Raw genomic sequence first — 57034 nt, 5'->3', positions numbered from 1 at the left:
CTGACGTTGCCGGCCTCGTCACGGGCGCTCACGCTGATCGGGGTGTCATGGCCGAGGGGTTGGGTTGGCGTGATGCTCCAGTTGCCGTTGGCGTCGGCGATGGTTGCGCCGATGATCACCCCGCCCGGACCGCTGACGGTCACCGTGCTGCCGGCTTCGGCGGAGCCGCTGATGGTGATGCCATCGGTTGCATCGAGCGTCGGAATGGTCGGCGGATCGCGGTCGATGACCACGGTGGCTGGAAGGCTGGTATTGCCGACGGCGTCACGCGCCGTCACCTCGATGCTGGTCCCGTCGCTCAGTGGCGTGGTGGGGATGAAACTCCAGTTACCGTCCGCATCGGCAGACGTCTGCCCGATCAGTTGGCCATTGCTGTAGATCAGGATGATCTTTGCGCCGGCTTCGGCCGTCCCCGTCAGCACTTCGCCGTTGCTGGGCTGCACCACGGGCGCTTGGGGCGGCGCGGCATCGACGGCGATGGTGGTGCTGGCGCTTTCGCCCTGGGCGTTCTGGGCGATGGCGTTGATCACCGAGCCATTGGCCAGAGGCACTGCTGGCGTGATCGACCAGGCGCCGCTGCCATTGGCTGTGGTCTGGCCGATAAGGCCGCCATTGGCGTCTCTGACGATGATGATGCTGCCGGCATCAGCGGTGCCGGAAATGACCGTACCGTTGCTCGCGGTGATGACCGGGGCATTGGGCAGTGCGTTGTCGACGGTCACCGAGTCGGCAGGGCCGGTATTGCCTGCGGCATCGCGTGCCGCAGCGCTGACCAGGATGCCATTGGCGACAGGTGGGCTTGCGGTGAAGCTCCAGTTGCCGTTGGCGTCTACCAGGGTCTGGCCAATCACGGCGCCAGCGGCGCTCAGTATCAGGGTGCTGCCGGCCTCGGCCGTGCCGCTGAAAACCACGCCGTTGCTGTTGCCGATCTGTGGCGCCAGCGGCGGGCTGGCATCGATGGTCAGGGCGGTGGGCGGGCTGCTGTTGCCAGCCCGGTCGGTTGCGACCACGCTGACTAGCGTTCCATCGGCCAGCGCCACAGCCGGGCTGTAGTACCAGAGCCCACTGGCGTCGGTGGTGACCGTTACCGCTGGGGTGCTGCCGATGGTCAGGGTGATGGTGCTGTTGGCTTCCGCCGTGCCGCTCAGCAAGGTGCCGTTGCTGACCTCCACGGTGGGCGCGTCGGGAGGGCTGCGATCGATCACGATACGGATGATCGGTGAGCGAATGCCCTGCACGTTGATCACCGACATGTCGACCAGGGCACCGTCCGCCCAGGGGACGTTCGGAGTGAACGTCCAGTTGCCATTGGCATCGGCAGTGGTCTGGCCGAGCAACGAGCCATCTGGGTTGGTGAACTCCACTGTCGCGTCCGGCGGCGCGGTGCCTGTCAGTTGGGCACCATTGCTTGGCTCGACCGTCGGGGCTTCAGGTGCCAGCACGTTCGGCGCGGCGATGGTCGCCGTCTGGCCCTGATTGCCCGCGCCATCGATGACCCATACCGCGATGGTCTCGCCAGCTACCAGCGGTGGGTTCAGGGTGAACGTGAAGCGCCCGTCGGGCCCGGCGATGGCGAAGCTGTCGGCGATACCGTCACCATTCAGATCGATCTCGACGCGCGCGCCAGGCTCGGCGAGCCCAGTCAGCACATCCCCTTCGGCAGACACCTGCAACTGGCTGGCCGGGTCCGGTGCGCTGATGTCGGGTGCGACCACCTGCGCTGCGGGGCTGGTAGCGCCCGCCGCATTGACCACCACCACGCTGACCGCCTCGCCGTTGGTCAGCGGCGGTACGAACGACACCACGAAGCGCCCGTCGTTATCCACCGTGGCGGTGTAGTCGACGTTGCCATCGCCGTTCACATCCACTCGCACGGTCGTGCCAGCTTCGGCGCTGCCGGTCAGCAGGCGGCCGTCCGGACTGACCTGCAGGTTGCTCGCAGCGGATGGGGCGACCGGGGTTGCGCCGCCGTTGTCGTTGTTGCTGTCTCTGCTGCTGATCTCATCGGCCACCACCACACCACCGGCGATCGCCACGCCACCGATGAGCGCAGCGGTGCCCAGACCCAGGGCGCCGCCGGTGGTTGCCGCCGCGGACGTCAGCGAGGTGAATCCGGACAGGGTGGTTTCCGATGCATAGGACGCGGCGAGGATGCCGTCGGAGGCGGCTTGCGAGAGGTCTACCGCGATCAGTTGCTCTTCCTCACCCACCAGGAACAGCTGGCTTGGCTGTTCGACGGGTGAATAGAAATTACTGATCCGCAGTACTTCCCCATCCTGCATCTGCACGACCAGATCCATGCCTTCACGGCTGTAACTGGCGACGGATTCCGGAGCGATATTCAGTGCGACGTTGCTGCTCTGACTTAGCGGTAACGTGTTGCTGACAGTGCGCTCGGTTGCTTGAGCGACTTGCTGGTCAATAGGGGCGACCTTAGCCTGTACAGCCATGAAGATTTCTCCCAATCCTTAACTTTCGACTTCCATCGAATTCCTGACTTCACTTCGGGAGTAACCCGTACTTCAGTTGCACCAGATAAGACGACCGCTACTTAAACCTAGCGGTCGAATCGCAAGCATGTAGAGAGAAGTGATACTTTTTTGGAATAGTGTTCCGGTATTTTTAGGCCCTAAAGCTATTTAATACCAACGGATTAATGCCAGATTTTTATAATGAAAATCCCAAGTATATGTTTTGGTTGTTTATTTTTTTAATTTCTATTGGCGAAATTTTTAGTCGAGAAATGAATATGCAGTTTTCCTTTGAAAAAGAGTCATTTCTGAACTATGCCGCTGCAACAGCGGCATTTATATAAGGTTCAATTGTTTTGATCGGGGATGGACTGACACGGCGCAATATAATGGCCAATGGCCAATGGCTTACAGGCGGTATCGGTATTCGGAGTTACAACTTTGCTTACCAACGGTTAATGAATGATCGATAACTGGCCGTTCCCGATCATTCGATCCATTCGCGGCCATGCCGCTCCAGCAAGTGCTGCAATTGTTCTGGCCCGTTGCTGCCGGCAGGATAAGGGCGTGGGCTCTGATAATGCTGATTCCAGCCCTTGATGATCGGATCGATCCATTGCCAGGCGGCTTCCACTTCGTCACGGCGCATGAACAGCGTCGAATCACCTTCGATGACATCCAGCAACAGGCGCTCGTACGCATCCCAGCGTCGTTGTTTGTTGAAGGCATCGGCCAGGTTGAGGTCCAGCTCGACCGGTTTCAGGTGCATGCCCTTGCCGGGGTTCTTGGCCATCAGCTGCAGGCTGATGCGTTCCTCGGGCTGCAGACGGATCAGCAGCTGGTTGGCTTCGCCATTACCGAATAACTGGTGGGGGACGGGTTTGAACTGGATGAGGATTTCCGACGTCTTGCGCGCCAGCCGCTTGCCGGTGCGCAGGTAGAAGGGCACGCCTGCCCAGCGCCAGTTGTTGATCTCGGCCTGCACGGCGACGAAGGTTTCGGTGTCGCTGTCGTTGTCGACGTTCTTCTCGAAGTAATAGGCAGGCACTTCCTGGCCGCCGATCCTGCCGGCGGCGTACTGGCCGCGTACGGTCTTGTCGCGCACGTCGAGCCCGGTGATGGGCTTCAATGCTTCGAGAATCTTCACCTTCTCGTTGCGCACCGACTCGGCGTCGAAGCGCACCGGGGCTTCCATTGCCACCAGGCAAAGCAGCTGCAGCAGATGGTTCTGCACCATGTCGCGCATCGCTCCGGCCTGGTCGTAATAGGCGCCGCGGTTTTCCACGCCCAGGGTCTCGCAGACGCTGATCTGCACGTGGTCGATGTGCCCGGCGCGCCACACGGGCTCGAACAGGGCGTTGGCGAAGCGCAGCGCCATCAGGTTCTGCACGGTTTCCTTGCCCAGGTAGTGGTCGATGCGAAACACCTGGGATTCGTCGAAAACCGCCCCGATTCCCGTGTTGATCTCCAGGGCCGATTGCAGTGAATGGCCGATGGGCTTTTCCAGCACGATGCGTGCGCGGGGGCCGGCCAGGCCTGCAACCTTGAGGTGCGAGGCGATGTCTTCGAACAGATTGGGCGCGGTGGCCAGGTAGTAGACCCTCACCCGTTCCCGATCATTGCCCAGGTACTTGGCCAGGCGGCCGAAGTCGGCGCTTTGCGAGGCGTCCATGACGAAGTAGTCGAGACGCTCGGCGAACGCTTGCCAGGTTTGCTCATCGAAGTCGGCGCGTGCCACCTGTACGCGGCAGTGGCGCTCGGCGAGGGCCTGGTAGGCCGCGCGCGCGTGATTGCTGCGGGCCAGGGCGAGAATACGGGTGTCGCGATGCAGGCGACCGTCGCGATGCAGGTAATAAAGCGCAGGCAGCAGTTTGTGCAGGGCCAGATCGCCAGTGCCGCCGAAAACCAGCATGTCACAGGAATTGCTCAGCATGGGAACTCCGAATCGGTTTGTCCGTGCGAGGGCGTCAGCCTTGTAGTATAACTACAAGCACACTACACCCCCGGCGCATCTCGATCATAACCGAGTCGTGACACCTCTAAAGTCCAGCCGGCGTCTTCATCACTTTTCAGTCGAGTCTCTGCCAGTGAATTTGTTGCAGCACATTGCCCAGTCACGCCACCTCCTGCGCAAGTCGGAACTCAAGGTGGCCGATCATGTGCTACTCGATCCTGCGGCGGTGATGCACAGTTCCATGGCGGAGCTGGCGCATTCCGTGGGCATCAGCGAACCAACCATCGTGCGCTTCTGCCGCGCCATCGGCTGCAGCGGTTTTCAGGATCTCAAGCTCAAGCTGGCGCAGAGCCTGGCGGCTGGTGCGAGTTTCGGTCAGTTCGCCATCCATGAAGACGATTCGGTCGCCGACTTCAGCATGAAGATCTTCGACACCACGCTGCATACCCTGATCGAGGTGCGCGAGAAGCTCGATCCGGTGGCACTGGAGAAGGCCATCGGGCTGTGCTCCCAGGCGCAGCGCATCGAGTTCTACGGTTTTGGCGCGTCCGGTGCCGTGGCGGCCGATGCCCAGCACAAGTTCTTCCGCCTGCTGCTCAATGCCGCGGCCTACTCCGACCCGCACATGCAGGCGATGTCGGCGATTACCCTCAAGCCGTCGGATGTCGCGGTGTGCATCTCCCAGTCCGGGCGCTCCAAGGATCTGCTGACCACGGCCAACGTGGTACGTGAAGCCGGTGCTTCGCTGATCGCCCTGTGCCCGGGGCAGACGCCGCTGGCCGATCTGGCCACGGTCAATCTGGCCATCGACGTGCAGGAAGACACCGAGATCTACACACCGCTGGCCTCGCGCATCGCCCACCTGGTGGTGATCGACGTGCTCGCCATGGGCGTGGCCATGGCCCGTGGCCCGAGCCTGGTCAACCACCTCAAGAGCGTCAAGCGCAGCCTGCGCAGTCTGCGGCTGTCGGCGAAGTCGATAAAGAATCACGAAGAAGGCGCCTGAGTTCACCTCAGCGTCACCGCATTGCCCTCAAACTGTCATGGCACTGGCTGAATCTGGTCTCCCGTTATTCAACCTGGAGACCTGCCATGGCTCGCCATGTGGATGAAGCGCAACAGCATGAACAGAGTGTGGTGAAAGCCCGGCGCAAGCTGCTCGACGAGCAGCGCATGCGCTACCGCCGCGCCATCGAGGCGTATGGCGAGAACCGTCGGCTGCAGTCCGAGATCGCCAGTTTCCACGACCCGTTCTCCGGTGAATCGCACCGCTTGCACTGAGTGAGCTGAACAGCCGCGTCGTGTGCCGCACATCTTGGTGATCAGGCTCCTATAATGGCGCCCTTGTCCTGATCGCCCACCGCCAGGGATGTGCCATGCGTCGTCGTCTGCTCGTTCTGCTGCTCCTGTTCTTCCCGCTGTTCGCCGTCGCGCAAAGTGCGCAGCCCAAGGTCGGCCTGGTGCTGTCCGGTGGTGCCGCGCGCGGGCTGGCCCATATCGGTGTGCTCAAGGCGCTGGAAGAGCAGGGCGTGCAGATCGATGCCATCGCTGGCACCAGCATGGGCGCGGTGATCGGTGGGTTGTACGCGTCGGGCTACAGCATCGCCGAGCTGGAAGACGTGGCGCTGAACATGGATTGGCGGCAGGTGCTGTCCGACGATCCGCCGCGCACCGATATGCCGTTCCGCCGCAAGCAGGATGACCGCGACTTTCTCATCAAACAGCGCCTGAGCTTCCGTGACGACGGCAGCCTGGGCCTGCCGCTCGGCGTCATCCAGGGCCAGAACCTGGCCCTGCTGCTCGAACGTCTGCTGGTACGCAGCAGCGATGTGCGTGACTTCGACCGTTTGCCCATTCCATTTCGCGCCGTGGCCACCGATATCGCCAACGACCAGAAGGTGGTCTTTCGCAGCGGTCACCTGCCCCAGGTGATCCGCGCCAGCATGTCGATCCCTGCGGTATTCGCGCCGGTCGAGCTGGACGGTCGCCTGCTGGTCGACGGCGGCATGGTCGACAACATTCCCGTGGACGTGGCCCGCGACATGGGCGTGGATCGGGTCATCGTGGTGGACATCGGCACCCCGCTGAAGCCGCGTAAAGAGCTGCTCACCGTGGTCGACGTGCTCAACCAGTCGATCACCATGATGACCCGGCGCAATTCCGAAGAGCAGTTGGCGACGCTGCAGGCCACCGACGTTCTGGTGCAGCCGAACATGGCGCCCTTCGGGGTGACCGATTTCGGCCGCGGCGAGGAACTGATCGAAGCCGGCTACCAGGCTGCAAAGGCCTTGCAGCCACGCCTGACACCGCTGGTGCGACGCAGTGGCGGCAACCCGGCCCTTACGCTGGCGCGCAGTGCCGAGCGGCGCACCCCGGTGATCAACGCGATCCAGGTGGATAACGATTCCAAGGTCGGCGACGAGGTGATCCGCAACTATATCGGCCAGCCCCTCGGCGAGCCTCTGGACATGGCCGGGCTGCAGCGTGACATGGGGACGCTGTACGGTCTCGATTACTTCGAGCGGGTGCAGTACCGGGTGGTCAGCCACGAGGGAGAAAACACCCTGGTGATCGATGCGCGGGAGAAACGCACTGGCACCGATTACCTGCGCCTGGGCCTGAATCTCTCCGACGACTTCAATGGCGACAGCGTCTTCAATCTGGGCGCCAGCTTCCGCAAGAACGGCATCAACCGGCTGGGTGCCGAATGGCTGACCCGGGTGCAACTGGGCGATCGCCAGGAGCTTTACAGCGAGTTCTACCAACCGCTGGACGTCGGTTCGCGCTGGTTCGTGGCGCCCAACCTGTATGCCGAAGCGTGGAACGTCGACGCCGTGCTCGACAATGACCCGATCGCCGAATACCGGGTGCAACGCTACGGCTACGGGCTCAATGTGGGCCGGCAGATCGCCAACAACGGCGAGATCCGTTTCGGTATCGGCCAGGCCTGGGGGGAAGCGGAGGTACGTATCGGCGAGCGCGATCAGCCGGAGTTCAGCTTCACCGAGGGCTACTACGAAATGCAGTACTCCTTCGACACCCTCGACAACGTCGACTTCCCCCACGACGGCGAAGAGATCGGCCTGCACCTGCGCCAGTACGATGCCAGCCTCGGTGCCGACGACCGCTATCGGCAATGGGAGTTGAAACTGGACAAGGCCTTCAGCCAGGGGCCACATAGCCTGCTGCTTGGTGGCCGCTACGGGCGCACGCTGGACGACGCCGAGGTGGTCACCTCGAGCTTTCAGCTGGGCGGCGCCCAGCAGTTGTCCGGTTTCCGTCAGGATGCCTTGGCGGGGCAGAACATCAGCCTGGCACGGGCGGTGTACTACCGGCGCATGACGCCGCGCTCGTTCCTGCCGCTGGACTTCCCGATCTACCTCGGTGCCTCCCTGGAGCGCGGCCGGGTGTGGAACAACGACAATGCCTTCGACAGCGGCTACATCAATGCGGCGAGCGTTTTCCTCGGCTACGAAACGCCGCTGGGGCCGCTCAACTTCAGCTACGGGCTGAATGACCAGAACGAAAAGGCGCTGTACCTGAATCTGGGCAGCAGCTTCTGATTCCGCCTAGAGGCGCTGCAACAGCGCCTGCAGGGCCAGCTCCGGTTCCTGGCGCCACAGGCCATAGCTCAGTGGCACGATTTCCAGGCCTGCGCGCGCCAGCACACGGTAGCGCTCGAGCTCGAGGAAGCCCTCGCCTTCGCCCGGAAAGCCGATCAGGTCGATGGCCAGGCACTTGTCGCCGCGCTGGCAGAATACGTCGAGAAGCAGGCCGGCCAGGGGATAACGTGTCCAGGTGGAGACGCCCTGCGCCTGCAGCGCCGTGCACAGGGCGCGTTGGAAGTCGTCCTGGTCGGGCTGGCCATGCGGCGCCACCGCCTGATCGGCCAGGCTTTCCAGATAGCGGCGCAGCAGGTGCTCGCTCGGTAACTGACGCTCGTCGCCGCTGAACAGCAGCACCTGGCGCTCCCGGGCACGGGTGATGGCGACGTTGAACATGTCCTGGCGGTTCAGATAGGCCGCGGCCTGGCTGGAGCTGGCATCGATGGCGAAGCTGATGATCATCAGGTCGCGTTCCTCGCCCTGAAAACCGTAGGGCGTATCCACCAGCAGGCGAAAGTAGCGAAGGCGCTGCAGGTCGAGGCCGGCGATACCCTGACGGATCGCCTCGACCTGATCGCGAAACGGCGACAGTACGCCAATCGCCGGTTTGACCGGGCTGTCGGCGTAGCGGCTCATGTGTTCGTCGATCAATTGCAGCACGCGCTGCACTTCCTGTTCGTTGACGCCGTTGTGCCCGCGTTCGCCAGGCAGGCGCTGCAGTTGCAGACTGTCGCAGTGGCTCAGCCCCGGGCGCTCCTTCATCACCCGCAGGCGGCTGTCGTAGAAGCGCTGGTTGCTGAACCGGATCAGTGCCGGGCGACTGCGGAAGTGCTCGTCGAGAAAGGTCAGCGCGGCCTGCTCGGGGAGGTGCAGGCCAACCAGATCCAGCACACTGTTGTCGCGGTAGCTCCAGCGCTCGCGCTGGTCGACCGGCAACCCGCAGCGCTGCAGCAGTTGCGTTTCACGATTGCGCGAGAGGAACGATAGGTGCCGCAACTGCCTGGCGTCCCCGGTGATCACCGCTCGACGGCAGCGCTGGAAGGCCGGCAGCGCCGAGGCGATATCGCACTGGGTGGCTTCGTCCATGACCATCACGTCGAACAGGCCGGCCTTCAGGGGCAGCAGGCGGTGCAATTCATCCAGCGTCACCACCCAGATAGGGAAGGCAGCCAGCAGCCGCTGTGGATCGATGTCCTCGAACAGCGCCAGCTGGCGTTGCGACTGGCGTGCGCGAATCGCCTGGTTGTACTGCACGAACAACTGCCGATCGGTTGCCAGCAGACGCTGCAGGCGCGAGGTGCGGCGGGTATTGAGGTAATCGCGGCTGAGGCGCTCGCGGCGCTGCTGACATTCGCGCAGTTCATCGAGCAGTAGCCAGGGCCGTACGCTGTCACGCACGCGCCGACGCACCCAGGGCAACAGCAGGTGGCGACGCCAGAACCCCAGGGCGCCGCGATCGGCACGCAGAATCAGCCGGCTCCAGCGCAGCGCCTGGTCACCACGCTTGCCGAGCGCCGCTGCCAGACGGCGTTCTTCGTCGATCAGGCGCCGCAGCGCTTGCTCCTGTTGGCGTTCCGCATCCTGATCGATTGGCGTCAGTTCGCCCTGCAAAAGGCTGCTCAGACGCTCGCGCAGGTTTTGCTGAAGGCTGCGGCCATCGCCCTCGAGTACCGCATCACGCAGGCCGAAGTCTTCACGCAGCTTCTGCCCGATGACCCGCACCGCCTGCTCGCTGCGACTGACCAGCAATACCGTTTCACCGTGCAGATAACGATCCAGGGCCAGTGCAGCCAGGGTGTAACTCTTGCCGGTTCCGGGTGGGCCGGATACCTGGCTCAGCGGATAGCGAGCCGCGTTGGCCAGGGCCTGGCTCTGTGCGTTGCTGAGCTGGGCCGGCAATGCGTAAGGGCTGCTGGCGCCCTGGCTTGCGCTGGGCACCGGTGCCCCGAGCAGTTGGCGCAATGGCGCAGACCAGTCCTTGCCCTCCTGCAATTGTTGCAACTCGTGGACGATGCCACGGCTGCCGCTGCCCCGCGGGACCAGCGCGACCATGGCCGCCGAGCGCAGTGACAGGCTGCGACGACGCAGCGCCTTGTCCACCGCCTGCTGGTCCTCCAGGGCTGGAAAGCCACTGGCGGCGAGCACATCGGCAACCCGGGTGCGGCGGCTGATCCAGCCGAGCAGATCGGCGAGCCCGTGAGCATCGAGTGGCGCATCGGCCAGTGGCAGGTCATCGAGCGAGCCGCTGTCGTCGTCGGCCAGCAGCTGGCGCAGCAGCCGCCAGTTCGCCAGAGGCTGCGCGGTATCGATGGCCAGCAGGTGCGCATCGCCTTCGCTGCCGTTGCTCAGGTTGGCCTCGTAGTACACCAGCGGAGCGCAGAACGCAGTGGTTGGCCCTGTGCCCGTGCTCAGCCGACCGCATACCGGCAGTACGCCGTAGATCAGTTGCAGCTCGCGCTGATAAAGCTGCTGCTGACGCTCCAGCTCGGCGCCGATACCCGGCGGCAGTGCCAGCAGCGGCAGGGCGCCGCTGGCCAGATCTTCGCGGCCGTCCAGCCAGGCACGGCGCTCGGCGGGCAGAGCGACCAGATTGTCGAGGTTCAGGTCACGGCTGTCGGCCAGGTAGGCGCTGCGATAGAAGGTCAGCAGTTGGGCGATCCGTACGTCGTGTTCCTGCATCGTGTTTCCGTCGCGGCCGGTATGGTCAGGCGGCGACTCTACAGCCGTGGCCGCGCTGGTGTCACCGATGCGCATGCAGGCGCTGTAACTCGCGGTTATGTAAATTCGGCAAGCGATAGGGATATTGCCGGAGAAATCCGTTAAAACGTTTGATCCTGAGCGGATCTGCCTGTGCCGCCGGCTCCCCGCTCCCTGACTGTGAAGAAACGGCATGCTCCTGTCCCGAACATCGTTGCTCGTGGTTTCCGTCCTGCTGCTGGGCGCCCTGATCGGGTGGTGGCTGCGCCCGACCACGGCCATTACCGATCAGGCCCCCGGCGCAGTGCCGGTGGTGGTCCACGAAGTGACCCCGGCCGACATCCCGGTGCTGCTGCGAACGCTGGGCCGTGTGCGGGCGCTGAACAGCGTGGAAATTCGTGCCCAGGTCGATGCCACCCTGGTCGAACTGCCGGTTGCCGAAGGGCAGCAGGTGCGCAGGGGCGAGCTGCTGGCGCGCCTCGATGATCGCAGCCTGCGCGCCGCCTTGCAGCAGGCGGAGGCCGAGCGCGGGGTGACCCGTGCGGAGCTGGATATCGCCCGTCTCGATCTGCAGCGCTACCAGAATCTGGTTCGCGAGCGTGCCTCGCCAGCGCAGACCCTGGATCAGCAGAAGGCTCTGGTCGCGCGCCTGCAGGCCACGCTGGCGACCCGCGAGGCGGCGGTGACTGCCGCTCAGGTGCAGCTTTCCTATACACGCATCCAGTCGCCCATCGATGGTCGCCTGGGCATCCGCAACGTGGATGTCGGCAGCCTGCTCAGGGCCAATGACACAGCCAGCCTGTTCTCGGTGGTGCAGACCAACCCCATCGATATCGAGGCGACCCTGCCGCAGCGGCGCCTGCCGGAGCTGCAGCGCCTGCTCGCCGCGGCGGACAGAACCCCGGTTCAGGCATTTCGCGAGGAGGGCGGCACGCTGCTCGGTACCGGCCAACTGGCGCTGATCGACAACCGTGTCGCGCTGGATACCGGCACGCTGCGCTTCAAGGCCCGCTTCGATAACGCCAGTGAGCAGCTGTGGCCGGATCAGTCTGTGGTGGTCACCCTGCAGACCGATCTGCTCGCCCAGGCGTTGTCGGTCCCGCTGGAGGCGATCCGTCAGCGTACCGAGGGCACCTTCGTGTGGCGTTTGCAGGGTGACAAGGTGCAACCGGCAGCGGTGAAGGTGCTGCACGAAGACGAGCAGCGCGCGGTGGTCGAAGGACTGGCTGCAGGTGATCGGATCGTCACCGATGGCCAGTCGCGGCTGCGCCCGGGCGTTACCGTCAGGCGCGTCGAGCCGGCGCCTGTCGCGTCTGGAGATGTACCTTGATGCAGCCGCGCGGGTTCTACGCGCTGTGCATCGCTCATCCGATCGGCATGATTCTGCTGTCCCTGGCGCTGATTCTCGGTGGCATCATCGCCTTCGTTCGCCTGCCCCTGGCGCCACTGCCGGAGGTGGATGCGCCGACCATCGAGATCTCCGCGCAGATGCCCGGTGCCAGCGCTGAAACCATGGCTTCCTCGGTGGCCACGCCACTGGAAGTGCAGCTCAGCGCCATCCCTGGCGTCGACGACATGACCTCGACCAGCTCGCTGGGCCGTGTCGAGCTGATCCTGCAGTTCAATCTCGACAAGGACATCGACGCCGCTGCCCAGGAGGTCCAGGCCGCGATCAACGCCGCTTCGTCACGCTTGCCCAGCCAACTGCCGGAGTTACCGGTGTGGCGCAAGATCAACCCGGCAGACACGCCGATCCTGATCCTTTCGGTCACCTCCGATACGCTCTCGCCCTACGAAGTCAGCGATCTGGCCGAGTCGGCCATCGCCCGCCAACTGAGCCAGATCGAAGGTGTGGGGATGATCCGCCTCAACGGCCTGCAGCGTCCTGCGATCCGCATCCAGGCACGGCCGGAGCGGCTGGTGGCGGCCGGCGTCACCCTGGCCGACATACGCGCGGCGGTGCAGCGTGCCAGCGGCAATCGGCCTACCGGGGCGCTGGTCGGCGAACATCGGTTGTCGACCCTGGACAGCAATGGCCAGTTGTTCGAGGCCGGCGATTACGCCGAGCTGATCGTCGCCTACCGCAACGGCGCCGCGGTGCGCCTGGGCGATGTGGCGAGCGTGGTAGCCGGCGCGGAAAACGCCTACACCCAGGCCTCGCCGGATGGCAAACCAGGTGTCGCGGTGGTCGTGCGCCGTCAGCCGGGTGCCAACATCGTCGCCACCGCCGATGCGGTGACGGCAGCGCTACCGGAGCTGACTGCCGGCCTGCCGGCGGATCTCGAGGTCAAGGTGCTCAACGATCGCACCCGAACCATCCGTGCGTCGCTGCACGAGGCCGAGCTGACCTTGCTGATCGCCGTAGCCCTGGTGATCGGCATCATGGCGCTGTTCCTGCGCCAGTGGTCGGCGACCCTGGTGGTGTTCGCCGTGCTGGCGACCTCGGTGATCGGCTCCTGCGCGGCCATGCTGGCGTTCGGGTTGTCGCTGAACAACCTGACGCTGGTGGCGATCATCGTCGCCGTGGGTTTCATCGTCGATGACGCCATCGTCGTCGTGGAGAACATCCACCGGCATCTGGAGCGCGGCGTCGGCCGGGTCCAGGCGGCCCTCGACGGGGTGCGCGAGATCGGCTTCACCGTGGTGTCCATCAGCCTGTCGCTGGTGGCGGTGTTCATTCCGCTGTTCTTCATGAGTGGCTATGTGGGCCGGCTGTTTCGCGAATTCGCCCTGGCGGCCACCTCGGCGATCATGATTTCCGTGGTCATCTGCCTGACCCTGGCGCCCGCCCTGGCCGCGTTGTGCATGCGCCCGCTGGCCAACCATGGCGGCCCGGGGCCGACCATGCGCCGCGTGCTCGGCGGTTACGAGCGCGTACTGGTCTGGGCACTGGATCACCCGCGCAGCATCCTCACGGTGTTCTTCGCCTGCATCGCCATCAGCGTGGGTGGTTTCGCGCTGATGCCCAAGGGCTTCTTTCCGCTGCAGGACACCGGCTTCATGAATGGCACGGTGCAGGCTTCGGCGGACATTTCCTACGAGGCGATGCGTACCAAGAACCGGCAACTGGTGGACATCCTGCGCAACGACCCCGACATCGTCGCCTTCAATACCGATATCGGTAACGACGGCAGCTACAGCGTCGGCGGCCTCGCCGTGGTGCTCAGCGACCCGGACGACCGTGACGTCAGTGTCGAACAGATCATCGACCGGCTGCGTCCGCAGTTCGCCGCCATCCCCGATCTGCGCGTGACCCTGCGCGCCGCTCAGGACATCAACCTCGGTTCGCGGGCATCGCGGGCCCAGTATCAGTACGTGTTGCGCAGCCGCTCGCTGGAGGAGCTGGCCACCTGGACGCCACGCCTGACCGAAAGGCTGCAGGGCCATGCGCTGTTTCGCGACGTCAACAACGACCTGCAGTTCGACGCCTCGGTAACGCCGGTACAGATCGACCGCGAGGCGGCCTCGCGCTATGGCTTCTCGGCAGCGGATGTCGATGAAGCGCTGTACGACGCGTTCGGGCAGCGCCGAATCAACGAGATCCAGACCGCGTCCAACCAGTATCAGGTGGTGCTTGAGCTGAGCAGCAGCCAGCGCCAGCGGGTGCAGAGCCTGGAGCTGTTCCAGCTGCGTTCGCCGGCAACCGGGCAACTGGTGCCGCTGAGCACCTTCGTGCGGATACTGCCGGCCAAGCCGGCGCCGGTGAGCATCAACCACAGCGGCATGCTGCCGTCGGCCAACCTGTCGTTCAACCTGGCGCCCGACGTCGCCTTGGGCGACGCGGTGGCGGTATTGCGTCAGATCGAGCAGGACATCGGCATGCCGGCCAGCATCGGCGGGCGCTTCAGCGGTGCCGCCCAGGCATTCCAGCAGACCCTGGCCTCGCAGCCCTGGCTGATCCTCGCGGCGCTGATCGCGGTGTACATCATCCTCGGGGTGCTCTACGAGAGCCTGGTGCACCCCTTGACCATCCTGTCGACCATTCCTTCAGCGGGCATCGGTGCCTTGTTGCTGCTCTGGTTGTGGGGCCTGGATTTTTCCATCATGGCGCTGATCGGCCTGATTCTGCTGATCGGTATCGTCAAGAAGAACGGCATCCTGCTGGTCGATTTCGCACTCCAGGCCCAGCGTCAGGGCATGGCGCCGCGGGAGGCGATCCATCAGGCCTGCATGACGCGCTTCCGGCCCATCCTGATGACCACCCTGGCCGCCATGTTCGGAGCGGTGCCGCTGATGCTGGCGTTCGGCACCGGTGCCGAGCTGCGTGAACCGCTGGGCGTTGCCGTGGTGGGTGGCCTGCTGTTCAGCCAGGTGCTGACGCTGCTGACCACGCCAGTGGTTTACCTGATGATGGATCGCCACCTGGCCAGACGCCGTGAGCCGGTTGCCCGACATCAGGAGCTCGCGCCATGAAGCCGCTGCTGCTGATCCTCGTCTGTTTCTCTCTGCTGGCCTGTAGCAGCCGCGAGCCGTTGCCGCCTGCGCAATTGCCAGCGCAGGCCGTGGCGGCCCTGCCGCAAGCCTGGTGGCAAAGCCTGCAGGACCCTGCCCTCGATCAACTGATCACACTGGCGCTGCGCGACAACCTGGATCTGGCGACCGCAACACAGCGTATCCGCGAGCAGCGTGCGCTGCGTCGTCAGGCGACCGGCAACCGTTATCCGAACCTGAGTATCACCGGCAGCCACGAAAAGGGTCGCAGTGCCAGCGATGGTCATGACGAGGACTATTTCTACGGTCTCGACCTGAGCTGGGAGGCCGACCTGTTCGGGCGCCTGAGCGCCTTGCAACGGGCTGCCGATGCCAATCTGCAGGCGGCGGCTGCCGACTATCAGGCGCTGCGCGTCAGCCTGATCGCCGAGGTCGCAGGTACTTATTTGAACTATCGCCTGGCCGAGCGTGAGGTAGAGATCGCTGGGCGTGCCGCTGACAGCCAGGCGCAGATCGCCCGGATCACCCGCGTACGCTTCGATCAGGGCACAGCCAGTGGTTTCGATGTCGAGCGCCTCGATACCCAGCTCGCGGTAACCCGGGCGGCCATCCCCGAAGCGCGGCAGCGTGCTGACGCGGCGCGCTACTCGCTGGCCTATCTGCTCAATGCCGAGCAACCGCGCATCGACGCGCTGCTGGCCGAACAGGCGACTGCGCAGGCGCCCCGTGACGAGCGCCTGCTGCCGCTGCTCGAACTACCCGCCAGCAGCCTGCGTGCTCGCGCTGACGTGCGCGCCGCCGAACTGCGCCTGCTGGCCGCCGACAGCAGTCTGGATGCGGCCAAGGCGCTGCGTTATCCACAGCTGACCCTGGGTGCCCTGATGGGTTTCGAGCAGGGGATCGGCGTGCCCGCCTGGACCCTCAGCGGGCAGGCATTGCAACCGCTGTTCGACTTCGGCCGGGTTACCGCCGGTATCGAGGCCGGCGACGCGCTGCGCGAGCAGGCCTGGCTGGGCTATCAGGCGAGCCTGATTCAGGCGCTGCGAGAAACCCGCAGTGCGATCAGTGCCTATGTGCAGGGGCTCGATCGTCAGCGTCTGCTGGACAATGCCGGTCGCTCCGCTGCCAACGCCACGGCGCTGGCGCAACGGCAATACGACGCCGGTACCGTGTCCCTCATCGAGGTGCTGGATGCCGAGCGTACCCAGTTCGACACCCAGCTCGAACAGCAGCGTGCCTTCACCGATGTGGTGTTGCGATGGGTGGAGATCTATCGAACGCTGGGGCTGGCACCCGCAGGGCCGGCAGATTCGTCAGGCGAGTCGCTGCGCACGCGGGAGTGAGCGGTGTCATCGAGAAGAGGCGTAGAGCGCGGCATGGCTGCTGAAAGGTGAGGATCTTTCTGTGGCGCTCAGGAATTGACTGCCTGGGAGACCGGGAAACGCTGATTGAGCACCTCGATCAGGCGCTCCTGATAGATGGGTTTGGGCAGGAAGTCGACCACCTGCAAAGGCAGCAGCCCAATCACGTCGTTCATGTCCGCATGGCCCGACATGACGATCACCGGCAAGGTCGCATAGTGCGGATTGGCACGCAGATTCTGGATCAGACGCAGGCCGCTTTCCTCGGGCATGCGCAGATCGGTGATCACCAGTGCGATGGCGGGCCAGGTGGCCAGGCACAGCATCGCGGCGCTGACGCTGTTGGCGCAATGACAGTGGAAACCCTCACCCTCGAGCAACTCACCGAGTTCTTCGAGGGCTTCGGTCTCATCATCTACGAGTAAAATATGTTGGCGCATATCGGCTACTCACAATGAATGATGAATATTAGCCGCCACCACCAGCAGCGGCACCGCCACCCGTGCCGGCCCCCGTTGCACCCTGCAAGGTATTCGCTATCGATGTAAACACCGCATTTATATCGGTGCCCAGCGCTGTAGCACCGGTGACGATAACTACCGCGATCAAGGCCGCAATGATCGAATATTCAATAGCCGACGCGCCGTCTTCGTTAGCGAAGAACTCGCGGACTCTTTCGCGAAGGATAATGAGTTTTAACATGTTGGTACTTCCTCTGTAGCCATGCAGGCAGGGACGCCTGTACATGGGGCTTGCAAGGGGAAGTGTAGAAATGGCGTGCGGCAGTTCGCAAACTCACCTTGGTATTATATAGAAAGTATTAATTACAACTATAAGTCCTAATGAATTCAAGGCTTAAGATCATAGTCATGAAGCGCTATTGTATAAGCGTCAGTGCTCTGACTACTATGCAGCGACGAACGGCATGATCTATTGATAGTTGGGTTCGCTATAAGTTTCCGGAAAATCTTATTAAAGTGGAAAGCCGAGTTGCCGATATTCAACACGGTTCGATTTCCCCGCCTATCGTTATCCAGCATGAACATCGCGTTGTGCCGAGGTCTTGCAGTTCTATGGCTACAAGGAGTGTGCTGTCATGAATAGCCGATTGACGCTGGTGCTGGCCGGCGTGCTGCTGGTCGGTGCCGTAATCACCGGGTATTGGGGGCTGAGCCTGAGCCGAGGCCCCGTGCAGCCAGCGCCGGCGCCAGAGGCTACATCCGCGCCCGTTCCGACCGAGGTCAGGAGCCAACTGCAGACCCAGGTCGACGATCAGCAGCGCAGCAGCGTCGTGGTGCTGGCTCGTGATGTACAGCCAATGACCCCGATCACCCGCGACGATCTCGCCGTGGAACGTCTGCGCATCGCGCCGCCGGGAAGTTTCGCCAAGCCGGAGGCGTTGCTGGGGCGTACGTTGTGGCGACACACCACGGCCGGTACGGTCTTGAATCAGGCCACGTTCGAGATGGGCGGGCCGCTGGCCCGCATGATTCGCCCTCAGGAACGGGCCATTGCCGTGGCGGTGGATGAAGTCATTGGCGGCGGTGGGCATCTGAGCCCCGGCGATTACGTGGACGTGCTGCTGTATCTGCGCCAGGACGAGAACAATCAGGACCAGACCGCTCAGGTGCTGATCCCGGCGCTGCGGCTGCTTAGCGTAGGGGGCGTACTGGGGGCCACCAATCAGGGGGAGGCGGCGCAACCGCCGGTGGACGACGATGAAGAGCGCCGCCGGCGTCGTTCACCCACCACCGCCGTTCTGGCCGTGCCCGAGGCGCTGCTGACACGCTTCATGCTGGCCACTCAGGTCGGCAGCCTGCGCCTGGCCGTGCGCAGCGCGGATGAAAAACTGCTCGCCGGTTACTACGCGGGTGATGAGCCGAAGGCGGCAATCGCCGAGGCGCAACGGCAACTGTTCCAGTTCGAGAAACTGGCGCTACGTGGCACGACGCCTCAACCGCAGCCTGGGGTGGCGGTACAGCGTGCCTCCGCGCCTGCCGGCATTCCGGTGTATCGCGGCAATGATGCCACTCGGCAAACTCCCTGACGGGCAAGGACTCGACCCATGAACGATGCCAACCGTAGTCCGTGCCGCTCGCACCTGGCGTTATGCCTGGTGGGCGCGCTGCTGGGCCTGCCATCCGGGGCATTCGCTTCCTGTGCGGGCCTCGAGCCGGTGCCGGCGGTGCTCGAGGTGACACAGGGCATGCAGCGCGAGCTGCGCTTTGCGGTCCCGATCACGCGCCTGGCCATCGCCGATCCGGAGGTCGCCGATGTGAGCCTCAATGGCAAGGACAGCTTTCTGCTACTGGGCAAGCGTGGCGGCACTACCAGCCTGATGGTATGGACACGTTGCGACCTCGAGCCCAGGCAGAGCATGGTGGCCGTGCAGGGCGCGGCGACCGCTGCGGTCGCCGAGCCGGTTGTGCGTCACGATGAGGACATGGTGCCGAGCCAGGTGCAGACCGATATCCGCTTCGTCGAGGTCAGGCGCAGCAAGCTGCGTGAAGTCGGGCTGCGTATCTTCGGCACGGCCTCGAACAACTTTCTGATCGGCGCCCCCGGTACCGGGCCGGCGACGGTGCCCGTAGGTGGGGTTGGTGGAGTGGGGCCTGGGGCTGCTTTCCCGCTCTCGCGCGATGGTTTCAATATCGTCTGGGGCGGTGGCAGCAGCAAATTCCTGCTGGGGCTGGATGCGTTGGAGAACAGCGGCTTCGCTTACACCCTGGCTCGCCCGAGCCTGGTGTCTCTCAATGGCCAGAGCGCGAGTTTTCTCGCTGGCGGCGAATTTCCCATACCGGTGCCCAGCAGCGGCAGCGATTCGCTCTCCATCGAGTACAAGGAGTTCGGCGTACGCCTGACGCTCACGCCGACCGTGGTCGGCCGCAACCGTATCAGCCTCAAGGTCGCCCCCGAAGTCAGCGAACTGGACTTCACCGCCGGCATTACCATCGCCGGTACGCAGGTGCCTGCGCTGAACGTACGGCGCACCGACACCAGCGTTTCCCTGGCCGATGGCGAGAGCTTCATCATCAGCGGGCTGATCTCCACCAACAGTTCCTCGACTGTGGATAAGTTGCCTTTCCTTGGTGACGTGCCGGTGCTCGGCGCGTTCTTTCGCTCCTCGCGAATCGAGCGCGAGGAGCGTGAATTGCTGATGGTGGTCACGCCGCGTCTGGTGCAACCGATGGCGGCCGACGCCGAGCTACCGGAATTGCCGGGCGAGCAATTGCGTAACTACGACCCGGGCGTGTTCCGGCAACTGTTCCTCGAGAACGGCGACTTTCACCGGGCTGACGGCTTGTCGCGTTAGGGAGTGGGCATGGAACAGATTTTTCTCGCACAGACCCGCCGCAAGCAGGACCTCGAATGGCTACAGGCCGCCCTGGCTGGTCAGGGGCAGGTGCTCAATGTCGGCGAGACGCTCGACGAAGTGCTCGGGTTGATGGACATGACCGGCAGTTGCCTGGTGTTCGTCGGCCTCAGTCGTGAAGGGCAGACGGCCCAGAGCGCGCTGATCGAATCGCTGCTCGACGCGCGGCCGATGGTCGTGGTGGTGGCCCTGGGCGATGGTCTGGACAACCAGCTGGTACTCAACGCCATGCGAGCCGGAGCCCGGGATTTCATCGCCTACGGTTCACGCAGCAGTGAAGTGCTGGGGCTGGTTCGCCGTCTGACGCAGCGCCTGCCGCAATTGCCGCCGTCCCGCGACCAGGGCGAACTGACGCTGTTGTGTGGCCTGCAACCGGATGCCGACGCCGCGCTGCTGGCCGTGCACCTGGCGCTACAGGTTCAGGCTCGCGGCCAGCGCACGTTGTTCATCGACCTCGGGGTGCCGAGAGGAGAGAGCCTGGAGCTGTTCGGGCTGGAATCATCGTTCTGTTTTGGCGATGCGCTGCGCAATATTCGTCGTCTCGATTCGAACCTGATCGAAAGCGCCTTCGCCCGGCATCCCGATGGCCTGCGCGTGCTGCCCCACGGGCCGGATGACGATGCGCTGGAGCGGTTCAGCCTTGGCGAGCTGTTCCTGCTGCTGGGCAGTTTGCGTCAGCATTTCCAGCACGTGGTAGTGAACCTCTGCGGTCAGCCGGACTGCGATGGCCTGCGCTCCTTCGCCACCCACGCCCAGCGCCTGTTCTGGTGCATCGATCAGAGCGTGCCCAACTGCCGCCGCAACCTGGCTCTGCTGGCGCTCTGGCGTGGCAAGGGCATCAAGCTCGACCATGCACGGCTGCTGGTCGACCGCTATCAACCAAGCGTGGCGCCTGGCCTGCAGGAGTTGAGCAGAACCTTTGCGCTGCCCCTGGAAGCTGGCCTGCCGTTGAGCCCGGTCACTCGCCTCAAGGCCAAGAATCAGGGCGTGCCCCTGTACGAGTTCGCCCCCCGTGATGGCCTCACCCAGGGGCTGCTGGCGCTCGCCAACGGCGTGGTCGAGCACAAGCAGGGTGGCTCCGGGCGCTGGTGGCAACGCATGTTGAGGGTCGGCTCATGACGATTGGTCCGTTCGGTGGCGATGGTGCGCGAATCGGTGTGCAGGATCTCAAGCCGGTGCTGCACCGTTACCTGATCGACGCCCTGGAAGAGAAGGGCGAAAACCTTCTGGAGGGTACCCGCACCTCGCTGGCGAGCTTCGTCAGCGAGCAGGTCAGCGACTATGTCAGTCGTCGGCAGATCGCCATCTCCCGCTATGAGGTGGATCGTCTCGCCGAGGAGCTGGTGGACGAACTGACCGGTTTCGGCCCGCTGGAGATCCTCCTCAAGGACGAAGGCGTGACCGAGATTCTGGTCAACGGGCCACACCGGGTGTTCATCGAGCGCGGCGGTGTGCTGCAGCTCAGTGACCTGCGTTTCATCGACGATCAGCACGTGCTGCGGGTAATCCAGCGCATCCTGGCCCCGGTGGGCAGGCGGCTCGACGAATCCTCGCCGATGGTCGATGCGCGCATGCCAGATGGCAGCCGTATCAACGCGATCATCCCGCCGGTGGCCCTGGACGGCCCCTGCATCTCGGTGCGCAAGTTCCGCAAGGACATGCTGCGCAGCGCCGACCTGCTGGCCAGCAACTCGCTGGATCAGGCCATGCTCAGTTGCCTGGAGCTGATGGTCAGGCGCCGCTGCAACATCATGGTCAGCGGCGGCACCGGTACCGGCAAGACCACCTTGCTGAACATGCTCAGCCAGATGATCGACCCACGCGAGCGGATCGTCACCATCGAAGACACCGCCGAGCTGGGGCTCAATCATGACCACGTGGTGCGTCTGGAAACCCGGCCGCCGAATGCCGAGGGTTACGGTGAGGTGGGCGCCCGGGAGCTGGTGCGCAACGCCCTGCGCATGCGCCCGGATCGCATCGTGCTCGGCGAGATTCGCGGCGTCGAAGTGCTCGACGTGCTGACCGCGATGAACACCGGTCACGATGGTTCGATGAGCACCGTGCACGCCAACAATGCTCAGGATGCCCTGCTGCGTCTGGAGACCCTGGTGGGTTTCTCCGGTGCCACGATGGCCGAGCGCACCCTGCGGCAGATGATCTGCGCGGCGCTGGACGTGGTGATCCAGCTGACCCGTCTGCCGGATGGCCGTCGTTGCGTCAGTGAGGTGGTCGAGGTGCTCGGCCTGCGCGAGGATCAGTACGTCACCAACACCCTGTTCCGGCTCGATCGCAGTGGTACCGGCACGTTCTGCCGGGATGCGCCGAACCCGGCTGGGCACAAGATGCGCCGCGACTGAGCGGGCGGCCCAGGTGCCAAGGAGAGCTTGAATGAACGCATCGATGCTGCTGGGGGTGATCTGCCTGATCTTGCTCGGGGCGGGCCTGCTGATGCTGCGCAGAAGCCGTGAGCAGGCCGCCTCCGAGCAGGTCATCCAGCGCTTGCTGATGGATCAGCCGGAGCCGCTGGGGATGGTGTCCATCGGGCATGTGGATAAGTTGTTCCTGCGTGCCGGTTTCAGCAAGCCGCGTCAGGGTCTTGGTCTCTGGTTGTTCATCTGGCTGCTCGGCGCGCTGATGGGCCTGATCGTCGGTCATTGGCTCGGCCTGCTGATCATGTTGCTGTTACCGCTGCTGCTGGGGCGTCTGTTCATCGCCTTGCGGTATCGCCGTCGGCTGTTGCGCATGATCGAGCAACTGCCGGTCTTTCTCGACCATGTGATCCGCAGCCTGAAGTCCGGGCGTGCGCTGGGTGACGCGCTGATGCTGGCCATGGAGACCGCCCCCGAGCCACTGCGTGGGGCGATGGCGCGCACTCGCCGTAACGTGCTGCGCGGTATGGGCCTGGGCGATGCCCTGCAGGATTTCGCCGACCTCTACGAGCGTGAAGAATTCCAGGTGCTGGCGCTCGGGGTCAGGGTCAATCAGCGTTATGGCGGCAACAGCACCGAGCTGCTGAACAACCTGATCCGGCTGATCCGCGAGCGCGAACAGAGCGCTCGCAAACTGCGCGCGCTGACCGGCGAAACCCGCATCAGCGCCTATGTGATGGGCGGCCTGCCGCTGGCGCTGGCCTGCTATATCTTCGTCACCAACCCGCAATTCATGCTGGGCATGTGGCAGGAGTCCACGGGGCGTATGGTGCTGCTGCTGGCGTTCGTGCTGCAGGCCCTCGGCAGCTTCTCGCTGTGGCGCATGCTGAGGAGTTTGTGATGGGTGGTCTTCTCCTGCTCAGCGCGTTGCTGCAACTGCTGCTCGCAGTGCTGTTCATCTACCTGGCCTATGGCGATCTGCGTGCCCGCCGGCAATTCAGCCAGCGCATGGGCACAGTCTCGCGGGTGTCCGGTGGCGGCGTGATGCGCGGCATCGGCGGCAGTTCCCTGGGGCGGCGTACCCTGAGCATGGATAGCGAAACGGTGCAGTTGCTCAATCGCCTGGGCTGGCGCAAGCGCAATCAGCAATCGATGTTCTCGGCCATCCAGTTGGGCACGCCCATCGTATTGTTGCTATTGGTGGTGATCGTCGAGCTACTCTTGAACAAGGCACCGCAACCGATCTGGCTGGCGCCGGTGTTCGCGCTCGGTATCGGTTACCTGATCCCCAAGCGCTGGCTGGCCATGGCGGCCAGGCGTCGGCAGGAACAATTGGCCGAAGAGGTGACCACGTTCATTCCCCTGCTGCGCATCCTGTTCGATGTCGGCATGACCGTGGAGCAGGGGCTGCGGGTGCTCGCCAAGGAGTCCGAGGGCATCCTGCCGAACCTCAGTGCAGAGCTGCGTCAGGTGCTGGCGCGGGTCGATGCAGGGCTCGAACTGGGCCGCGAATTACGTGACATGGCGGCCCTGCTGGAAGTCTACGAGGTCACCGATTGCGTAGTGATCCTTGAACAGCTTATCGTCCAGGGCGGCGGGGCCATGGCCTCGCTGCTGCGGCTCAAGGAGCTGATCGATGATCGGCATCATACGGCTCTCGAAGAAAGAGTTTCCAAATTGTCCGGGAAGATGTCCGTGATCATGATGATCTTCCTGTTCCCGGCATTGTTGATCGTATTGGCAGGGCCCGGATTTATCGCGATCGTCGGGGCTCTTGGGGAGTTGAAATGAAGCGTGTAGTGACCGTGGTTGGGGTGGTGGGATTGTTGGCTGGTTGCGCGAGCAGCCCGGCCCAGTCCCCCTGGTTGATGAGCAGGGGCGCGGCGATCCCGATGACCTGTGCGCCGTTGTCCCAGGACCAGGAGCTGGCCCTCAATCTGGCTCAGAAAACCGCCGATGAAGGGCGGCTGCACGCTGCATTGGCCAACCTGGAGCGCCTGCCCAGCGGACTGCCCCAGGCGAACCTGTACAAGGCGCGCATTCTGCGCTCGCTGAACCGCCCGGAAGCCCAGGCGCTTTATACCAGCCTGCTCGGTACCTGCCTCAAGGCTCAGGGTGAACACGGCCTCGGCCAGCTCGCCAGCGCTCAGGGCCGTTACCAGGAAGCGCTCGAGCATCTGCGCCTGGCGGCCAATCTGGACCCGACCAGCGATACCATCCGCAACGACCTGGGTGTGGTGTACATGAACCTCGGTCGCATGGATGAAGCGCGCTTCGAGCTGCTGACCGCACTGGAGCTCAATGAGACGGAGAAACAGCCGGCACTCAACCTGCTGACCCTGCTGATCTTCCAGGGCAACCTGCCGCAGGCCAGTGCGCTGGCCCAACGCATGGGCTTCTCCGCCAGTGAGTTTCGCACGGCGGAGCAGCGTGCCCAGACATTGCGCAGCCAGATCGGTGTAGCCGGTGCCGCTGCGGCAAAGCCCGACACCCCGACGCCAGCCAGCGGCGCTCAGCAGCGATCGCCTGCTGCCGCGACCCCGGCACCTAAGCCCGCCGAGACGCGGCCCGCTCCGGCGCAACAGCCGGTGGCCCCTGTCGTTGCGGCACCTGTCGCGAAACCCGCCGATAAGCCGGTAGCGCCACAGCCGGTTGCTCAGCCCGCGGTGGCTCGTGCGGCAGAGAGCCCGGCGCGTCCCGCTCCAGCTGTTCCGGCACCGCAACTGTCCAATTTCCGCCCCGCCCCGGTCGTGCCGCTTTCCGTTGCCAGCGCCGCGAGGCCGCCAGCAGCCCCAGCGCCAGCCGTTGCTCCGGTGGTCGTGGCCGCCGCGCCGGCCGCTGCCGTCACGCGTACCGCCGTGGCTAGCGTAGCGCCGAGCCGCCAGGTAGCCGCTGCTCCGGTAGCGGTCAACCAGCCGGCAGCGCCTGCTGTAGCCGCCCCTGCGCCGGCCGCTGCCCCTGTGACCGTGGCCCAGCCGCCAGCCGCGAGTGTGGCGCCGACCCCGGCGGCGACACCTCGGATTGCCGCTCCGGCAGTAGTCCAGCCAGCGGCGCCTGCAGTGGCTGCCGCGCCAGCGGTGCCGGCTCCGGTGGCGTCTGTCGCCTCGGCTGCGCCGGCGAGCAGGAGCATCGCGTCTGCGCCGGGCTCCACGCCAGCCGCCACGCCTGCCAGTCAGGCGCGGGCAAAGATCGAAATGCGCCCTGGCCGTCTGATCGTGCCTGACGATGGCGGCTTCATCCGCGTCGAGCCCGTTGGCGATCTGCAGGGCAATGCGGTGGCCAATCAGCGCTGATTGGACGGCGCAGCAGCTATAGAAGGAGAGCACACCATGAAGGGGATGATCGTTGGCGTTGCGCTGCTGGCCTGCCTGCCGCTGGTTGGCCAGGCGGCGGGCGAGGGTGGTTCGGGTGGCCTGGTTGGCGGCGAGGTGGAGACGCAGACGGGCCATTGGCTGCGCCTGCAGCGCGAGGGACGCCTGGCGTCGTCTCATCCTCAGACATCGACACCCGCAGAACGGGAGTTGGCGCTGCAGCGTTGGCTGGATAGCCACAAGCATCCCATCCCGGAATTCTTCGAGCAGGATGCGGGTGGGAAACTGGGCGAGTAAAGGATATTGGCCGAATAGTGTATCGACGGCGTGTTACGGACTTATTATCCGTATAAATAAACGTCACACGTGACGCGTCTGTATAAGTTTCAACGCAATGCTATACCGCGCTTTTACAAAATTTACCCGTGTGAAGGATAAGACAACGCCAATTGTGTACGGTTGTGCACCCGCGTCAGTCTCAATATCTGGGACACATAAAGTTTCACGGTATTTTCGGTAATACCCAATTCGCAGGATATCTGGTAATTGGTCATCCCTTTGGCGATCAATTGAGCGACTGCCAATTGCCTTCTCGACAGCTTGTCGAAGGGCTCGGGAATGATATCCACCGAAGCGGTCATTTGCGCGACGTTCTTTATCGGTGTGGCAGGTAGCAGGTCGCTGTGCATCTCGTGCAGCGATGCCGCCAGATCCTGAATGCGCTGACGAATCTGCTGTTCCTTGGTTCGCTGTTCGACGCGCTCGTACAAACGCGTCACGCTGGCCTGCAACTCCTGCAGGTCCACCGGCTTCTGGTAGTAGTCGGAAACGCCCGCCCGCAAGGCCAGGATGACGTCCTGCTTGTCCGTGCTGCCGGTGAATATAGCGGTTTCGTAGAGTCGACCCGGGCGGGCGATACGTGCCAGTTCGCCGACCAGCTGAACCCCGGTGAGCCCTGGCATGTGCATGTCGCTGAGCACGATGCCAATCTGCTCGTCCTGCTGGAATGCCAGCAATGCATCCTCTGCACAATGGCATGCCGTAACGCCGTAACCGAGTTGCTCGAGAAACTCCGCGAGTTCCTCGACAATGATCGGTTCGTCGTCGACTATCATTATCCGCAAAGGGATTTCCATGCCAAGACTCTATGGGGAGACGGTTGATATTGAAAAACGAGAATAGCTATGCCTTAAGTTATAGTCAAAGTTATGCAGTCGAGCAGCGTGTGATTAGAAGGGGTTATCAGTTGTTGTGTTGCCATGGGCAGATCGGTATTTGTCTTTAGGTTCGACTATAAGTTGCCAGTTTTATGGCACCTGTTATTTGGCTATGAACCACAAGGTTGTAAGTGCGAATCCCAAGCACAGAAAGGGTGCATAGGGCGGCGCTTTGGCGCTGGTCGTTCTAAGCGCCACCAGGCGTTGTGGAAGGGCCTGACGGATGCCAGGCCAGATGCGCACCAGCGTGACCCATGTGATCTGTACGAGCGCGGCAGCAATCACGCTGAACAGGACATGTGCGGCATCGCTGGCAGCACCGAGGGCCACGAGCAGTTTCACGTCGGCCGAACCCATTTGCCGGCTCAGGTAGCCGGGCAGCGACAACAGGCATGCGATAGCGATCGCCAGTGCCACCGCTGGCGGGCTGGCGCCGGTCAGGCTGTTGCCTGACCACAGCAAGTAGGCCAGGGCGACGCAGAGGCCGCCCAGGGTCAGCAGGTTGGCGATCTTGCGGTGCTGAGCGTCCTGGAATGCGCAGGCGCCGAGCCAGCAGAGCAATACGATATAGGCCATGGATGCGCTGGGTGTCCGGGTTCAGGAAGGGCGATGCAGCCCGATCATGTCGACAGATATTTCGATCCGTCTGCGGCGCTAATCATGGTAGGTGGGCCGGACAATGCAAGTGTTCAAGGATTGGTTCAAGCGTGACCCCGAAGCGCAGGCGGCGCCGGAGGCGACAGTTGCACCCGTAGCGGTTTCCGCCAACAGCCCGTGTCTGAATCTTTCCATCGACGCCCTCGGGCGGGTGTTCGAGGTGTCCGGCAGCCTCTCGTACCGCCTGCCGATCGCGGTTTCCCAGGTGCTGCCGCTGGAGCAGTTGCTGCACGGCCAGAGCCGCTATCTGGTGACGGACCTGGCGGCCTTCGTGCAGCAGATGCTCGATCTTTCCTTCGTCACCCGTGACGGCAGCATCCTGCATACCCGCGGCTGGTTGAAGGCCGAAGTGCAGGGCTGGTCCCTGCAGGCCTTCGAGATCGGCGACTTTCTGGCCCGCTTGCAGGCCTGCGAACAGCGCCTGCAGGTGTTCTCGCAAATCAGCGCCGTGGCGCAGAGCATACGGGGGGCCGACCGGGTCGAGTTTCCGCGGCATGCCCACGAGTGGCTGGGCGCGATGGCCCAGGCGTTGCGACTGGCCTGCACGGCGCTGGCCCTGCCGGATGCGCAGCGGGGCGGCTGGCAGATCGTCGGTCATTACCGCGACGCGCTGACGCCGGTGTTCTGGGACGATGGCCAGCACCTGCCCCGCGAGCTGCAGCAGTACGCTGGGGACCAGCCCGTCCAATGGTTGCGCGGCGGTGCGGATGTCACCGAATGGCACGCCGCGGACTCCGTCTGGCTGGTGCCCTATGCCGATCACCAAGGGATCCGGGCCTGGCTGCTGTGCTCGCCCTACATCGCCCACCAGAGCATGCCCGAGCTCAACACCCGTGATTGGCTGGACCTCTTTGCCCATGTCGCAGCGCCCCTGCTGCAACGCCTCGACGAGCAGGGTCGCCGGGTGCATGGCGAGCGTGTGGATATCCTGCAGAATCTGCTCGGCACCGGCTGGTGGGAATACATGCCGCGCAGTGGCGCGTTTCTCCTGGCCCCCAGCCTGATGCAGCGCTTCGGTTTCGACCCACGCGCAGCGGTGGCCCTGGCCGACTGGCTGGAGCTGCTCAACCCGGCGGACCGCGACGAGTTCCGCATCCGCCTGGGGGATGCCGAGATGAGCGGTCGCGCCTTCGAACAGGTGGTGCGTCTGCGTGACGCCGCCGGGGAGCTGTGCTGGTTCCGCATCCATACGCGGATTCTCAATGCCAACGGCCAGCGGCGCATCGTCGGCGCGGTGCTGGACATCAACGACATGAAACTCAAGGAGGTGGAGGCGGATGCGGCGACCACTCGCCTGAAGAGTCTGGTCGCCAGCGCGCCAGCGCTGATCTACGTGAATCGCTACGAAGAGGGCGTCTTCGTGCCGGTGTTCTGCAGCGATAGCAGCAGCGCGTTGCTGGGCTGGACACTGGAGGATTTCGTGCAGCGCAGCATGGCCGACTTCATCCACCCCGATGACCGGGACATCTATTTCGCCCACACCCGCACGCTGCTCAGCCAGGGTGCCGCCAGCTCTCGCTATCGGCTGATCGACCGCGATGGCCGCTACCACTGGCTGCAGGACGAAGCCAAACTGCTGCGTGATGAGCGCGGTATTCCCGTGGAAGCGGTCGGCCTCTGCCTGGACGTGACCGAGGCCGCCCAGGCCGCCGAGCGGATTCGCGAGAGCGAGGAGCGCTATCGAATCCTGGTGGAAGACTCGCCGGCGATCATCTGCCGCTACCGACCCGATCTCACCCTGGTCTACGCCAACCGGCCGTTGGCGCAGTATCTGGGCATCCGCCAGGAAAACCTGCCGGGTACCAGCCTGGCGACCTATCTGTCGGCCCAGGAGCTGACCCAGTTTCGCGAGCGCCATCGGCAGCTGACGCCCGCCGAGCCGGTTTCCACGGCACTGGTGCGCATGGATCTGCCGGGGCGCGAACATATCTGGTGGGTGCTGGCCGAGCGTGCCGTGTTCGACGAGCACGGCAAGCTGCTCGAGGTGCAGGCCGTCGGGCGTGACGACACGGAACTGCAGAAGGCCCGGCAGATGCTCAATCAGAGCGCCAAGATGGCGGTGCTGGGCGAGATGGCCACCGGGCTGGCCCACGAGATCAACCAGCCGCTGAACGTCATGCGCATCGCCCTGACCAACACCCTGAAGGGTGTGGAAAACGGTTCGGCCAACCCTGATTACCTGAAGAACAAACTGGGGCGTATCGAGCAGCAGATCACCCGGGCGGCGAAGATCGTCAACCACATGCGCATCTTCGGGCGGCGCTCCGAGGTCGAGGACGATCTGTTCAGCCCCGACGAGGCCATCGAGGGCGCCCTGACGCTGATTCGCGAAGGCGAAATCGCCCGCGATATCGACCTGACCCTCGACCTCTGCGGTTCTCCACAAGTGCGTGGTCATGCCGACCAGCTCGAGCAGGTCATCATCAACCTGCTGGTCAACGCCAAGGATGCGCTGCTCAGCGCACGGGAAAAGGAGCCCGAACTGGAGCCGCGCATCCTCCTGCGCAGCGAGCTCAGCGAGGACAAGGTGGTCGTGCAGGTTCAGGACAATGCGGGCGGTATCGACCCACTGCTGCTGGATCGGGTCTTCGATCCGTTCTTCACCACCAAGCCAGTGGGCAAGGGCACCGGGCTGGGGCTGTCGGTCAGCTACGGGCTGGTCAACCAGATGGGTGGCAAGCTCAGCGTGAGCAATCAGGAGGGTGGCGCCTGCTTCCGTATCGAGCTGCCGGTGGTCGTCACCTGACATGAGCGACTGGGTGGATGCGTTGTACCGCTGTTGCGACGGCGTGCTGAGTGGCGATCAGGCGCTGATCGGGCAACTGCGCGGGGCCGGCTTCGACTGCCGTGAGGGCTGCTGGAGTTTCCGTCTGCCCGCGCTGCATGCCTGGCTGATCGATCAAACGGCCACCCGTAACGAGCCTGATTACCCGAGCTTCCTGCAGCGCCTGTACGCCAGCGATCTCAACGCTCGTCTCGCCCGCCAGGGCGCGCAGATCGTCATCGCCGACAATCGCGGCAAGGTCAGCGAGAGTCTGTATCGTCTGCAACGCCTGCCCTGAACAGGTGGCGATGGCGCTCGTTGTACAGCGCCGAGTCGGCGAAGTCGTCGGCGCCCAGCACCCTGCCGACCAGAATCAGCGCGGTGCGACGAAAGCCCTTGGCGCTGACCTTGGCCTCGATATCGGCGAGGGTGCCGAGCACCCAGTCCTGATCCGGCCAGCTGGCGCGATGCACCACCGCGATCGGGCAACTGGCCCCATAGTGAGGCAACAGGTCGCCGACGATCTTCGGCAGATGCTGAACACCCAGGTGGATCGCCATGGTCGCACCGTGCCGCGCCAGATCGTGCAACTGCTCGCCTTCGGGCATCGGTGATTTGCTGGCATAGCGGGTGAGGATCACCGTCTGGGAAACCGCCGGCAGCGTCAGCTCGCTTTCCAGCAGTGCGGCGCAGGCTGCCGTGGCCGTGACGCCGGGGATGATCTCGAAGGGAATGCTCAGGGCGCGCAGGTGACGAATCTGCTCACCGATGGCGCCGTACAGAGATGGGTCTCCCGAATGCACCCGTGCCACGTCCTCGCCGCGTGCATGAGCCGCCTGCAGCAGGGCGACGATTTCATCGAGATGCAATTCGGCGGTGTTCACCACCAGGCTGGCCTGATGGCCGTCGAGCAGCGCTTCCGGCACCAGGGAGCCGGCGTAGAGAATTACCGGGCAGGAGCGAATCAGGCGCTGGCCCTTCACGGTGATCAGTTCGGGGTCGCCGGGGCCGGCGCCGATGAAGTAGACGGTCATGCGAATCCTGGGTGTAGGGTGGAAGAGGCTTTTCTCCTCCACCGTGTTGTTCGGCTTATCCGGTCACTCGGCGGGGGATCGCCATCCGGCGGATCGAGAAAGCGTGGACTACGCGTCCCGATCCACCCTACGGATCGCTGCGGGCAACGGCCAGTGTGGCGTTAGCGCTCTTGCGCTTGGTTATCCACAGGCGAGCGGGGCGATTGCTCAAGCGCTCGACCAAGGCCAGGGCGCTGGCTTCGGCAACGCTCGGGCTGCCAGTGACATGCAGGGCGATGGCCGAGGTCTGGCTCAGGCGCTCATGGTAACCCGTCAGCGCATCGGTGGGCAGGAAGCTGATGGGCAGGCCCAGATGCTCGGCCAACTGCAGCAACCCGGGCTCGTCAGCCTTGTGGTCGCTGCTGGCCAGGGCCGTCAGCTCGGCAGTGCTCGAGCCATGCTCGGCCAGCGTATCGTCGAGCAAGGCCAGCAGCTCGCTCAGCGAACACCCGCGCCGGCAACCCAGGCCGGCGACGAGGGTCGAGCGCTCGTTCATTCTGCGTGTCGAGTGCGGCCATGGAACCAGGCGGCAGCCAGCCCCAGAGCAGCCCAGAACGCAGCGTTGGTGAGCAGCGAGGCAAGGATGAATTCGTGCTCCAGCGCTTCGGGTGCCAGGCTTTCATGCACCTCAGGCTGCGGTGCGCCGATCACATGGGGCAGCGCCAGAATCACCAGGCCAAGTATGCGCAGCAGCCAGTTGTTGCCAAATGCCAGCAGCGCCAGCCCGGCCGCGGTCGAAGCTGCGGTACCGATCCACCAGTACTGGCGCAGCAGCAATTCGGCCGCAGCGGTACCTGGCAGCTCCGGCGGCAAGCCGCTCGAGGGCGCCAGCACGAAGGTGGCGAAACCGGCCAGGCCCCAGAGCAGGCCCTGCCAGGTTCTCTCGGGGGCGCGCAGGGTGAACAGGCCGGCGAGCATCAGCGCGAAGCCCACACCTACCACCAGGTTGCTCAAGCCTGTGGATAACAGCCGTTGCCAGCCATCTTCCGGTGCCCATGCTTCACCGTCATGGCTGTGAGCGCCAGCGGCGCCATGATCGTGAGCAGCGCTTGCGGTGTCGTGGTTGTGTTCGATGCTGGCCGCGGGCTCGGCGACTTCGAACGTCTCGGCATGCAGGATCAGCGGGGTTATCCACAGGCTCTGCAGCACGGTCAGCACGATGGCAGCGAGCAGGCCGGCGAAGCCTGCGGTCTGGGCGATGCGCTTGATCATCCTGGCGTCCTCAGTGGCACGGGAACGCGGCGCTATGCCGGGTATCGTGGGCCGCATTGTGCAAGGCTTCGACGTGGGAGAAGCCGGCGAAGAAGATCAGCACGGCGCCCAGCGCGCAGCTGCCAACGGCAAGCAGAATACGCTGTGACAGGGGAAGTGCAGGTGCGCTGGAGTGCGAGATGGCGCTGCTGGACATGGTCGTGAACCTTCACTATGAGGTGAACGGCACAGCAGGGACGCAGCGAGCCCGCCCGCATAACGGGCAGTTATCGGCGCGTGCCCGCCCACCGCGGGTTGCCAAACAGAGGATTCAGGCCGGTCTCCGGGCTCACGATGATCACTGGGCAGTGATGAGGATCGGCCTTCCCATGCTTTCGCACAGTGGCCACGACGATCCTGACATTCGCTTACCGTTGCGGGGGCAGCGCCGGACTCTAACCGGCTTCCCGTTTCACCTCACGCACGGCGGCGTGAGACACCTGAAACAACCGCGCAAGAACACCACGAAGCGGCAAGTGCGTCAATATGTTGCAGATTCAGGCTCTGTGGACGTTTCAGCACGACCGCGCTGAAACGTCCACGGACCCTAGCGATTGACCGTGTCGCAGGCTCTGCGTAGCCTTGTGCTCTTCGAGGTTCTCCATCGATAGGTATGGAGCTAAGAGGGAACACGGCAAGCCGTGGCTGCCCCCGCAACTGTAAGCAGCGAGCGCATCGCCAATCGCCACTGGGAAACCGGGAAGGCCGGCTACGCGCCATGACCTGTGAGCCAGGAGACCTGCCTCGATAACGCTTTCGACAACCGGGCGGGGTGATCCGGTGATGCCTTCGCCAGCCTCGGCTGGCGCCTGCCATCCTATTGCCCGCTCGCCGTTCATTCAGACGCAGGGCCAATCATGAAAACGCTCGCCAAACTACCCGTCACCATCGTCACCGGCTTCCTCGGTGCTGGTAAGACCACCTTGCTGCGGCACATGCTTGAAAACGCCGAGGGCCGTCGCATTGCGGTGATCGTCAACGAGTTCGGCGAACTGGGTATCGACGGTGAGATCCTCAAGCAATGCACCATCGGCTGCACCGAGGAAGAAGCCAACGGTCGGGTTTTCGAACTGGCCAACGGCTGTCTGTGCTGCACCGTGCAGGAAGAGTTCTTCCCGGTGATGCGCGAACTGGTGGAGCGTCGCGGCGACCTCGACCATATCCTGATCGAAACCAGCGGCCTGGCCCTGCCCAAGCCACTGGTCCAGGCCTTCAACTGGCCGGAAATCCGCAACGCCTGCACCGTCGATGCGGTGATCACCGTGGTCGACAGCCCGGCGGTGGCTGCCGGCACCTTCGCTGCCTTCCCCGATCAGGTCGATGCCCAGCGCAAGCTCGACCCCAACCTCGATCATGAGTCGCCCCTGCACGAACTGTTCGCCGACCAACTGGCGAGCGCCGATCTGGTGATCCTCAACAAGGCCGATCTGCTCGATGCCGAGACCCTGGCAGCGGTGCGCGCCGAAGTCGGCGAAGAGCTGCCGCCAGCGGTCAAGGTGGTGGAGGCCCATGGCGGTTCGTTGCCGCTCAATGTGCTGCTGGGCCTGAACAGCGAGACCGAGTTGCACATTGAAGGCCGCAAGACTCACCACGACAATGAAGACGAAGACCACGATCACGACGAGTTCGACTCGTTCCACGTGGAACTACCGGAAGCCGATGAAGCCCGCCTGCTGGCCGCGCTGAAGGATGTGGTCGGCAAACATGGCATCCTGCGCATCAAGGGCTTCGTCGCCGTGCCGAACAAACCCATGCGTCTGCTTCTGCAAGGGGTCGGCCTGCGTTTCGACAAGCATTTCGACCGCGCCTGGAAGGCCGATGAAGCGCGGGTTACCCGCCTGATCGTGATCGGCCAGGAGCTCGACCACACGGCCATCGCGGCTGAGCTGAAAGCGGCGCTGGTATAACCATGATCGCCCGCAAGCGGGCTCCTGCGGTTCGCGTAGGAGCCCGCTTGCGGGCGATGCCTTAGGCGAGAATATGCACCTCCTGCGCACCCAGCCCGGCCAGTCGCTGCCGGCCGACAGCATCGCCGACCTCGGCCAGACCCCCGCCGAGCTGGTGGTGCTGTGCACCGGTGATTCGCACCTGTCGCTGCTGGCCGAGGTCGCCCGTCATCTGCCCGAGGATTACCCCAGCCTGCGCCTGGCCAGCCCGGCGCAGCTGAGTAACAACGCCTCGGTGGACTTCTACGTCGAGAAGGTCCTGCAGCATGCCAAGGTCATTCTGATTTCCGTGCACGGCGGTGTCAGTTACTGGCGCTATGGCATCCAGCGGCTGGTGGAGCTGGCGGGGCAGGGCAAGACGCTGATTCTGGTGCCTGGCGACGACAGCCCCGATCCGGAATTGACCGGCTTGGGCAATGTCGCCGGCGAAGACGCCGAGCGGCTCTGGCAATACCTTCGTCAGGGTGGTGTGGATAACGCGCGGCAGTTTTTCCATTGCATCGCTGATCGCTATCTTGGCCGGCGTTACGGCAGCCAGCCTCCCCGAGCGCTACCGCGGGTCGGCCTGTATCACCCGCACCTGGGCAATGCGTCGCTGCAGGATTGGCGTGCCAGCTGGCAGCCGGATGCGCCCGTTGCCGCGCTGCTGTTCTACCGCACCCATGTGCAGGCCGCCAACACCGCCTTCGTCGACACCTTCTGCCAGCGGCTGCAGGCCCAGGGCCTCAATCCATTGCCCATCGCCGTGGCCAGCCTCAAGGAGGCTGCCTGCCTGGCGCAGGTCGAGGATTGGCTGGACGAAGCTGGCGTGAGCGTGATCCTCAACACCACCGGTTTCGCACAATCCAACCCGGAGTCGCCCCAGGCGCGGCCGTTCCGCCGTGATGTGCCGGTGCTGCAGGCGCTTTGCGCGCTGGACAGCGAAGAGCAGTGGCAAGGTAACGCTCAAGGCCTTGGCCCCCGTGACCTGGCCATGCATATCGCGCTGCCGGAGCTGGACGGCCGACTGATCACCCGGCCGATCAGTTTCAAGGGCCTGGCCTGGCGCAGCGAGCGTAGCCAGAGCGATGTGGTCTGCTACCGCGCGCACCTGCCTGGCATGGATTTCGTCGCCGAACTGGCGCGGCGCTGGTGTGAGTTGCAGCGCACGCCTGCTGCGCACAAGCGTGTTGCCCTGGTGCTGGCCAACTACCCAACCCGCGACGGGCGCATCGGCAACGGTGTCGGCCTGGACACCCCGGCGGCGGCCCTGAATATCCTCCAGGCCTTGCAGCAGCGGGGGTACCCGGTAGAGGCCTTGCCGGACAGCGGCACCGCGCTGATCCATCAGTTGCTCGGTGGCGTGACCAACGATCTCGACAACCTCGACCTGCGGCCCTGTGCGCAAAGCCTGGCCCTGGACGCCTACCAGCAGTTCTTCGCAGCCTTGCCCGAGGCCAATCGCCAGGCGGTGCTGGAGCGTTGGGGCGCACCGGAAAACGACCCGATGTTCCGCGAGGGTCGGCTGATGATCGCCGGCCTGCGTTTCGGTCTGACCTTCGTCGGCATCCAGCCGGCGCGGGGTTATCAGGTGGATGCGGCGGCGGTTTATCACGACCCCGATCTGGTGCCACCGCATGGCTACCTGGCCTTTTATTGCTGGATGCGCCAGGTGTTCGCTGCCCAGGCGGTGATCCATGTCGGCAAGCACGGCAACCTGGAGTGGCTGCCGGGCAAGAGCGTCGGCCTGTCCGAAAGCTGCTGGCCGACGGCGATCCTCGGTGCCCTGCCGAACATCTACCCCTTCATCGTCAACGATCCTGGCGAAGGTGCCCAGGCCAAGCGCCGCACACAGGCGGTGATCATCGACCACCTGATGCCGCCGTTGACCCGCGCCGAGAGTTACGGTCCGCTGCGCGATCTGGAGCGTCTGGCCGATGAGTACTACGACGCCAGCCAGCTCGATCTGCGCCGCGCCGGTGAGCTGCGCGGCGAGATTCTGCAGAAGGTCCGCGAGGCCAGCCTCGATCGTGAGCTGGGCTTGCAGCTCAATGACGACCCCGCCAGCTGGTTGCCGCAGCTCGACGCCTACCTGTGCGACCTCAAGGAGTCGCAGATTCGCGATGGCCTGCATGTGTTCGGCGAATCACCGGCCGGCACGCTGCGCCGCGACACCCTGCTGGCCCTGCTGCGCATCCCTCGCGGCGATGGCCAGGGCGGCAATGCCAGCCTGCTGCGTGCCCTGGCCCATGACCTGGCGCTGGACTTCGACCCCCTCGATTGCGACATGGCCGCGCCGTGGACGGGCCCGCGCCCGAAAATTTTGGCTGATCTGAGCGATGAGCCCTGGCGCACTCTGGGCGATACCCGGGAGCGCCTGGAGCTGCTGGGGTTACGGCTGATCGAGGGTGAGCGGTCCGCTGGCCCGAGCAGTGACGCAGTGCTGCACACCCTGCGCAGCCATATCGCGCCGCTGCTGGACGCCTGTGGCGATGCCGAAATGCATGGCCTGCTCGATGCCCTCGATGGCCGCTTCGTGCCCTCCGGCCCGAGCGGCGCGCCGAGTCGTGGGCGGCTCGACGTACTGCCCACCGGGCGCAATTTCTATTCCGTGGACGTGCGCAACCTGCCTACGCCCACGGCCTGGCGCCTCGGCGTGCAGGCTGCCGACCGCCTGCTCGAACGTCACCTGCAGGACGAAGGCGACCACTTGCGCCAGCTCGGCCTGTCGGTGTGGGGCACCGCGACCATGCGTACCGGTGGCGATGATATCGCCCAGGCCATGGCCCTGATGGGCGTGCGCCCGGTATGGCAGGCGGGTAGCCAGCGGGTCGAGCGCTTCGACGTGCTGCCCCTCGAGCAGCTCGGGCGTCCGCGTGTCGACGTGACCCTGAGGGTCTCCGGCTTCTTCCGTGATGCCTTCGCCAACCTGATCCGCCTGTTCGATGACGCCGTGCAGGCGGTCGCCGATCTGGACGAGTCGCCGGACATGAACCCGCTGTCAGCGCGGGTCTGGCAGGAAGCCCTGGCGCTGCAGGATGGTGGGCTGGACGAGCTCGAGGCACGGCGTCAGGCCGGCTGGCGGATCTTCGGCGCCAAGCCCGGCGCCTATGGTGCTGGCGTGCAGAACGCCATCGAAGAGCGCCTCTGGGAGAGCCGCGCGGATCTTGCCGAGGTGTACCTGAACTGGGGCGGCTACGCCTACGGCAAAGGCAGCGAAGGTACGCCCGCACGGGGCCAGTTCGCCGAGCGCCTGGAGCATCTGCAGGCGGTGCTGCACAACCAGGACAACCGCGAGCACGACATCCTCGACTCCAACGACTATTACCAGTTTCAGGGCGGCATGCTGGCGGCGGTGGAAACCCTGCGGGGGGCCAAGGTAGCCAGCTACCACGGCGACAACAGCCAGCCCGATACGCCGCGCATCCGCACCCTCAAGCAGGAGCTGGCCCGCGTGGTGCGCGCCCGTGCGGCCAACCCGAAGTGGATCGAAGGCATGAAGCGCCACGGCTACAAAGGTGCGTTCGAGCTGGCCGCGACCATCGACTACCTGTTCGCCTTCGACGCCACCAGCGAGCTGGTCGATGACCATCAGTACGCCCTGCTCACCGACGCCTACCTGATGGACAGAGACACCCGCGACTTCATCCAGCAGCACAACCCCGGTGCCCTGCAGGACATCATCGAACGTCTGCTCGAAGCCCAGCAGCGCGGCATGTGGCAGGAGCCGGGCGACTATCGCGAAGCCCTCGAAAACCTGCTCCTCGACAGTGAAGAACGCTGAGGTTTTTGGCGCGTTGGCTGAAAAGTGGCGAAAGCGGACCTTCGATTTGGTGGGCTAAAGCCCACCCTACGGCTAGATGCGCGGCTGTAGGGTGGGCTTTAGCCCACCAATTGGCCCCCGACTACGAACGGCTGCTATCGCCTCGAAGCTGCCTTCAGGCGTAGGGTGGACGACGCTTCACCTACGCAGCCCGATCCGTCCACCGCTTCACGATCGCAAGGGTGGACAACGCAGGGCTGGGCGTTTCAGAGGGCCTGATCGATGATGCGTCATTCGCTCGGGTCGAGTGCAGCGACACCCGGGAGAGTGTCCTGGGTATCGCTGCGCCTGGCGTTAGACCAGATGACGCATGCGCACGGCGGCGTCGATCAGCATGCGCTCGGTGCCGGTCCAGCCGAGGCAGCCGTCGGTGATCGATACACCGTAGCGCAGCTCGCCACCGAGGCTCTGAGCGCCATCGAGCAGGTGGCTTTCGATCATCACCGCACGCAGGGCGCCGTCGCCGGCCAGGCGCTGGTCGAGCACGCTGCGCAGCACGTCGGGCTGGCGCAGCGGGTTCTTGCCGCTGTTGGCGTGGCTGCAGTCGACCATGATCCGTGGCGCGATGCCCTGGCGCTCCAGCTCGGCGCGGGCAATGGCGATGCTGGCAGCGTCGTAGTTCGGCGCGCCGTGGCCGCCGCGCAGCACCAGATGGGTGTCCGGGTTGCCGTGGGTCTGCACCAGCGCTGGCCGGCCGTGGCCATCGACGCCGAAGTGCTGGTGCGCATGGGCCGCCGAGCGCATGGCGTCGCAGGCGATGCCGAGGCTGCCGTCGGTGCCGTTCTTGAAGCCCACCGGCATCTCCAGACCGCTGACCAGCTCGCGGTGCACCTGGGATTCACTGGTGCGTGCGCCAATCGCCGCCCAGCCGAGCAGGTCGTCGAAGTACCCAGCCACCAGCGGCTGCAGAATCTCGCTGGCCAGTGGCAGGCCAAGCTCGAGCATGCGCAGCATCAATTTTCGCGAGCGGCGCAGGCCTTCGGCCATGTCGCCGCTGCCATCCAGCGCCGGGTCGTAGACCAGCCCCTTCCAGCCCACCGTGGTGCGCGGTTTTTCGACGTAGGCGCGCATCACCAGTAGCAGACGATCACCCACTCGTTGGCTGAGGGCGGCCAAGCGCTCGGCGTATTCGAGTACGGCGGCGTCGTCGTGCAGGGAGCAGGGGCCGACCACTACCAGCAGACGTGGGTCGTGACCATCGAGGATGGCGCGGATCGAGTGGCGCTGTTGCTGCACCTGGCGCGCGAGCGCAGCGCAGAGTGGCAGCTCTTCGCGCAACTGGGTGGCGCTGGGCAACGGCGAGGTCTGGCGGCGGGTCTTGGTGTCGACCAGATGCAGATCGGCGGGTTTGGCGGTGGAGCGGGAATTGACGGCTACGGACATGGTGGTTTCCTCGGCCGGCGCGGACGTTACCGCGCGCGGCGCACTATCTGGCTCGATGGGATGTTCGATTGAGTGGTTGAGCGGCGTGAGCGCCGGTAAATCGCCAGCTGTAGCGGTAATCGTTTTGGTAGGTGGTGTAGGCGGTCATGGTGAAATCCTCTGTGAACAATCGATGTGCCGGAAAAAACAAAACCCCCGGTCGGGAGGCCGACCGGGGGTTTCGAGAAACTGTCTGGTGGCGACCCTGAGTTGCTAGGGCGCCTGTGGGGTATCAGGCGCGCCTGTGGCTAAACCAATACCCATAAAAATACGAGGCCGCTGCGACCACGGATGCCTGGGCACGCGCGATCACGATGCAGGCTGCATCGAGGCGGGTGGCGTTCAGGATCGGGGAAGTGGACATGTGCGGCTCCGTTGAATGGGCTCGACGTTAATTCATCGCGGTGGTCGATTGCAAGCGCTGTCGGTTGAGCGCGGGCAATGCGCGGCAGGTCGCCACGGTCAGCGGCTCGGGCAGACTGTCCAGCGCGAACCAGCCGATGTCGTCGTGTTTGTCGGGCTCGACGTTGCGTACGTCACCCTCGAAGGTATCGGCCAGATAGACCGGCGCCAGCCAGTGCTCGCCGCGCTGCGCATCGATCTGATCGACCACGCAGAGCAGCCTCAGTGACGTCAGGCGGATGGCGAGTTCTTCCTCGATCTCGCGGCGTACCGCCTGCTCGACCGGCTCCAGCCAGTCCACCTTGCCGCCGGGCAACCCCCAGCAGCAGGCGCCCGTCCTGCACGATGGCCGCCCCACAACCCAGGCGTGGTTGCTCGTTCATCAGGTTTCCTGCCGGCCGATCCATTTGCCCACCTGCGGCGCTTCATAGCCGTTGATCGCCTTCAGCAGTGCGTCGATGTCCTGTTCGACGATCAGCATCTCGCGGTGCGGCGCCTTGACGAAGGCTTCGTCGACCATGTGGTCGAGGAAGGCGCTGAGGCGGTCGTAGTAGCCATTGATGTTGAGCAGTGCGCAGGGTTTGCGGTGGTGGCCCAGTTGTGCCCAGGTCCACACCTCGAACAGTTCTTCGAGGGTGCCGACGCCGCCCGGCAGGGCGATGAAACCATCGGACAATTCGGCCATCAGCGCTTTGCGCTGATGCATGGAGTCGACGATTCGCAGGTCATCGAGGCCGGTGTGGGCCACTTCCTTTTCCCACAGCGAACGCGGAATCACGCCGATCACCTCGCCACCGGCCTCCAGCGCCGCGTCGGCCACGGCGCCCATCAGACCGACGGACGCGCCGCCATACACCAGGCCGATGCCGGCTTTGGCCAGCGTTTGGCCGAGGCGGGTAGCCGCCTCGATATAGACGGGATTGGTGCCCGCATTGGAACCGCAGAAAATGCACAGGCGCATCTGAGTCTCCCTGGATAAATCGCACGCGACAGCATCGCGAAACCGCCGACCATAGCAGAACAGCGGGGTGGGATTCGACCGCCCGCTGCTACAATGGCGGCTTTGCTCAGCCGGATTGCGCCATGACCGATAACGCCCACTTCCCCCTTGCCGCCGTGGTCGGTGCCGACTCGCTGAAGTTGGCGCTGTGCCTGGTGGCGGTCGATCCGGCAATCGGCGGGGTGCTGATCGAAGGCCCGCGGGGCATGGCCAAATCGACCCTGGCCCGCGGCCTGGCCGAGCTGCTGGAGAGCGGCGTGTTCGTTACCCTGCCGCTGGGGGCCAGCGAGGAGCGCATTGTCGGTACGCTCGATCTGGACGCTGCCCTTGGCGAAAGCCGCGCGCAGTTCTCGCCCGGCCTGCTGAGCAAGGCCGATGGTGGGGTGCTGTATGTGGATGAAGTCAATCTGCTGCCCGATCATCTGGTCGATCTGCTGCTCGATGCGGCAGCCAGTGGCGTCAATCATGTCGAGCGTGACGGTATCTCTCATCGCCACAGTGCGCGCTTCATCCTGATCGGCACCATGAACGCCGAAGAGGGCGAGCTGCGCCCGCAACTGCTCGACCGCTTCGGCCTCAACCTGGCGCTGGATGGCCAGCCGCAACCGGGGGCGCGGGCCGACATCGTCCGCCGCCGCCTGGCTTTCGATGCCGACCCCCAGGCGTTCATCGCGCAGTGGGCCGAGCAGCAGGCGGCACTGGCCGAGCGGTGTGAACAGGCCCGTGCTCAGGTAGCGCGCATCGCGCTCGACGATCAGGCATTGGAGGCGATCACCGAGCGCTGTTTCGAGGCCGGTGTCGATGGCTTGCGCGCCGACCTGGTCTGGCTGCGCGCGGCCCGCGCCCATGCGGCATGGCGTGGCGCGGCTGGCATCGAGCCTGTGGATATCGATGCGGTCGAGGACTTCGTGCTGCGCCATCGCCGTCGGCACACGCCCCCCCGGCAGCAGGCTCAGCCGCCGGCCAGCCCTCCCGCCCAGGCGCCGAGCGAGCAGCCCGCAGCGGGCGACGGTCAGTGGGGCGAGTTGCCGCCGCAAGCGCAGACCGCCGGCGAGCGCCGTGAACCGCCGCGCTGGGCAAAAAAGCCCTAGGCATCCCCCCGCGTGCCAGAGCGGGGATGGATGCGAAGCCGGCCCCCGGCAAACAGGCACAGGGCCGCCGTGGTGCCAGGCAGCGTGGTGCCAGCGGCGCCATCGACTGGCTTGCCACCTTGTTGCAAGGCAAGCCGAAGCGTCGTGCGGATTTGCAGCATCGGTCCCGAAGCAGCGCACCGACACAGCTATGGCTGATCGTCGTCGATGCGTCGGCCTCGACCCGGCGTCACGGTGCGCTGGGCAAGGCTAAGGGGTTGCTCGCCGAAGTCTTCGAGCGGGCCTACCGCGAGCGTGCGCGGATCGCCGTGCTGGACGCCCAGGGAACACGACCGCAATGGCACTGGCAGGGCCAGAAGGCGTCCGGCGCTCTGCAACAATGGCTGGTGGAGCTCGGGGCCGGTGGCGGCAGCCCGTTGATCCCGGCATTGCAGGACGCCCATGGCTGGCTGCAGCGGCGCCAGCGTCTCAAGCCGGGTGAGGAGCAACGCCTGCTGGTGGTCACCGACGGGCGCTTGCGGGAATGGCCAGCCCTGCCGCCCAGCCCCTGTCCGGCGACACTGGTGGATATCGAATGCGCGCCGATCCGTCTGGGCCGCGCTGCGCAACTGGCAGATGAGCTGGGCGCCGAGTACCGGCACATCGACTCGTTAGGGCCTGTTAACGCTACCGCGCAAGCCGCGTTGCTGCGCAAAATCTCGCCAGGCTAGGCGGAGGACGCAGGGAATGGTTGTTCCCTTGCCAAGTCCTCCAACAACGCATGGCGAGATTTTTCGCACAACCCACAGGGCCGGGCCCGTTTTGCCGCGATACGGCGTTTCTCGCCGGCTCATTTAGCCCGCTAAACTTCGCGGCTCGTGCCTTGCCTCGCGGCAAAACGGGCTCCGGCGCGGTCGTGCGGTAGTGTTAACAGGCCCTAGGCCCGTGATACGGCGCTGACCCCGCCGCTGACCTGTCGCGATGCATGCCTTTGGACAACTGTTCGGCAAACGGGAAATTTTTCTTCTGGGCACTGGGTGGCCAAGGGCCATGATCGCTTAGAATGGCAGGCTCCTTCCTGCCCGAGCCTGCGCCAGCATGCATACCCTCGATCAATTGCGTGCCGGCCAGCTCCATGGCATCACCCGTCTCGACCTGTGCGCCGCGCTGGAGCGGTTTCCCGAGGAAATCTACACGCTGGCCGACAGCCTCGAAGTGCTCAACCTGAGCGGCAACCTGCTGAGCGATTTGCCCCACGACCTGCACCGGCTGCATCGTCTGCAGGTGTTGTTCTGCTCCAACAATCGCTTCGAGCATGTGCCGGAGTCGGTGGGTCGCTGCCTGTCGTTGCGCATGGTGGGTTTCAAGTCCAACCGTATTCGTGAGTTGTCCGAGAAGGCCCTACCTCCGCACCTGCGCTGGCTGATCCTGACCGACAACTGCCTGGAGAGTCTGCCTGAAGCCCTCGGCGACTGCGTCGAACTGCAGAAACTGATGCTCGCCGGCAATCGCCTGAGTGCATTGCCCGCCAGCCTGGCGCGCCTGGAGAAGCTGGAGTTGCTGCGCATCGCCGCCAATCGACTACCCGGCTTGCCGGATGCGCTGCTGGATCTGCCCCGCCTGGCCTGGCTGGCCTACGCCGGTAATCCTTTCGACAGCAGTGCGGCATTCGAGTCCCTGGCACCCGAGGTGCCGTGGCAGGAGTTGCAGGTGGGTGAGGTGCTGGGTCAGGGCGCGTCCGGCATCATTCACCATGCCCGCTGGCAGCGGCCGGATGGCGCGTGCGAGGCCGTGGCGCTCAAACTGTTCAAGGGCCAGATGACCAGCGACGGTACCCCGGACAGCGAAATGCGCGCCTGCCTCGCCGCCGGGCGCCACCCGAATCTGATCGACGTACTCGGGCGTCTCGCTGCGGCACCCGAAGGCGAGCAGGGGCTGCTACTGGGCCTCGTCGATCCGCGGTTCAGCACCCTGGCCGGGCCGCCGAGCCTGGAGAGCTGCAGCCGTGACACCTATCCGTCAGCCTGGCGGGCGCCCTTCGCTCAGGCGTTGCGAGTGGTCTGCGGCATCGCCTCGGCGTTGCGTCACCTGCATGCGCAGGGCATTTCCCACGGCGACCTCTACGGCCACAACATCCTGCTCGATGACGCTGGCGAGGTGCTGCTCGGTGACTTCGGTGCCGCGTCGTTCCAGCCCCCGGCGGCCCCCTGGCAACACGCAGCCGTGCAGCGCATCGAGGTGCGCGCCTTTGGCATTCTGCTCGAAGAGTTGCTCACCCGAAGCGAAGTGCCCGCGCTCTACGCGGCGCTGCTGGAAGAGCTGGTGATGCGTTGCCAGCAACCGCAGGTCAGTGCCCGACCCGACTTCATCGAAATCGATACGACGCTGGCGCGTCTGTTGGCCATGCAATCGGGCAACCGCGATGAGTCGAGCGCTGGCGTCGAGACGGATCTGCTGCCGATCTGATTTCACCCGGTCATTCGGTGTAGCGCAGCACCAGCAGCTCGCGGTTCTCGATACTGTCCGCGAACAGTGCCCGAACCTGCGCCCCATTGTCCTCGCGGGCATACAGGCGGCTCAGCAGATCGAGCAGGCTGGCGGTCTGCGCCTGATCCAGGGCCCGTGAGCGACGAAAGGCGATGAGGCTGGCGCCGATGCCGAACAGGGCATAGCCGTAGTGGTTTTCCAGATGCTCGGCCAGGCGGAAATTCTCCTGAGGCGACAGGTCGCTGGAAAAGTAGCCATTGGCGAAGCCGTAGATGGCCTCGCAGGCGCGCTGTACGGGAATCCGCAGCAGATAGCATTCATCATCAAGCACCGAGACCAGGTCGGTATTGGCAGCCACCAGGTCGGCGAGGCTGTCTTCATCCACACGCAGATCCTTGGCGAACAGGTCGTCGAAGGAGGTTTCCTGCATCGTGCGTTCAAACCCCTGGCGACGGATGTGCAGTCGCTGCTGCAGCGACAGGTCGTCCCGTGGATAGCCATCTTCCAGCCAGCTCGCGGCGATCCCCGCCTCCTGCAGCCAGTCGCCGCTGTCCAGATCATGGCGGTTGCTCGCATGCATCGCGGTGTAGAGCGCTTGACCCAGGTCATCCAGGGTGAACAGATGGCGATGTCCGTCGGGCACATCGTCATAGGCGCTCAGTAGCTCTTCCAGCGAGGCCGGCTGGTGCAGCCGGTAGCATTGGCCGAGCAGGCGGCCGTCGGGTTCATGTACGGGATCGAGTCGCATGGGGGCACCCATTGGAACGAGGAGGGCGCCCATCATAACGCTGCCTTACGACATCGGGTCTTCCAGCGAACGCTTCGACGACTCCGGTAGCGACAGGCCGCCTACCAGAGCCAGCAGGGCGATGGCGATCAGGTAAAAGGCCGGCGACATGCGGTTGCCGGTCACTTCGATGAGCCAGGTGGCGACCAGTGGTGCAGTGCCGCCGAACACCGTGTAGGCCAGGTTGTAGGTGAAGGCCGAGGCGGTGTAACGCACGCGGGTGGGGAATTGTTCGGAGAGCAGCACGGCGGTTACCACCCCGCAGATCACCGCGCCGACGGCCAGCAGCATGGCGCCGAGGGCCGAGGCCAGCAGGCTGCCCGAGGCAGCCAGGGTGAAGGCCGGATAGACCGCGACGATCAATGCCACGCCAGCGGTGAGGATGGTTCGGCGGCGGCCCACGCGATCCGAATAGCGGCCCACGAAGGGGCACAGCAAGGCGGCGAACAGCAGTGCCATGAGGCTGGCGAGCAGTGCCGTGGGCCTCGCCGCGCCGCCGACCACCTGCATGTAGGTGGTCAGGTAGGTGGTGAACATGTAGAACGACAGCGCCGTGGCGGAGATGAAGGCTGACAGGCACAGCACGGTGGCGCCGTGCTCACGCAAGGTTTCGCGCAGTGGCGAGTGCTCCGGGTGCGCTTGCGCGGCCAGGGCCTGGAATGCGGGCGATTCATCCAGGCGCAGGCGCATGTACAAACCCACCAGGCCCAGCGGTGCGGCGATCAGGAAGGGTACGCGCCAGCCCCAGGCCTGCATCTGCGTTTCGTCCAGCCACAGGCCCAGGCCGAACACCAGGCCCGCCGCACAGGCGAAGGCCGCGAAGGTGGAGACGGGTACGAAGCTGCCATAACGGGCCTTCTGTTCGGTTGGCGCGTGCTCCATGACGAAGGCGCAGGCGCCCGCGTACTCGCCGCCCGCAGAGAAGCCCTGCAGGCAGCGCGCCAGGGCCAGCAGCAGCGGCGCGACCAGGCCGATGCTGGCATAGGTGGGCAGCAGGCCGATCAGGGTGGTGGCGCCGGCCATCAGCAGCACGGTGATCGACAGCACGCGCTTGCGGCCGATGCGGTCTCCCAGGATGCCGAACACGATGCCGCCCAGCGGGCGCAGTGCGAACGACACGGCGAATACCGCGAAGGTCTGCAGCAACGCCAGGGCCGGATCACCCTGTGGAAAGAACAGCGCGGCGATGGTCACGGCCAGGAAGCCATAGACGGCGAAGTCGAACCATTCGACGAAGTTGCCGATGGCCGACGCGGCGATCACCTTGCGCAGGGTGCCGAGGTCGACATGCGTAGCCTGTTGTGGATAAGTGGTGACGGTCATGGCTGCCTCCGCGCAGTTGTCCAGCGTGCGAACGCGCCTGGCCCGGGCCTTGGCGTCCATCTGTGGATAACGTACGTGGCTCGCCCGCCGTGGCGGGATTCGAGTGCGACCTGGGGGTAGTCGTGAGCGACAGGGTTTTCGCGCAAGCGCCTCGAGGCTGGCAGTTGACTGCGCTCACGGCGCGATCGCTGGTGGATAAGCTTCGCGTTATCCACCCTACGAGTTGATCGGTGCGCATCGCACGTTCGTGGGAGCGGGCCATGCCCGCGATTTCGCGCGCACGGACTCCGCCCGCTCCCACAGTAGATCCGCGCAAATGCCCTCTGCCATAGCCCGGTTCGAGCGCGGCGACACACGAGTACAACGCCAATCCACCGTCCACAAAAAAGCCGACCCTGAGGTCGGCTTTCTCTTTACCGCGCAGAGCGGGCCGGCGCCGGAGCGCCGAGCCGTTTCTTACAGCGCGTCGCGGCTGCTGGCGCCATCGACCAGACGGGCGATGCCCAGCGGGTTGGCGTTCTTCAGGGCGTCGGGCAGCAGCGCATCCGGGCAGTTCTGGTAGCAAACCGGGCGCAGGAAGCGATCGATGGCCAGGGTACCGACCGACGTACCACGGGCGTCGGAAGTCGCCGGGTACGGGCCGCCGTGGACCATGGAGTCGCAGACTTCCACGCCAGTCGGGTAGCCGTTGAACAGCACGCGGCCGACTTTCTGCTCGAGCAGCGCGAACAGCTCTTCGCTACCGGCCAGATCGCCCGGCTCGGTGAGCAGGGTGGCGGTCAACTGACCATGCAGGCCATTGATGGCCGCCAGCAGCTCGGCTTTGTCAGCCACTTCGACGACGATGGTGGTCGGACCGAAGACTTCTTCCTGCAGCAGCTCGTCGCCGTTCAGCAGCAGGCTGACGTCGGCCTTGAACAGTTGCGGGCGAGCCTGGTTGCCTTCCTGCTTGGCACCGGTCAGGTGCGTGATGCCGGAATGTGCGTTGAGCGCTTCCAGGCCTTTCACGTAGCTCTTCAGGGTGCCAGCGTTGAGCATGGTCTGCGGCTGCTGCTCGGCCATCTTGGCGGTGAAGCTTTCCAGGAAGGCGCTGAACTCAGGCGAACGAACACCGATCACCAGGCCAGGGTTGGTGCAGAACTGACCGCAGCCCATGACCACCGAACCTGCCAGCTCGCCAGCGATCTTCTCGCCACGGGCCTTGATGGCTTCCGGCAGCAGGATGACCGGGTTGATGCTGCTCATCTCGGCGAACACCGGGATCGGTTGCGGGCGCGCTGCAGCCATGTCGCACAGGGCGCGACCGCCTTTCAGCGAACCGGTGAAGCCAACGGCCTGGATGGCCGGGTGCTTGACCAGAGTCTCACCGACGCCGCTGCCGTAGATCATGTTGAACACGCCCTTCGGCGCGCCGGTTTTCTCGGCAGCGCGCAGGATGGCTTCGCCCACGAATGCAGCGGTAGCCATGTGGCCGCTGTGGGCCTTGAATACCACCGGGCAGCCAGCGGCCAGCGCGGAAGCGGTGTCACCGCCAGCGGTGGAGAAGGCCAGCGGGAAGTTGCTGGCGCCGAACACGGCAACCGGGCCGAGGCCGATGCGGTACTGGCGCAGATCCGGGCGCGGTAGCGGCTGGCGATCCGGCAGGGCGCGGTCGATACGCGCGCCGTAGAAATCGCCGCGACGCAGCACTTTGGCGAACAGGCGCATCTGGCCGCTGGTACGGCCACGCTCGCCCTGGATCCGGGCGGTCGGCAGGGCGGTTTCGCGGGTAACGGTGGCAACGAAGTCGTCACCCAGGGCATCCAGCTCGTCGGCGATGGCGTCGAGGAAATCGGCGCGCTTGGCCGCGGACAGGCTGCGGTAAGCGGGGTAGGCGGCAGCGGCGGCTTTGGCAGCGGCATCGACTTCTTCAGGAGTGGCCTGGATGAAGTCGTAGGAAAGGGCTTCGCCAGTGGTGGCGTCGTGACTCTTGTGGACTACGGAGCCGGCTGCGCTGTACGCGCCGCCGATGATGTTGTGGCCGATGGTAGCGGGCATTGTTAGCTCCTGTTGGTGACGTATGAACACGTACGGAAAGGCTTTGATTGTACGATGTCTGATAAGTTGCGCAAGTCTGCCATGTCTGTGCACTGCACCGAGTCGCTCAATTCCGGTATCGCGATCGGAGGCGCAGGCGTTGGCAGGGCGTCAAACTCGGCAGTGTCAGGGCCTGACCGGTGAACGGTAAAGACGCGCGAACGGGATAGCGGCTGCCGGCAGGCAAACGAATCTGTTCGGCGAAATCGGCAAGCGGTCGATGGACACGAGCCCGCTCGGCCGGATGCGCTGGAGGCACCCGGCCGACTTGCAGCGATCAGGCGGCGTTGTTTTCGGCCGACCAGTTGGCGTACCACTGGCGGAACAGCCTGTACTGCGTCTCCGCATAGTTACGCTGGGCGTCGCTGAGGGCATCGGTTTCGTAGAAGTGCAGGGCGTATTCCTGGTCGCCGCCCAGTACCATCAGGTGCTTGTAGTAGAGAACCAGGTCGGTGCCTTCGTCGAAGGACGACAGCACGTTCAGCGCCTCGGACAGCTCCAGGGCAAGGCGGCGGGCAACGGCGTCGCCCTTGGCGGCCTTCTTGCTCAGCTCGACCAGTTGCAGCACTTCGCGCGGCAGGGCGTTGCCGATACCGGTGATGGCGCCAGTCGCGCCGCAATTGACGAAGCCGTGCACCACCTGGGTGTCGACGCCGGCCATGAGAATCACGTCCTCATCCTGCGAGGTGATGTGCTCGGCGGCGTAGCGCATGTCGGCGGCGCCGCCGAATTCCTTGAAGCCGATCAGGTTGGCGTACTTGCGACGCAGCTTGAAGAACAGCTCGGCGCGGGTCGCGAAGCCGTAGTACGGGCTGTTGTAGATCACCGCCGGAAGCTCTGGCGCGGCTTCGAGAATGGCGGCGAAGTGCGCTTCCTGAGCGGCCGGTGAAGCGCCACGGGACAACACGCGCGGGATGACCATCAGGCCGTGGGCGCCAACCTTGGCGGCGTGGGCGGCGTGGGAAACCGCCTCGCGGCTGTTCACCGCACCGGTGCCGACGATGGTCGGGATGCCGGCAGCGACCAGGCGTGCCACCCCTTCCTGGCGCTGGGCTTCGGTGAGCAACGGCCAGTCGCCCATGGAACCGCAGTAGACCACCGCGCTCATGCCGGCCTCGATCAGCTGCTTGCCCTTGCGCACCAGGGCGTCGAAGTCCGGCTTGCGGTCGGCGGTGCAGGGGGTCATCAGGGCGGGAATGGTGCCAGTGAAGATGTTGCTGCTCATGGTGTTGCCTCCTGGGCAGGGTAAAAGTATTTCGTATACGAAAGCAGATGGCCGTAGCAGGCCGTCCGTTTTCCGTTGGTGGGCATGGCGCCCGGTTCGTTGCGCCGGCGAACCGGCAGTTTCAAGTTTTCAACAGGTCTTGGAGCCTGTTCACGATCTTTGTTTACCTGAAGCGGCAGCTACAAGGCAGAAGCGTCCTTCGCTGGTCCATTGTGGGAACGGGCCATGCCCGTGATTTTTCGCGGGCATGGCCCGCTCCCACAGATACTGCGCCGATGGACGCTTTCGCCACTGAGCTGCCAAAATCGACGAGCCTGGGCTGAAAAATCATGAACAAGTTCTCATGAACGGGTCCTTACAGCTTCAGCTCCACCGGCCAGGTGTCCGACAGGCGATAGCCCGTTGGCCAGGGATCGCTCGGGTCGAGCAGGTGCTGGTGAGTGCCGGTGATCCACGCCCGGCCGGATAGGCAGGGGTAGATCGCCGCACGGCCGGCCACGTCGGTCAGCGAGTCGATGCGGCAGTGAAATTCGGAACCGATGATCGAGCGACCGATGAAGCGTTCGCCCACCGCCAGCTGACCCTTGGCATGCAGCACCGCCATGCGTGCCGAGCAGCCGGTGCCGCAGGGTGAGCGGTCGATCTTGCCGGGGCGGATGACCACCGCATTGGCGCCCGTGGCGATGCCGTTCTCGTGAACCACCGGAGCGGCGATCTGGCAGAAGGAGATATGGCTCCAGTCCGGGTTCAGCGGATGCTGGAAGCCGAGCTGCTCGTTGGCGGCCTTGGTGATGCGCAGGCCCACGGCGACCAGATCGGCTGCTTCATCGGCCTGGATGGCAAACCCCAGGTGGCGCGCATCGGCGATGACGAAGCTGTCGCCGCCGTAGGCGGTATCGACCTGCAGCGAACCCAGGCCTTCGACCTCGATCCAGGCGTCGAGCTTGTCGGCGAACGAGGGTACGTTCTTCACTTCGACCCGCTCGGCCTTGCCGTCGCGACAGTCGGCGATCACTTCCACCAGGCCGCCGGGGGCCTCCAGGGTCAGGCGCGTCTGCGGTTCGGTCATCGGCAGGATGCCGCTGTCGAGCAGTACGGTGGCCACGCACAGCGAGTTGGAACCGGACATCGGCGGCACATCGGCCGGCTCCATGATGATCCAGCCCATCTGCGCCTTGGGGTTCTTCGCCGGCACCAGCAGGTTGACGTGACGGAACACGCCACCGCGCGGTTCGTTGAGCACGAAGTTACGCAGGAAGTCGTCCTGTTCGATCCAGCGCGACTGCTGCCACAGGGTATCGCCAGGTGGTGGCGCGACGCCGCCGACGATGACGTCGCCGACCTCACCTTCGGCATGGCAGCTGACCACATGAATGACTTTGCTGGAGCGCACGGGGCAGTCCTCTTTAGTGAACCGACTTGAGGAAGTCGGCGGTTTCCGGTCGTTGCGGGTTGCCGAGCACCTGCTCGGGCGCGCCGATCTCGTGCACCAGGCCGTTGCGGAAGAACGCCACACGGTCGGACACGTCTCGGGCGAAGCGAATCTCGTGGGTCACCAGCACCATGGTCATGCCGTCTTCGGCGAGCATGCGCATGGTGTCGAGCACTTCACCGACCAGCTGCGGGTCGAGGGCGCTGGTGGCCTCGTCGAACAGCATGTAGTCGGGGCTCATGGCCAGGGCGCGGGCGATCGCCATGCGCTGCTGCTGGCCGCCGGACAGTTTGCCGGGGAACACCTTGAGCTTCTCGCCCAGGCCCACGTGAGTCAGTTGCTGGACGGCGATGGCCTCGGCTTCCTGCTTGCTCAGGCCGAGTACCTTGCGCGGCGCCAGCATGACGTTTTCCAGCACCGTGAGGTGCGGGAAGGCGTTCCACTGCTGGAACACGATGCCGATCTTCTGCCGCAGCTTGTTGATGTCGGTGCCCGGGGCGTGCACTTCGGTGCCGTCGACGCGGATGCTGCCGCTCTTGATCGACTCCAGGCCGTTGATGCACATCAGCAGGGTCGATTTGCCGGAGCCGGAGCCGCCGATGATCGATACCACTTCACCCTTGTTGACGGTCAGGCTGACGCCCTTGATCACTTCGAGGTCGCCGAAGGATTTGTATACGTTGTCGATCTCAATCATTTTCCTGCCACCTTCTTTCCAGACGGGCGCCCAGTTGGGCGACCACCAGGCTCATGACGTAGTAGATGAGGCCGGCGATGCACAGCACCAGCAGCGGCTCCTGAATGCGTGTAACGATGGTTTGCGAAGCGCGCAGCAGCTCGACGATGCCGATCCACATGACCAGCGCGGTGTCCTTCATCACGCTGAGCACCAGGTTCAGCCAGCCGGGGAAGGCCACCCGCGTGGCCATCGGCAGGACGATGTAGCGCAGGTCCTGCACATAGCTCATGCCCAGCGAGCGGCTGGCGCGGCGCAGGGTGAACGGCACCGACAGCACACCGGCCCGCACGATCTCGGTGAAGTAGGCGGCGGCGTAGATGCCCAGCACGATGCAGCCCACCGCGAAGGCACTGATATCGATGCCGGCGATGCTCTTGAACGAGTTGAACAGCACGAACTGGATGAGCAGTGGCACGCTGCGAAACACGTCGAGTACCCAGGCCAGCGGCAGGGTGGCGCGGGGCAGCAGGGCACGCAACAGACCGAACAGCAGGCCGGCGAAGGAGCCCAGCAGGATGGCCCAGAAGGTCAGCTGCAGGGTGACCCAGGCACCGTCGAGCAGGTAGAGGAAATCGTTCCAGGTGAAGCTGGTATCGAACATGTGCGTGCTTCCTCAGTAACGGAACAGGCGCCAGGCCAGCAGCCGGGCAACCGCTACGATCGCCTTGGCGATCAGGTAATACAGCACCGCCGCGATGGCGAAGAACTCGAAGGTGCGGAAGGTCTTGACGTTGTAGTCCTGGGTGACGCCGGTAAGGTCGTTGTTGAGGCCGACGATCACCCCCAGCGAGGTCATCAGCACGGCCCAGACCATCTGGTTGGTCAGCGGGTAGAAGACGATGCGCAGCAGCTGCGGCACGACGATCATCCGATAGGCCTGAAAGGCGCTCATGCCCAGCGAGCGGGCAGCACGCACCTGAGTGTCGGGCACCGCCTTGAGGCCACCACGGAAGTTTTCCGCCAGGTAGCCGGCGTTGTTGAAGGTGATGCCGGCCAGCAGGGCGACCCAGGAGCTGACGTGCCAGCCCATCGAGCCCAGGCCGAAGTACAGGATGTAGATCTGGAACAGCGATGGCGTGTTGCGCGCGATGGATACCCAGCCATTGGCGAAGCCGCGGGCCACGGGGTTCTTCAGCTCACGCATCACCGTCAGGGCGAGGGCGATGAACACGCCGAAGATCATCGACAGGGCGGCCGTTTCGAACGTCACCCAGGCGCCGGCGAGCATGTCGGGCAGAGCCTTGAATGCCTGGCGCCAATGGAAGGTGTAATCAAACATGCGTGGGGTTCTCCACAGGGGAAGCCGGTTGCAGCCAGCGCGGCAGACGGCCGCTGGCCTGGCCCGAACAGGCGGCGTCGACGCACTCGGCCAAGCTGGCGAAGTGCACCGAACGGCCGACCAGCCCGGGCGCGTAATGGGCGTATTTGCCCGAGTTGGTCATCAGGGTGCGGCAACGGGTCGGCACCACCGGCTCGCCGAGCATGCACCAGCAGGTGTCGGTCACCAGCGTCGCTCCGAAGGCTTCCAGCACGCTCAGGTAGCCGGCCGCGCGAGCCTGCTCGAGAATCGCTCGACCGCAGGTGATCACCAGGCTTACCTGAGCATGCTTGCTGCGGCCCACGCACAGGTGCGCGAGGTGGGCGAATTCGCTGAGCGAGAAGTGCGGATTACCGAGCGCGATCAGGCCTACCTCGGCTTCATCAGCGCTGTTGAGTTCGTCCCAGCTGCGCCGTAGATCGGCGAGGGTGACCGGCTCGGTGGGCGTCGATTCGGCGCTGTGGATAACGTTCTCCGGGTGCCTGGCTTCCGGCGTCACCCCGGCGATATGGAACAGTGGTGCTGCCGAGCTGGTGGCGAAGGCGGCGCCAAAGGCCTTGAGATCGTCCAGGCTCGGCTGAGCCTGTTCCAGGCCGCGTACCAGCGGAATGCCGCTGCCGCAGAGCAGGCCGACGTGGTAGCCGAGCAGCGGGTAGAAGGCATCGTCCAGCTCGGCGAGCTCTGGCAGTTGTATCTGCAGGCTGGCCATGCGGTGCTCGTCGAGGTGACAGCCGACCCTGGGCGCACGGCCGGTGAGGGCGATGCAGATATCCAGGTAATCGGGATATTTGAGGGTGCGTGCTCCAAGCACGCTGTTGGCGTAGACCACCGCATTGGATTCCGCCCAGACGATCTGCTCGCCTCGGGCGGGTGCGCTGTCCAGCAGGTAGGGCGCACAGGTGAAACTGAGCTGGGCGCCCATGGCCATGTAGGCATCACCGAGTGCACTGGCTGGTTCGCCGAATGCGGCGTCGATGCCCAGTGCACGCCAGCGACGCTGGTCCACGGAGATTGAATTGAGGGTGGTGGGAACCCTTACCTTGGCCCCCCAGGCCACCAGTTGCTCGGCGAAGCGCAGGCTGGCCGGGCCGGTATAGATGCAACCGTCGATATGCGCCTGGGTGATATCCAGCAATTCGCTGGCGCCCTGCAGTTCGGCCATGCGCAGCACCAACTGCATGGCCACCTGTGCCGCCTTGCCATGGCTGCCATCTAGCAGGGCACGGTCGCTTTCGCTCAATTGCAGGGCGCTGGCGAACAGCGGCTGCTGACGTATCGAAGCCACACCTGTCGGCCGCGCATCGGCAGGGGGTTGTGGATAAAGGTGCAGCCGTTCTCCATCGAGTCGGGCGTAAGCCTGGCCGCGCAAGCGGGTGAAGGCTTCATGGCCGATGCACAGCACGGCGATGGAGCGCTGGAACAGCAGTTCGGCCACCAACACACCCAGGGTAAGGATCTCGTCGGCCTCGGCCAGCACCAGCGCGGTAGGGGCATGCTCGCCACTGAGCAGCTCCATCATCACGCTGCTGCCGGTGCAGGAGCCGCGACCACTGGGAATCGCCAGTACGCGGCCCGCCAGGTTCTCGCCACTGAGCGGGTGATGACGGTCGATCACCTCGCCCGTGAACGGGTCGACGCCGCCCCAGAAACTCAGGCCCATCTCGGCGAACAGCAACTCACCCTCGGCGCACCCGGCGACCAGGCTGCGGCCCTGAATGGCGCAGGCTGGCAGGTGGGGCGAGGGATGGTCAGCGACTGTTGGCATCGATGGCTCCAGGCGTGAATGAAAAGCCCGGCGCCATGGGGCGCGCGAGCATGAAATCGTGGGTGTTGCTGGTCGGGTGGGTCGGGCCGCGCGGGTCAGGCGCTGCGCCTCGACCCACCCTAGGAATGGCGGTTGATCAGTAGTACACGCCCGGCACGGTCAGGTTGGCCGGCTTGATTTCGTCGCCGACCCACTTCTTCCACAGCTCGTCGTAACGGCCGCTGCGCACCTGCTGGTTGACGAACAGGTTGAGGTAATTGATCAGGCCGTACTCGTCACGCTTGGCCGCCAGGGACACGTAGTCGACGACGTAGGGCGCATCGCCGACCACTTTCAGGCCCTTGTACTTGCCGGACTTGAGGGTGGCGGCGGCCACGGTGTTGGTCACTACGGTGGCAGCGATATGGCCCTGGGCGACGGCGAGGATGGTGTCGTTCTGCGACTGGTAGGCGCGGAATGTACCGTCGCCCCACGCCTTCACGTCCTTCTCGAGAGCGATGGCTTCGTAGGTGCCGCTGGTGTTACCCACAGGCTTGCCCTTGAGGTCGGCATAGCTGTTGATGCCGGTGTCGTCGCGGGTCAGCACGACCATCTGGAAGGCGAAGTAGGGCACGGTCAGGCCAACGGTCTTGGCACGCTCCAGGGTGTCGGAGGTGGAGGCTACGATCACGTCGGCGCGGCCGGAAACCAGCGCCGGGATGCGATCCGGGAACGGTGTCTCCACCACTTCGGCATCGACGCCGAGCACTTTCGCCAGGTCATTGCAGTAGTCGACGTCGAAGCCGACCGGCTGGTTCTTGTCGTCACGCGAGCCCATGGGTGGGAAATCCAGGGTCACCGCGCAGCGCAGCTTGCCGGATTCGATGATCGAGTCGAGCTTGTCGGCGTGTGCGGTGCCGATCAGTGTGGTGCTGAGTACTGCGCTGAGGGCTACGGCAAAAGCGGGGTTCTTCATAGGGGCCTCGAAACTGTGCAGACGCTGGTTATAGGAAATTTCGTATACGATATTTGATATGCAATGGCTGTGCCTGTTCTTTGGCTCGTCGCTGAGCGGCCCACGGGCCGAGGGATTGGCGGAAAATAGAGGGGAGGGTGCGGCGTTCAGTGCAGGCGGGGTGTTACATAAGGGAGCGATGTGTAGCGTCGAGCGCCCCGTTTCGGAACAGCGCCGGTATCAGTCCCTGTGCGAGTCCCGGAACTGGCTGGGTGTCAGCCCGGTCAGCGACCTGAACTGGCGGCTGAAGGCGCTGTGATCGGTGTAACCGCAGCGCAGGGCGATCTCGGTGATCGGCAGGTCCTGCAGCAGCAGGCGGCTGGCCTCACCGAGGCGTGCCTTGTGGATCATCTGCCGCGGAGTGAGCTGGAAGATGCGCTTGCAGTGGCGCTCCAGCTGCGCCACCGACAGGCCTGCCAGGCCGGTGAGCTCGGCCAGGCTGATCGGCCGGGCGAAATGCTCGCGGATATGGGCGTCCACCGCCGCCAGTTTCGGGTAGGCCGGGTGGCTCGATTGCGGCAGTTGCACATCCCGGGAAATACCCGCCACGCCGATGATCTCGCCCGCGTGGTTACGCAGTGCCAGTTTGTGGGTAAGGCACCAGACGGGCTGATTGCCGTAATAGAGATGCAGCTCCAACTGGTCGGCGAGTTGGCTGCCGTCCTTGAGTACCCGGCGATCCTGCGCCGTGTAGGAGGGGCCGAAGCTGGCC

The 57034-nt window shown here is 64.7% G+C and carries 47 protein-coding genes and 2 riboswitches (2 of these 49 only partly in view); of the genes, 21 read left to right on the top strand and 26 right to left on the bottom strand.

The window, feature by feature from the left end; genetic code table 11:
- Together ACT9T4_RS07805 and zwf are read right to left on the bottom strand one after the other, a co-directional pair.
- Nucleotides 1-2450: the 5' end (the start) of an Ig-like domain-containing protein gene (locus ACT9T4_RS07805; RefSeq protein WP_499116340.1), read on the bottom strand. 9628 nt of this gene lie to the left of the window's left edge; 2450 of the gene's 12078 nt are visible here — the first part of the coding sequence; the start codon lies at nucleotides 2448-2450; its stop codon lies beyond the left edge, outside the window.
- 508 nt (nucleotides 2451-2958) lie between these two features.
- Complete coding sequence (zwf, locus tag ACT9T4_RS07800) at nucleotides 2959-4404, bottom strand: glucose-6-phosphate dehydrogenase (protein ID WP_197077025.1); 1446 nt, start codon at nucleotides 4402-4404, stop codon at nucleotides 2959-2961.
- A gap of 154 nt (nucleotides 4405-4558) precedes the next feature.
- Here zwf and hexR point away from each other — a divergent pair, with 154 nt between their 5' ends.
- From hexR to ACT9T4_RS07785, 3 genes are all read left to right on the top strand, one after another.
- Nucleotides 4559-5431, top strand: a complete 873-nt coding sequence (gene hexR / locus ACT9T4_RS07795; RefSeq protein ID WP_179539417.1) for a transcriptional regulator HexR — start codon at nucleotides 4559-4561, stop codon at nucleotides 5429-5431.
- 86 nt (nucleotides 5432-5517) lie between these two features.
- Nucleotides 5518-5706 (top strand): PA3496 family putative envelope integrity protein, encoded by a 189-nt coding sequence (locus ACT9T4_RS07790; RefSeq protein ID WP_042555851.1) that lies wholly within the window; start codon nucleotides 5518-5520, stop codon nucleotides 5704-5706.
- A 95-nt stretch (nucleotides 5707-5801) separates the two neighbouring features.
- Complete coding sequence (locus ACT9T4_RS07785) at nucleotides 5802-7988, top strand: patatin-like phospholipase family protein (protein ID WP_499116337.1); 2187 nt, start codon at nucleotides 5802-5804, stop codon at nucleotides 7986-7988.
- 6 nt (nucleotides 7989-7994) lie between these two features.
- Here the strand turns inward: ACT9T4_RS07785 and ACT9T4_RS07780 are convergent, their stop codons facing one another.
- Entirely contained in the window at nucleotides 7995-10709 is a 2715-nt protein-coding gene (locus ACT9T4_RS07780; RefSeq protein ID WP_499116335.1) for a DEAD/DEAH box helicase, read from the bottom strand.
- 211 nt (nucleotides 10710-10920) lie between these two features.
- On the opposite strand from ACT9T4_RS07780, the gene ACT9T4_RS07775 reads away from it, so the two are divergent.
- The 3 genes from ACT9T4_RS07775 to ACT9T4_RS07765 are packed head-to-tail and all read left to right on the top strand — an operon-like array spanning nucleotide 10921 to nucleotide 16501.
- The gene (locus ACT9T4_RS07775; protein ID WP_156152773.1) at nucleotides 10921-12057 is read left to right on the top strand and encodes an efflux RND transporter periplasmic adaptor subunit; all 1137 of its coding nucleotides are present in this window, start codon (nucleotides 10921-10923) and stop codon (nucleotides 12055-12057) included.
- Nucleotides 12057-15140, top strand: a complete 3084-nt coding sequence (locus tag ACT9T4_RS07770) for an efflux RND transporter permease subunit (protein ID WP_499116354.1) — start codon at nucleotides 12057-12059, stop codon at nucleotides 15138-15140. Before ACT9T4_RS07775 ends, ACT9T4_RS07770 begins: the two co-directional genes overlap by 1 nt.
- On the top strand, nucleotides 15137-16501 hold the full coding sequence (locus ACT9T4_RS07765) for a TolC family protein (RefSeq protein WP_499116333.1): 1365 nt from the start codon (nucleotides 15137-15139) through the stop codon (nucleotides 16499-16501). Before ACT9T4_RS07770 ends, ACT9T4_RS07765 begins: the two co-directional genes overlap by 4 nt.
- A gap of 68 nt (nucleotides 16502-16569) precedes the next feature.
- Here the strand turns inward: ACT9T4_RS07765 and ACT9T4_RS07760 are convergent, their stop codons facing one another.
- Both ACT9T4_RS07760 and ACT9T4_RS07755 read right to left on the bottom strand, forming a co-directional pair.
- Nucleotides 16570-16959, bottom strand: a complete 390-nt coding sequence (locus ACT9T4_RS07760; RefSeq protein ID WP_042555856.1) for a response regulator — start codon at nucleotides 16957-16959, stop codon at nucleotides 16570-16572.
- Between the two features lie 28 nt (nucleotides 16960-16987).
- On the bottom strand, nucleotides 16988-17221 hold the full coding sequence (locus ACT9T4_RS07755; RefSeq protein ID WP_499116331.1) for a Flp family type IVb pilin: 234 nt from the start codon (nucleotides 17219-17221) through the stop codon (nucleotides 16988-16990).
- A 394-nt stretch (nucleotides 17222-17615) separates the two neighbouring features.
- Between ACT9T4_RS07755 and cpaB the strand changes: the two genes are divergently transcribed.
- The 8 genes from cpaB to ACT9T4_RS07715 are packed head-to-tail and all read left to right on the top strand — an operon-like array spanning nucleotide 17616 to nucleotide 25869.
- Nucleotides 17616-18566 carry a Flp pilus assembly protein CpaB gene (gene cpaB, locus ACT9T4_RS07750; protein ID WP_499116329.1) on the top strand — a complete coding sequence of 317 codons (951 nt, stop codon included), beginning with the start codon at nucleotides 17616-17618 and terminating at the stop codon, nucleotides 18564-18566.
- Nucleotides 18567-18584: 18 nt separating this feature from the next.
- Nucleotides 18585-19832 carry a type II and III secretion system protein family protein gene (locus tag ACT9T4_RS07745; RefSeq protein WP_499116327.1) on the top strand — a complete coding sequence of 416 codons (1248 nt, stop codon included), beginning with the start codon at nucleotides 18585-18587 and terminating at the stop codon, nucleotides 19830-19832.
- Nucleotides 19833-19841: 9 nt separating this feature from the next.
- The gene (locus ACT9T4_RS07740) at nucleotides 19842-21011 is read left to right on the top strand and encodes a CpaE/TadZ family protein (RefSeq protein ID WP_042555860.1); all 1170 of its coding nucleotides are present in this window, start codon (nucleotides 19842-19844) and stop codon (nucleotides 21009-21011) included.
- Nucleotides 21008-22249 carry a TadA family conjugal transfer-associated ATPase gene (locus ACT9T4_RS07735; protein WP_042555861.1) on the top strand — a complete coding sequence of 414 codons (1242 nt, stop codon included), beginning with the start codon at nucleotides 21008-21010 and terminating at the stop codon, nucleotides 22247-22249. Before ACT9T4_RS07740 ends, ACT9T4_RS07735 begins: the two co-directional genes overlap by 4 nt.
- A gap of 31 nt (nucleotides 22250-22280) precedes the next feature.
- Nucleotides 22281-23162, top strand: coding sequence for a type II secretion system F family protein (locus ACT9T4_RS07730; RefSeq protein ID WP_042555862.1), 882 nt, complete (start codon nucleotides 22281-22283; stop codon nucleotides 23160-23162).
- Entirely contained in the window at nucleotides 23162-24052 is an 891-nt protein-coding gene (locus tag ACT9T4_RS07725) for a type II secretion system F family protein (RefSeq protein ID WP_042555863.1), read from the top strand. Before ACT9T4_RS07730 ends, ACT9T4_RS07725 begins: the two co-directional genes overlap by 1 nt.
- Nucleotides 24049-25554, top strand: a complete 1506-nt coding sequence (locus ACT9T4_RS07720) for a tetratricopeptide repeat protein (RefSeq protein WP_499116323.1) — start codon at nucleotides 24049-24051, stop codon at nucleotides 25552-25554. The genes ACT9T4_RS07725 and ACT9T4_RS07720 overlap by 4 nt, the downstream gene beginning before the upstream one ends.
- A 36-nt stretch (nucleotides 25555-25590) precedes the next feature.
- On the top strand, nucleotides 25591-25869 hold the full coding sequence (locus ACT9T4_RS07715) for a DUF3613 domain-containing protein (RefSeq protein ID WP_179539413.1): 279 nt from the start codon (nucleotides 25591-25593) through the stop codon (nucleotides 25867-25869).
- A 122-nt stretch (nucleotides 25870-25991) separates the two neighbouring features.
- Here ACT9T4_RS07715 and ACT9T4_RS07710 read toward each other — a convergent pair whose 3' ends face one another.
- Nucleotides 25992-26708 (bottom strand): response regulator transcription factor, encoded by a 717-nt coding sequence (locus ACT9T4_RS07710; protein WP_042555865.1) that lies wholly within the window; start codon nucleotides 26706-26708, stop codon nucleotides 25992-25994.
- Between the two features lie 183 nt (nucleotides 26709-26891).
- A complete protein-coding gene (locus ACT9T4_RS07705) occupies nucleotides 26892-27365 on the bottom strand; it encodes a prepilin peptidase (protein ID WP_499116320.1) in 474 nt (157 codons plus the stop codon).
- A 103-nt stretch (nucleotides 27366-27468) separates the two neighbouring features.
- Here ACT9T4_RS07705 and ACT9T4_RS07700 point away from each other — a divergent pair, with 103 nt between their 5' ends.
- Both ACT9T4_RS07700 and ACT9T4_RS07695 read left to right on the top strand, forming a co-directional pair.
- Entirely contained in the window at nucleotides 27469-30192 is a 2724-nt protein-coding gene (locus ACT9T4_RS07700) for a PAS domain-containing sensor histidine kinase (protein ID WP_499116318.1), read from the top strand.
- 1 nt (nucleotide 30193) lies between these two features.
- Nucleotides 30194-30508, top strand: a complete 315-nt coding sequence (locus ACT9T4_RS07695; protein WP_499116317.1) for a hypothetical protein — start codon at nucleotides 30194-30196, stop codon at nucleotides 30506-30508.
- Here the strand turns inward: ACT9T4_RS07695 and cobM are convergent.
- The 4 genes from cobM to ACT9T4_RS07675 form a co-directional block, all read right to left on the bottom strand.
- A complete protein-coding gene (gene cobM / locus ACT9T4_RS07690) occupies nucleotides 30471-31244 on the bottom strand; it encodes a precorrin-4 C(11)-methyltransferase (protein WP_179539409.1) in 774 nt (257 codons plus the stop codon). The two genes, ACT9T4_RS07695 and cobM, sit on opposite strands and share 38 nt — an antisense overlap.
- Before the next feature lie 127 nt (nucleotides 31245-31371).
- Entirely contained in the window at nucleotides 31372-31779 is a 408-nt protein-coding gene (locus ACT9T4_RS07685) for a cobalamin biosynthesis protein (protein ID WP_042555870.1), read from the bottom strand.
- Complete coding sequence (locus ACT9T4_RS07680) at nucleotides 31776-32495, bottom strand: CbtA family protein (protein ID WP_499116316.1); 720 nt, start codon at nucleotides 32493-32495, stop codon at nucleotides 31776-31778. The genes ACT9T4_RS07685 and ACT9T4_RS07680 overlap by 4 nt, the downstream gene beginning before the upstream one ends.
- A 10-nt stretch (nucleotides 32496-32505) precedes the next feature.
- Entirely contained in the window at nucleotides 32506-32691 is a 186-nt protein-coding gene (locus tag ACT9T4_RS07675) for a CbtB domain-containing protein (RefSeq protein WP_082045879.1), read from the bottom strand.
- A gap of 100 nt (nucleotides 32692-32791) precedes the next feature.
- A riboswitch (cobalamin riboswitch) is annotated at nucleotides 32792-32993 on the bottom strand.
- 118 nt (nucleotides 32994-33111) lie between these two features.
- Nucleotides 33112-33295, top strand: a riboswitch (cobalamin riboswitch).
- 96 nt (nucleotides 33296-33391) lie between these two features.
- On the opposite strand from ACT9T4_RS07675, the gene cobW reads away from it, so the two are divergent.
- Both cobW and cobN read left to right on the top strand, forming a co-directional pair.
- Complete coding sequence (cobW, locus tag ACT9T4_RS07670; protein ID WP_042555873.1) at nucleotides 33392-34441, top strand: cobalamin biosynthesis protein CobW; 1050 nt, start codon at nucleotides 33392-33394, stop codon at nucleotides 34439-34441.
- Nucleotides 34442-34514: 73 nt separating this feature from the next.
- Nucleotides 34515-38243 (top strand): cobaltochelatase subunit CobN, encoded by a 3729-nt coding sequence (gene cobN, locus ACT9T4_RS07665; protein WP_499116315.1) that lies wholly within the window; start codon nucleotides 34515-34517, stop codon nucleotides 38241-38243.
- Between the two features lie 333 nt (nucleotides 38244-38576).
- Here cobN and ACT9T4_RS07660 read toward each other — a convergent pair whose 3' ends face one another.
- From ACT9T4_RS07660 to ACT9T4_RS07645, 4 genes are all read right to left on the bottom strand, one after another.
- Nucleotides 38577-39665, bottom strand: a complete 1089-nt coding sequence (locus ACT9T4_RS07660; RefSeq protein ID WP_042555875.1) for a 3-deoxy-7-phosphoheptulonate synthase — start codon at nucleotides 39663-39665, stop codon at nucleotides 38577-38579.
- A 271-nt stretch (nucleotides 39666-39936) separates the two neighbouring features.
- Entirely contained in the window at nucleotides 39937-40068 is a 132-nt protein-coding gene (locus ACT9T4_RS07655; RefSeq protein ID WP_013793507.1) for a hypothetical protein, read from the bottom strand.
- A 27-nt stretch (nucleotides 40069-40095) separates the two neighbouring features.
- The gene (locus ACT9T4_RS07650) at nucleotides 40096-40464 is read right to left on the bottom strand and encodes an NUDIX domain-containing protein (protein ID WP_499116313.1); all 369 of its coding nucleotides are present in this window, start codon (nucleotides 40462-40464) and stop codon (nucleotides 40096-40098) included.
- A gap of 24 nt (nucleotides 40465-40488) precedes the next feature.
- Entirely contained in the window at nucleotides 40489-41067 is a 579-nt protein-coding gene (locus tag ACT9T4_RS07645; protein WP_179539403.1) for an LOG family protein, read from the bottom strand.
- Nucleotides 41068-41189: 122 nt separating this feature from the next.
- On the opposite strand from ACT9T4_RS07645, the gene ACT9T4_RS07640 reads away from it, so the two are divergent.
- From ACT9T4_RS07640 to ACT9T4_RS07630, 3 genes are all read left to right on the top strand, one after another.
- Nucleotides 41190-42197: a magnesium chelatase ATPase subunit I gene (locus ACT9T4_RS07640; protein ID WP_499116312.1), complete on the top strand. Its 1008-nt coding sequence runs from the start codon at nucleotides 41190-41192 to the stop codon at nucleotides 42195-42197.
- A 26-nt stretch (nucleotides 42198-42223) separates the two neighbouring features.
- On the top strand, nucleotides 42224-42907 hold the full coding sequence (locus ACT9T4_RS07635; protein ID WP_499116310.1) for a vWA domain-containing protein: 684 nt from the start codon (nucleotides 42224-42226) through the stop codon (nucleotides 42905-42907).
- Nucleotides 42908-43274: 367 nt separating this feature from the next.
- A complete protein-coding gene (locus tag ACT9T4_RS07630) occupies nucleotides 43275-44642 on the top strand; it encodes a leucine-rich repeat-containing protein kinase family protein (RefSeq protein WP_179539400.1) in 1368 nt (455 codons plus the stop codon).
- Between the two features lie 10 nt (nucleotides 44643-44652).
- On the opposite strand, the gene ACT9T4_RS07625 is transcribed toward ACT9T4_RS07630, so the two are convergent.
- The 11 genes from ACT9T4_RS07625 to ACT9T4_RS07575 all read right to left on the bottom strand — a co-directional run.
- Nucleotides 44653-45411, bottom strand: a complete 759-nt coding sequence (locus ACT9T4_RS07625) for a hypothetical protein (RefSeq protein WP_499116307.1) — start codon at nucleotides 45409-45411, stop codon at nucleotides 44653-44655.
- A gap of 45 nt (nucleotides 45412-45456) precedes the next feature.
- Complete coding sequence (locus tag ACT9T4_RS07620; protein ID WP_499116305.1) at nucleotides 45457-46773, bottom strand: MFS transporter; 1317 nt, start codon at nucleotides 46771-46773, stop codon at nucleotides 45457-45459.
- 456 nt (nucleotides 46774-47229) lie between these two features.
- Nucleotides 47230-48810 carry an aldehyde dehydrogenase (NADP(+)) gene (locus ACT9T4_RS07615; protein WP_042555881.1) on the bottom strand — a complete coding sequence of 527 codons (1581 nt, stop codon included), beginning with the start codon at nucleotides 48808-48810 and terminating at the stop codon, nucleotides 47230-47232.
- Nucleotides 48811-49126: 316 nt separating this feature from the next.
- The gene (locus ACT9T4_RS07610) at nucleotides 49127-50074 is read right to left on the bottom strand and encodes a dihydrodipicolinate synthase family protein (protein ID WP_499116303.1); all 948 of its coding nucleotides are present in this window, start codon (nucleotides 50072-50074) and stop codon (nucleotides 49127-49129) included.
- Nucleotides 50075-50429: 355 nt separating this feature from the next.
- Entirely contained in the window at nucleotides 50430-51467 is a 1038-nt protein-coding gene (locus tag ACT9T4_RS07605; RefSeq protein ID WP_499116301.1) for a trans-3-hydroxy-L-proline dehydratase, read from the bottom strand.
- Between the two features lie 13 nt (nucleotides 51468-51480).
- Nucleotides 51481-52203, bottom strand: coding sequence for an amino acid ABC transporter ATP-binding protein (locus ACT9T4_RS07600; protein WP_042555884.1), 723 nt, complete (start codon nucleotides 52201-52203; stop codon nucleotides 51481-51483).
- Nucleotides 52196-52846 (bottom strand): amino acid ABC transporter permease, encoded by a 651-nt coding sequence (locus ACT9T4_RS07595; protein ID WP_042555885.1) that lies wholly within the window; start codon nucleotides 52844-52846, stop codon nucleotides 52196-52198. The genes ACT9T4_RS07600 and ACT9T4_RS07595 overlap by 8 nt, the downstream gene beginning before the upstream one ends.
- Nucleotides 52847-52858: 12 nt before the next feature.
- On the bottom strand, nucleotides 52859-53524 hold the full coding sequence (locus tag ACT9T4_RS07590; protein WP_042555886.1) for an amino acid ABC transporter permease: 666 nt from the start codon (nucleotides 53522-53524) through the stop codon (nucleotides 52859-52861).
- Nucleotides 53517-55328, bottom strand: coding sequence for a cis-3-hydroxy-L-proline dehydratase (gene lhpI / locus ACT9T4_RS07585; protein WP_499116298.1), 1812 nt, complete (start codon nucleotides 55326-55328; stop codon nucleotides 53517-53519). The genes ACT9T4_RS07590 and lhpI overlap by 8 nt, the downstream gene beginning before the upstream one ends.
- 136 nt (nucleotides 55329-55464) lie before the next feature.
- Nucleotides 55465-56283 (bottom strand): ABC transporter substrate-binding protein, encoded by an 819-nt coding sequence (locus tag ACT9T4_RS07580; RefSeq protein ID WP_042555888.1) that lies wholly within the window; start codon nucleotides 56281-56283, stop codon nucleotides 55465-55467.
- Between the two features lie 219 nt (nucleotides 56284-56502).
- A protein-coding gene (locus ACT9T4_RS07575; protein ID WP_042555889.1) for an AraC family transcriptional regulator crosses the window boundary here: on the bottom strand, nucleotides 56503-57034 show its 3' portion. 218 nt of this gene lie beyond the right edge of the window; 532 of the gene's 750 nt are visible here — the last part of the coding sequence; the start codon falls outside the window, past its right edge; it ends in the stop codon at nucleotides 56503-56505.

It is taken from the genome of Pseudomonas sp. SZ40 (genome assembly GCF_052958135.1).
This window is presented reverse-complemented; position numbering and strand designations above follow the sequence as displayed.

Coding starts and splice junctions, on each gene's coding strand:
- ACT9T4_RS07715 (WP_179539413.1), top strand. CDS start 25,591: ATGAAGGGGATGATCGTTGGCGTTGCGCTGCTGGCCTGCCTGCCGCTG.
- ACT9T4_RS07735 (WP_042555861.1), top strand. CDS start 21,008: ATGACGATTGGTCCGTTCGGTGGCGATGGTGCGCGAATCGGTGTGCAG.
- ACT9T4_RS07595 (WP_042555885.1), bottom strand. CDS start 52,846: ATGTTCGATACCAGCTTCACCTGGAACGATTTCCTCTACCTGCTCGAC.
- zwf (WP_197077025.1), bottom strand. CDS start 4,404: ATGCTGAGCAATTCCTGTGACATGCTGGTTTTCGGCGGCACTGGCGAT.
- ACT9T4_RS07680 (WP_499116316.1), bottom strand. CDS start 32,495: ATGATCAAGCGCATCGCCCAGACCGCAGGCTTCGCCGGCCTGCTCGCT.
- ACT9T4_RS07660 (WP_042555875.1), bottom strand. CDS start 39,665: ATGTCCGTAGCCGTCAATTCCCGCTCCACCGCCAAACCCGCCGATCTG.
- ACT9T4_RS07655 (WP_013793507.1), bottom strand. CDS start 40,068: ATGTCCACTTCCCCGATCCTGAACGCCACCCGCCTCGATGCAGCCTGC.
- ACT9T4_RS07685 (WP_042555870.1), bottom strand. CDS start 31,779: ATGAACGAGCGCTCGACCCTCGTCGCCGGCCTGGGTTGCCGGCGCGGG.
- ACT9T4_RS07730 (WP_042555862.1), top strand. CDS start 22,281: ATGAACGCATCGATGCTGCTGGGGGTGATCTGCCTGATCTTGCTCGGG.
- ACT9T4_RS07675 (WP_082045879.1), bottom strand. CDS start 32,691: ATGTCCAGCAGCGCCATCTCGCACTCCAGCGCACCTGCACTTCCCCTG.
- ACT9T4_RS07580 (WP_042555888.1), bottom strand. CDS start 56,283: ATGAAGAACCCCGCTTTTGCCGTAGCCCTCAGCGCAGTACTCAGCACC.
- cobN (WP_499116315.1), top strand. CDS start 34,515: ATGCACCTCCTGCGCACCCAGCCCGGCCAGTCGCTGCCGGCCGACAGC.
- ACT9T4_RS07765 (WP_499116333.1), top strand. CDS start 15,137: ATGAAGCCGCTGCTGCTGATCCTCGTCTGTTTCTCTCTGCTGGCCTGT.
- ACT9T4_RS07695 (WP_499116317.1), top strand. CDS start 30,194: ATGAGCGACTGGGTGGATGCGTTGTACCGCTGTTGCGACGGCGTGCTG.
- ACT9T4_RS07785 (WP_499116337.1), top strand. CDS start 5,802: ATGCGTCGTCGTCTGCTCGTTCTGCTGCTCCTGTTCTTCCCGCTGTTC.
- ACT9T4_RS07755 (WP_499116331.1), bottom strand. CDS start 17,221: ATGTTAAAACTCATTATCCTTCGCGAAAGAGTCCGCGAGTTCTTCGCT.
- ACT9T4_RS07700 (WP_499116318.1), top strand. CDS start 27,469: ATGCAAGTGTTCAAGGATTGGTTCAAGCGTGACCCCGAAGCGCAGGCG.
- ACT9T4_RS07720 (WP_499116323.1), top strand. CDS start 24,049: ATGAAGCGTGTAGTGACCGTGGTTGGGGTGGTGGGATTGTTGGCTGGT.
- ACT9T4_RS07770 (WP_499116354.1), top strand. CDS start 12,057: ATGCAGCCGCGCGGGTTCTACGCGCTGTGCATCGCTCATCCGATCGGC.
- ACT9T4_RS07775 (WP_156152773.1), top strand. CDS start 10,921: ATGCTCCTGTCCCGAACATCGTTGCTCGTGGTTTCCGTCCTGCTGCTG.
- ACT9T4_RS07590 (WP_042555886.1), bottom strand. CDS start 53,524: ATGTTTGATTACACCTTCCATTGGCGCCAGGCATTCAAGGCTCTGCCC.
- ACT9T4_RS07745 (WP_499116327.1), top strand. CDS start 18,585: ATGAACGATGCCAACCGTAGTCCGTGCCGCTCGCACCTGGCGTTATGC.
- ACT9T4_RS07645 (WP_179539403.1), bottom strand. CDS start 41,067: ATGCGCCTGTGCATTTTCTGCGGTTCCAATGCGGGCACCAATCCCGTC.
- ACT9T4_RS07625 (WP_499116307.1), bottom strand. CDS start 45,411: ATGCGACTCGATCCCGTACATGAACCCGACGGCCGCCTGCTCGGCCAA.
- ACT9T4_RS07620 (WP_499116305.1), bottom strand. CDS start 46,773: ATGACCGTCACCACTTATCCACAACAGGCTACGCATGTCGACCTCGGC.
- ACT9T4_RS07725 (WP_042555863.1), top strand. CDS start 23,162: ATGGGTGGTCTTCTCCTGCTCAGCGCGTTGCTGCAACTGCTGCTCGCA.
- ACT9T4_RS07610 (WP_499116303.1), bottom strand. CDS start 50,074: ATGAGCAGCAACATCTTCACTGGCACCATTCCCGCCCTGATGACCCCC.
- ACT9T4_RS07780 (WP_499116335.1), bottom strand. CDS start 10,709: ATGCAGGAACACGACGTACGGATCGCCCAACTGCTGACCTTCTATCGC.
- ACT9T4_RS07790 (WP_042555851.1), top strand. CDS start 5,518: ATGGCTCGCCATGTGGATGAAGCGCAACAGCATGAACAGAGTGTGGTG.
- ACT9T4_RS07600 (WP_042555884.1), bottom strand. CDS start 52,203: ATGATTGAGATCGACAACGTATACAAATCCTTCGGCGACCTCGAAGTG.
- ACT9T4_RS07630 (WP_179539400.1), top strand. CDS start 43,275: ATGCATACCCTCGATCAATTGCGTGCCGGCCAGCTCCATGGCATCACC.
- cpaB (WP_499116329.1), top strand. CDS start 17,616: ATGAATAGCCGATTGACGCTGGTGCTGGCCGGCGTGCTGCTGGTCGGT.
- lhpI (WP_499116298.1), bottom strand. CDS start 55,328: ATGCCAACAGTCGCTGACCATCCCTCGCCCCACCTGCCAGCCTGCGCC.
- cobM (WP_179539409.1), bottom strand. CDS start 31,244: ATGACCGTCTACTTCATCGGCGCCGGCCCCGGCGACCCCGAACTGATC.
- ACT9T4_RS07760 (WP_042555856.1), bottom strand. CDS start 16,959: ATGCGCCAACATATTTTACTCGTAGATGATGAGACCGAAGCCCTCGAA.
- ACT9T4_RS07740 (WP_042555860.1), top strand. CDS start 19,842: ATGGAACAGATTTTTCTCGCACAGACCCGCCGCAAGCAGGACCTCGAA.
- ACT9T4_RS07635 (WP_499116310.1), top strand. CDS start 42,224: ATGGATGCGAAGCCGGCCCCCGGCAAACAGGCACAGGGCCGCCGTGGT.
- ACT9T4_RS07615 (WP_042555881.1), bottom strand. CDS start 48,810: ATGCCCGCTACCATCGGCCACAACATCATCGGCGGCGCGTACAGCGCA.
- ACT9T4_RS07705 (WP_499116320.1), bottom strand. CDS start 27,365: ATGGCCTATATCGTATTGCTCTGCTGGCTCGGCGCCTGCGCATTCCAG.
- cobW (WP_042555873.1), top strand. CDS start 33,392: ATGAAAACGCTCGCCAAACTACCCGTCACCATCGTCACCGGCTTCCTC.
- ACT9T4_RS07710 (WP_042555865.1), bottom strand. CDS start 26,708: ATGGAAATCCCTTTGCGGATAATGATAGTCGACGACGAACCGATCATT.
- ACT9T4_RS07640 (WP_499116312.1), top strand. CDS start 41,190: ATGACCGATAACGCCCACTTCCCCCTTGCCGCCGTGGTCGGTGCCGAC.